47 protein-coding genes, 1 tRNA gene and 2 pseudogenes (2 of these 50 only partly in view) are annotated in these 57,671 nt (G+C 63.6%); 21 read left to right on the top strand and 29 right to left on the bottom strand.

Annotated features, from left to right (window positions below):
- The 6 genes from H0S73_RS16280 to H0S73_RS16305 form a co-directional block, all read right to left on the bottom strand.
- Positions 1–569 carry the beginning of a potassium channel family protein gene (locus H0S73_RS16280; protein WP_181053126.1) on the bottom strand. It extends 583 nt beyond the left edge of the window, so 569 of the gene's 1,152 nt are visible here — the first part of the coding sequence; it begins with the start codon at positions 567–569; the stop codon falls past the left edge of the window.
- A 36-nt stretch (positions 570–605) separates the two neighbouring features.
- A complete protein-coding gene (locus H0S73_RS16285; RefSeq protein ID WP_181053127.1) occupies positions 606–1,772 on the bottom strand; it encodes an SMP-30/gluconolactonase/LRE family protein in 1,167 nt (388 codons plus the stop codon).
- Positions 1,773–1,864: 92 nt separating this feature from the next.
- The gene (locus H0S73_RS16290; RefSeq protein WP_181053128.1) at positions 1,865–2,464 is read right to left on the bottom strand and encodes a hypothetical protein; all 600 of its coding nucleotides are present in this window, start codon (positions 2,462–2,464) and stop codon (positions 1,865–1,867) included.
- A gap of 18 nt (positions 2,465–2,482) precedes the next feature.
- Positions 2,483–3,658 carry a zinc-dependent alcohol dehydrogenase gene (locus H0S73_RS16295; RefSeq protein WP_181053129.1) on the bottom strand — a complete coding sequence of 392 codons (1,176 nt, stop codon included), beginning with the start codon at positions 3,656–3,658 and terminating at the stop codon, positions 2,483–2,485.
- A 244-nt stretch (positions 3,659–3,902) separates the two neighbouring features.
- Entirely contained in the window at positions 3,903–6,149 is a 2,247-nt protein-coding gene (locus tag H0S73_RS16300) for a PAS domain S-box protein (RefSeq protein WP_202049819.1), read from the bottom strand.
- 355 nt (positions 6,150–6,504) lie between these two features.
- Positions 6,505–7,461 (bottom strand): helix-turn-helix domain-containing protein, encoded by a 957-nt coding sequence (locus H0S73_RS16305; protein WP_181053131.1) that lies wholly within the window; start codon positions 7,459–7,461, stop codon positions 6,505–6,507.
- A gap of 207 nt (positions 7,462–7,668) precedes the next feature.
- Here H0S73_RS16305 and H0S73_RS16310 point away from each other — a divergent pair, with 207 nt between their 5' ends.
- From H0S73_RS16310 to H0S73_RS16320, 3 genes and pseudogenes are all read left to right on the top strand, one after another.
- A complete protein-coding gene (locus tag H0S73_RS16310) occupies positions 7,669–7,920 on the top strand; it encodes a DUF6894 family protein (RefSeq protein WP_181053132.1) in 252 nt (83 codons plus the stop codon).
- 44 nt (positions 7,921–7,964) lie between these two features.
- Positions 7,965–8,102, top strand: a complete 138-nt coding sequence (locus H0S73_RS16315) for a hypothetical protein (protein ID WP_181053133.1) — start codon at positions 7,965–7,967, stop codon at positions 8,100–8,102.
- Between the two features lie 45 nt (positions 8,103–8,147).
- Positions 8,148–8,258: pseudogene (locus H0S73_RS16320) on the top strand (transposase); the annotation flags it as partial.
- Between the two features lie 128 nt (positions 8,259–8,386).
- On the opposite strand, the gene uvrA reads toward H0S73_RS16320, so the two are convergent.
- The 5 genes from uvrA to H0S73_RS16345 form a co-directional block, all read right to left on the bottom strand.
- Entirely contained in the window at positions 8,387–10,933 is a 2,547-nt protein-coding gene (gene uvrA, locus H0S73_RS16325; protein ID WP_181054368.1) for an excinuclease ABC subunit UvrA, read from the bottom strand.
- A 364-nt stretch (positions 10,934–11,297) separates the two neighbouring features.
- Positions 11,298–12,416 carry a cache domain-containing protein gene (locus H0S73_RS16330; RefSeq protein ID WP_181053134.1) on the bottom strand — a complete coding sequence of 373 codons (1,119 nt, stop codon included), beginning with the start codon at positions 12,414–12,416 and terminating at the stop codon, positions 11,298–11,300.
- Positions 12,417–12,439: 23 nt separating this feature from the next.
- Positions 12,440–14,416, bottom strand: a complete 1,977-nt coding sequence (locus H0S73_RS16335; RefSeq protein ID WP_181053135.1) for a glycosyltransferase family 2 protein — start codon at positions 14,414–14,416, stop codon at positions 12,440–12,442.
- Entirely contained in the window at positions 14,417–15,622 is a 1,206-nt protein-coding gene (locus tag H0S73_RS16340) for an HlyD family secretion protein (protein WP_181053136.1), read from the bottom strand.
- A gap of 1,024 nt (positions 15,623–16,646) precedes the next feature.
- Positions 16,647–17,063, bottom strand: coding sequence for a hypothetical protein (locus tag H0S73_RS16345; RefSeq protein ID WP_181053137.1), 417 nt, complete (start codon positions 17,061–17,063; stop codon positions 16,647–16,649).
- Between the two features lie 548 nt (positions 17,064–17,611).
- Between H0S73_RS16345 and H0S73_RS16350 the strand changes: the two genes are divergently transcribed.
- The 3 genes from H0S73_RS16350 to H0S73_RS16360 all read left to right on the top strand — a co-directional run bounded on the left by H0S73_RS16350 (position 17,612) and on the right by H0S73_RS16360 (position 21,375).
- Positions 17,612–19,054 (top strand): hypothetical protein, encoded by a 1,443-nt coding sequence (locus tag H0S73_RS16350; protein ID WP_181053138.1) that lies wholly within the window; start codon positions 17,612–17,614, stop codon positions 19,052–19,054.
- 118 nt (positions 19,055–19,172) lie between these two features.
- On the top strand, positions 19,173–20,126 hold the full coding sequence (locus tag H0S73_RS16355; protein ID WP_181053139.1) for an aldo/keto reductase: 954 nt from the start codon (positions 19,173–19,175) through the stop codon (positions 20,124–20,126).
- A 157-nt stretch (positions 20,127–20,283) separates the two neighbouring features.
- Positions 20,284–21,375, top strand: coding sequence for an alkene reductase (locus H0S73_RS16360; RefSeq protein ID WP_181053140.1), 1,092 nt, complete (start codon positions 20,284–20,286; stop codon positions 21,373–21,375).
- A 3-nt stretch (positions 21,376–21,378) separates the two neighbouring features.
- Here H0S73_RS16360 and H0S73_RS16365 read toward each other — a convergent pair whose 3' ends face one another.
- On the bottom strand, positions 21,379–21,894 hold the full coding sequence (locus H0S73_RS16365; RefSeq protein WP_181053141.1) for a hypothetical protein: 516 nt from the start codon (positions 21,892–21,894) through the stop codon (positions 21,379–21,381).
- A 46-nt stretch (positions 21,895–21,940) separates the two neighbouring features.
- Complete coding sequence (locus H0S73_RS16370) at positions 21,941–22,504, bottom strand: dihydrofolate reductase family protein (RefSeq protein ID WP_181053142.1); 564 nt, start codon at positions 22,502–22,504, stop codon at positions 21,941–21,943.
- Between the two features lie 226 nt (positions 22,505–22,730).
- Here H0S73_RS16370 and xth point away from each other — a divergent pair, with 226 nt between their 5' ends.
- Positions 22,731–23,516 (top strand): exodeoxyribonuclease III, encoded by a 786-nt coding sequence (xth, locus tag H0S73_RS16375; protein WP_181053143.1) that lies wholly within the window; start codon positions 22,731–22,733, stop codon positions 23,514–23,516.
- Positions 23,517–23,596: 80 nt separating this feature from the next.
- Here xth and H0S73_RS16380 read toward each other — a convergent pair whose 3' ends face one another.
- The 6 genes from H0S73_RS16380 to lipB all read right to left on the bottom strand — a co-directional run bounded on the left by H0S73_RS16380 (position 23,597) and on the right by lipB (position 30,328).
- Positions 23,597–24,439 carry a tetratricopeptide repeat protein gene (locus tag H0S73_RS16380; RefSeq protein ID WP_181053144.1) on the bottom strand — a complete coding sequence of 281 codons (843 nt, stop codon included), beginning with the start codon at positions 24,437–24,439 and terminating at the stop codon, positions 23,597–23,599.
- Positions 24,426–26,156 carry a dihydroxy-acid dehydratase gene (gene ilvD, locus H0S73_RS16385; RefSeq protein ID WP_181053145.1) on the bottom strand — a complete coding sequence of 577 codons (1,731 nt, stop codon included), beginning with the start codon at positions 26,154–26,156 and terminating at the stop codon, positions 24,426–24,428. The genes H0S73_RS16380 and ilvD overlap by 14 nt, the downstream gene beginning before the upstream one ends.
- Positions 26,157–26,516: 360 nt before the next feature.
- The gene (locus tag H0S73_RS16390; protein WP_181053146.1) at positions 26,517–27,347 is read right to left on the bottom strand and encodes a protein-L-isoaspartate O-methyltransferase family protein; all 831 of its coding nucleotides are present in this window, start codon (positions 27,345–27,347) and stop codon (positions 26,517–26,519) included.
- Between the two features lie 55 nt (positions 27,348–27,402).
- A complete protein-coding gene (locus H0S73_RS16395) occupies positions 27,403–29,010 on the bottom strand; it encodes a carboxyl transferase domain-containing protein (RefSeq protein WP_181053147.1) in 1,608 nt (535 codons plus the stop codon).
- A gap of 116 nt (positions 29,011–29,126) precedes the next feature.
- Positions 29,127–29,504: a hypothetical protein gene (locus H0S73_RS16400; protein WP_181053148.1), complete on the bottom strand. Its 378-nt coding sequence runs from the start codon at positions 29,502–29,504 to the stop codon at positions 29,127–29,129.
- An 89-nt stretch (positions 29,505–29,593) separates the two neighbouring features.
- Positions 29,594–30,328, bottom strand: coding sequence for a lipoyl(octanoyl) transferase LipB (gene lipB, locus H0S73_RS16405; RefSeq protein WP_181053149.1), 735 nt, complete (start codon positions 30,326–30,328; stop codon positions 29,594–29,596).
- A 253-nt stretch (positions 30,329–30,581) separates the two neighbouring features.
- On the opposite strand from lipB, the gene H0S73_RS16410 reads away from it, so the two are divergent.
- The 4 genes from H0S73_RS16410 (at position 30,582) to H0S73_RS16425 (ending at position 34,690) form a co-directional block, all read left to right on the top strand.
- A tRNA-Leu gene (locus tag H0S73_RS16410) sits at positions 30,582–30,666 on the top strand.
- 215 nt (positions 30,667–30,881) lie between these two features.
- Positions 30,882–32,306 carry a magnesium transporter gene (gene mgtE, locus H0S73_RS16415; RefSeq protein WP_181053150.1) on the top strand — a complete coding sequence of 475 codons (1,425 nt, stop codon included), beginning with the start codon at positions 30,882–30,884 and terminating at the stop codon, positions 32,304–32,306.
- A 90-nt stretch (positions 32,307–32,396) separates the two neighbouring features.
- A complete protein-coding gene (locus H0S73_RS16420) occupies positions 32,397–33,296 on the top strand; it encodes a glycoside hydrolase family 25 protein (RefSeq protein ID WP_181053151.1) in 900 nt (299 codons plus the stop codon).
- Between the two features lie 221 nt (positions 33,297–33,517).
- On the top strand, positions 33,518–34,690 hold the full coding sequence (locus tag H0S73_RS16425) for an isovaleryl-CoA dehydrogenase (RefSeq protein WP_181053152.1): 1,173 nt from the start codon (positions 33,518–33,520) through the stop codon (positions 34,688–34,690).
- On the opposite strand, the gene H0S73_RS16430 is transcribed toward H0S73_RS16425, so the two are convergent.
- Entirely contained in the window at positions 34,687–36,294 is a 1,608-nt protein-coding gene (locus H0S73_RS16430) for a hypothetical protein (RefSeq protein WP_181053153.1), read from the bottom strand. The genes H0S73_RS16425 and H0S73_RS16430 overlap by 4 nt on opposite strands.
- 310 nt (positions 36,295–36,604) lie before the next feature.
- On the opposite strand from H0S73_RS16430, the gene H0S73_RS16435 reads away from it, so the two are divergent.
- On the top strand, positions 36,605–37,309 hold the full coding sequence (locus tag H0S73_RS16435) for a ribonuclease activity regulator RraA (RefSeq protein ID WP_181053154.1): 705 nt from the start codon (positions 36,605–36,607) through the stop codon (positions 37,307–37,309).
- Between the two features lie 192 nt (positions 37,310–37,501).
- Positions 37,502–38,332, top strand: a complete 831-nt coding sequence (locus tag H0S73_RS16440) for an ElyC/SanA/YdcF family protein (protein WP_181053155.1) — start codon at positions 37,502–37,504, stop codon at positions 38,330–38,332.
- On the opposite strand, the gene H0S73_RS16445 is transcribed toward H0S73_RS16440, so the two are convergent.
- Positions 38,296–38,574 (bottom strand): DUF3253 domain-containing protein, encoded by a 279-nt coding sequence (locus H0S73_RS16445; protein ID WP_181053156.1) that lies wholly within the window; start codon positions 38,572–38,574, stop codon positions 38,296–38,298. The genes H0S73_RS16440 and H0S73_RS16445 overlap by 37 nt on opposite strands.
- Positions 38,567–39,259 (bottom strand): DUF599 family protein, encoded by a 693-nt coding sequence (locus H0S73_RS16450; protein ID WP_181053157.1) that lies wholly within the window; start codon positions 39,257–39,259, stop codon positions 38,567–38,569. Before H0S73_RS16450 ends, H0S73_RS16445 begins: the two co-directional genes overlap by 8 nt.
- 71 nt (positions 39,260–39,330) lie before the next feature.
- Between H0S73_RS16450 and H0S73_RS16455 the strand changes: the two genes are divergently transcribed.
- Complete coding sequence (locus H0S73_RS16455) at positions 39,331–39,741, top strand: rhodanese-like domain-containing protein (RefSeq protein WP_181053158.1); 411 nt, start codon at positions 39,331–39,333, stop codon at positions 39,739–39,741.
- Here the strand turns inward: H0S73_RS16455 and H0S73_RS16460 are convergent.
- The 4 genes and pseudogenes from H0S73_RS16460 to H0S73_RS16475 form a co-directional block, all read right to left on the bottom strand.
- A complete protein-coding gene (locus tag H0S73_RS16460) occupies positions 39,738–40,034 on the bottom strand; it encodes an acylphosphatase (RefSeq protein ID WP_181053159.1) in 297 nt (98 codons plus the stop codon). The genes H0S73_RS16455 and H0S73_RS16460 overlap by 4 nt on opposite strands.
- 203 nt (positions 40,035–40,237) lie before the next feature.
- A pseudogene (locus tag H0S73_RS16465) lies at positions 40,238–40,651 on the bottom strand (gamma-glutamylcyclotransferase family protein); the annotation flags it as partial.
- Between the two features lie 174 nt (positions 40,652–40,825).
- A complete protein-coding gene (locus H0S73_RS16470) occupies positions 40,826–42,826 on the bottom strand; it encodes an acetyl-CoA carboxylase biotin carboxylase subunit (protein WP_181053161.1) in 2,001 nt (666 codons plus the stop codon).
- A 202-nt stretch (positions 42,827–43,028) separates the two neighbouring features.
- Positions 43,029–43,952 carry a DUF6454 family protein gene (locus H0S73_RS16475; RefSeq protein WP_246388985.1) on the bottom strand — a complete coding sequence of 308 codons (924 nt, stop codon included), beginning with the start codon at positions 43,950–43,952 and terminating at the stop codon, positions 43,029–43,031.
- A gap of 332 nt (positions 43,953–44,284) precedes the next feature.
- On the opposite strand from H0S73_RS16475, the gene H0S73_RS16480 reads away from it, so the two are divergent.
- Positions 44,285–44,734, top strand: a complete 450-nt coding sequence (locus H0S73_RS16480) for a hypothetical protein (RefSeq protein WP_181053163.1) — start codon at positions 44,285–44,287, stop codon at positions 44,732–44,734.
- Between the two features lie 47 nt (positions 44,735–44,781).
- On the opposite strand, the gene H0S73_RS16485 is transcribed toward H0S73_RS16480, so the two are convergent.
- Complete coding sequence (locus tag H0S73_RS16485) at positions 44,782–46,593, bottom strand: ABC-F family ATP-binding cassette domain-containing protein (RefSeq protein WP_181053164.1); 1,812 nt, start codon at positions 46,591–46,593, stop codon at positions 44,782–44,784.
- Positions 46,594–46,791: 198 nt separating this feature from the next.
- On the opposite strand from H0S73_RS16485, the gene H0S73_RS16490 reads away from it, so the two are divergent.
- A complete protein-coding gene (locus H0S73_RS16490) occupies positions 46,792–48,855 on the top strand; it encodes a sensor histidine kinase (protein WP_181053165.1) in 2,064 nt (687 codons plus the stop codon).
- Here H0S73_RS16490 and H0S73_RS16495 read toward each other — a convergent pair.
- The gene (locus H0S73_RS16495; protein WP_181053166.1) at positions 48,839–50,266 is read right to left on the bottom strand and encodes an aldehyde dehydrogenase family protein; all 1,428 of its coding nucleotides are present in this window, start codon (positions 50,264–50,266) and stop codon (positions 48,839–48,841) included. The genes H0S73_RS16490 and H0S73_RS16495 overlap by 17 nt on opposite strands.
- 134 nt (positions 50,267–50,400) lie before the next feature.
- On the opposite strand from H0S73_RS16495, the gene H0S73_RS16500 reads away from it, so the two are divergent.
- From H0S73_RS16500 to H0S73_RS16510, 3 genes are all read left to right on the top strand, one after another.
- Positions 50,401–52,014, top strand: a complete 1,614-nt coding sequence (locus tag H0S73_RS16500; protein WP_181053167.1) for an ABC transporter ATP-binding protein — start codon at positions 50,401–50,403, stop codon at positions 52,012–52,014.
- Positions 52,015–52,027: 13 nt separating this feature from the next.
- Positions 52,028–53,500: an aldehyde dehydrogenase family protein gene (locus H0S73_RS16505; protein WP_425488197.1), complete on the top strand. Its 1,473-nt coding sequence runs from the start codon at positions 52,028–52,030 to the stop codon at positions 53,498–53,500.
- Positions 53,501–53,687: 187 nt separating this feature from the next.
- Positions 53,688–54,437: an SDR family oxidoreductase gene (locus H0S73_RS16510; RefSeq protein ID WP_181053168.1), complete on the top strand. Its 750-nt coding sequence runs from the start codon at positions 53,688–53,690 to the stop codon at positions 54,435–54,437.
- Positions 54,438–54,553: 116 nt separating this feature from the next.
- On the opposite strand, the gene H0S73_RS16515 is transcribed toward H0S73_RS16510, so the two are convergent.
- Complete coding sequence (locus tag H0S73_RS16515) at positions 54,554–54,841, bottom strand: DUF2218 domain-containing protein (protein WP_181053169.1); 288 nt, start codon at positions 54,839–54,841, stop codon at positions 54,554–54,556.
- A 195-nt stretch (positions 54,842–55,036) separates the two neighbouring features.
- On the opposite strand from H0S73_RS16515, the gene H0S73_RS16520 reads away from it, so the two are divergent.
- Positions 55,037–56,518 (top strand): ABC transporter substrate-binding protein, encoded by a 1,482-nt coding sequence (locus H0S73_RS16520; RefSeq protein WP_181053170.1) that lies wholly within the window; start codon positions 55,037–55,039, stop codon positions 56,516–56,518.
- Between the two features lie 216 nt (positions 56,519–56,734).
- Positions 56,735–57,671, top strand: the 5' portion of a protein-coding gene (locus H0S73_RS16525; RefSeq protein WP_181053171.1) for an ABC transporter permease. 11 nt of this gene lie beyond the right edge of the window; 937 of the gene's 948 nt are visible here — the first part of the coding sequence; it begins with the start codon at positions 56,735–56,737; the stop codon falls past the right edge of the window.

Below are 57,671 nucleotides of genomic sequence, written 5' to 3' on the forward strand. Positions count from 1 at the left end.
AGACGTGCCAGCAATTCGGCGGCGTCGCCTGTGCACCCTGAGAGGAAATGGATGTTCATGGCCAGCACGTTGCGCCGCTGGAGCGCCGTATAGACCTGCATCAGGTAGGTCAGCGTCAGCGACATCACCGACATGCCGATCAGCGAGTTGAACAGGAAGAGCAGCCGCGTCGGGCTCGTATGGGGGGTGAAGTCGCTCGCGCCGACGATGGCCATGCTGGTCCCCCCCGCATACATCGCGGTGACGAAGTCGGTGGGTGTCTCGCCGTTCGTAGCGCGGATGGACGTTCCGAGCTCCGGGTGCATGATCAACGCTGCACCAAGCGTCAGTCCGAGAGCCCAGACCCCAACCAGCAACACGAGGATGACTGGACCGCAGAAGGACAGAGCCGCGCCTCGTCTGGAGCCGAAAACCTTCGAGGCTTTAACGGCCGAAGCCCAGACAAGCCGCCCGACCCTGGATCCGATAATGCTGGTGCCGATCCGAGCGTAGAGCACGGTCAGAAAGATATCGAGCAAGATGATCAGGATCAGCAATATCCCAAGGCCCTGCTCCAGTCGCCCCATCATGGCAGGCCTCCTGTCATGCCAACCGCTCCGTCAGGGTCATTTGGCAGGGTCATTGGGCTGTCCGGTCGACCCGGTCGCCTCTCCGTTTTGTCCAGGCGCGATGCGCCACAGTTGCGTCTCAAGGCGTGGGCCGTTCTCGGGCTTGAACCAGCTCATGTCCTGGATGCGGGAGCCGGTGATGTAGATCGTCCCGTCGGGACCCTCCGAGAATGTATCGGGCCAGCGCAGCCGCTTGTCCTGGACAAGGGTCGTGATGCGATCCCCATCGCGGACCTTAACGGCATCCTGCTCAATCGCGCTCAGATAAAGCCGCCCGCGGCCGTCGATCCAAAGACCGTCCGTCGGCTCGGATTGGGCGACATGCTCCACACGAGCCTCGAGGTCCTTCTCGGACAGACGTGGGTTCTCCAAGGCATCCGTCGCGATGCGATAGAGCGTCCGGCCGGTCAGGGCTTTCCAATAGAGCGTGCGCCCATCGGGTGAGAGTGCGATGCTGTCGGCGGCAAATTCGACTCCGCGCCCGTCGGGCCGGCGCAACTCCTGCCCATCGGTCTTCACCACCACATCCTTTTCCGGCTGGGTGCTCGGGTGGCCGTCAAGGACGCGCCGAGCCTTGCCGTTCTGGATATCCACAACGACGAGAGCGCCCCTGGCTCCGGCATCGGTCAGGTAAGCATGCTGCCCATCCGGCGAAAACCGCACATCGTTCAGGTAGCTGCCCTGAGGTGCGACCGTCTCATCGAAGCGGATCACCTGCGCAACTTTGTTCGATTTCAGGTCGATCCTGACGAGCTTGGGCCCACCCTGCACGACGGCTGCTGTGGCTGGGGCGGCCGGATCGACGACCCAGAGATTGCCGTGCGCATCGGCCACGACGCTCTGGACGCACACGAAATGATCTCCGGCGGACATCTGGTTCTTCTTGGCATTACGCCAGGAATTCCACTCGTCATCCGGGTAGGGTTTGATCTGGCCGTCGCGCGTCACCTCGGCCACCGAGATCGGTGCATCCTCTGTCCACCGCGGGAAGTTGACGAAGATGCGACCGTCCTTCGACACGGTCACTCCGGTCACCTGATGTTCAAAGCTGGCGACCTGCTGCAGTTGCGCCGGCCCCTGAGATGGTGCCGCCCTCTGCTGTGCCATGGATGGGGTGGCCAAGAGCGTTCCGAGAAGCAGGGTCAACGGTGTGAGCCTGAGCATGTTCGCCTCCATCGCGTTGCAATAGATCGTGTGGGATACGGCTGTCTTTCACGGCGTGAACGCCGCTCGAGCGCAGCCGTATCGTCGCTCGTTCAGTGCGGACGCGCCCTCTCTTGCGGAACGCGGCCGGACACCGCTGCGAGGGGTGGAGCGGCCCGCATGTCGGGCGGCACCTGGAAGTCCTTGGCGGCGCCTCGCGCGGCCTGGACACCCTGCGGGAACCCCGTCCGGTTCCTGTAGGAGCGTGGCCGGCCACGTGGGCGGCTGTGGCGGGCCGTGACTCCCTGCGCGCCAATGATGTCGAGCAGCGTCACCCCCAGCACCGCCGCAAGAGCAATCCCGACATTGTCGCGCTTTGGATTGTCGTGCCGCATGGCCGTCATCAGGGTGGCGATGTCGAGCCCATCTCCGGCGACGCGACTCCACAATCCGAGATGCTTGTCGGTGGAGAGCGAGACAATGCCGTGCCCAAGTTCGCGTACGCCATAGGCGCGCACGAGGGCCTCCTTGCCTTCCATTCCAAGCGCTCGGGTGAAGCGCTCCGGCGCGACCAGCTCCGCTATGCCCAGGCCGATGCTGAACCAACCCAACGCTTTGGCCATGCGATCAGCGGCCCCCAGCGAGCTGGGGCCGGAGTGGAGGACCTTCGGGTCGCCCTTGGACCGGGCGATGTTCGAGATGTAATAAGCCATGTCTTCTCTCCCGGTTCTTCAGGGCTTCAAAACGACCTTGATGCAGCTGTCCTGCTTGTCGCGGAACACCTTGTACATCTCGGGTCCCTCATCGAGGCTCACGGTGTGGGTGATGACGAACGAGGGGTCGATCTGGCCCTCCTCGATGCGGCGCAGAAGATCATCGGTCCAACGGTTGACGTGCGTCTGGCCCGTCCGAATGGTCAGCCCTTTGTTCATCAGCTGACCCATCGGGATCTTGTCGACCAATCCGCCATAGACACCGGGGATTGAAATCACGCCTGCCGGGCGGCACACGTAGATCATCTCGCGCAACACGTGTGGCCGGTCGCTTTCGGCTCCCAGCATCTGCTTGGTGCGATCGTAGACCGTATCCGGCATGGAGGGCGAGACATGGGATTCCATCCCGATGGCATCGATGCACTTCTCCGGGCCCTCGCCGCCGGTGAGCTCGTTCAGGCGCTCCACGACGCTCTCCTCGTCGAAGTTGATGGTGATGGCGCCACCGGCTTGCGCCATTTCCAGGCGCTCCGGCAAATGATCGATGGCGATCACCTGCTGGGCGCCGAGGAGGACGGCGCTGCGGATCGCCATCTGGCCGACGGGACCGCAGCCCCAGATCGCTACCGTGTCCGTCGGCTGGATGTCGCACTGGACGGCCGCCTGCCAGCCGGTCGGGAAGATGTCTCCGAGGAAGAGAACCTTCTCGTCCGGGATCCCATCCGGTACCTTGATGTGGGTCGCATCGGCAAAGGGAACGCGCAGATATTCAGCCTGCCCGCCAGGATAGCCGCCGGTCAGATGCGTGTAGCCGAACAGGCCTGCGGTCGCGTGGCCGAACACCTTGTCAGCGAGATCCTTCTTGCGATTGCTCCGCTGACAGACGGAGAAGTTGCCGCGCTTGCACTGATCGCACTCGCCGCAGATGATCGTGAACGGGACAACCACGCGGTCCCCCTTCTTGAGCTTGCCCTTCGCTTCGGGCCCGACCTCAACGACCTCTCCCATCATCTCGTGTCCCATGACATCGCCGGGCAGCATGGCCGGGATGAAGTTGTGGAACAAATGCAGGTCCGAGCCGCAGATGGCGCAGCTTGTCACCTTAACGATTGCGTCGCGCGGCTGCTCGATCTCGGGGTCAGTGACGGTGTCGCAGCGGATATCTTCCTTGCCGTGCCAAACGAGGGCTCGCATGCCTTACTCCTCCTCTTGTCCAACGAAGATGCAGAGGTTTCCACGTCCGGAACTCGTCACGGTACGGGGCAGGTCTCTGCGGGGATTGTCGTCAGGGCTCGTGGTCCTTGAACGTCTGTGGTGCGGGGAAGGGCTGCGGATGATTCCTGAGGAACATCCCTCTCCATTTGATGAAGCGCGTCTCTCCCGCGCTGCCCACCTCTCGCGAGGACAGCAATTCTGAGCGGGCATTCCTGACAGACGATCAGGTTTCGGACGAGCCTGACCCCTGAGGCACTTTCAGCCCTGGGCCAGGCGACTGGAATCCAGCGGAGGTCGCAACCAGCACGGCTTGTGACAGGGTCTGTACGCCAAGCCGCTGCATAACGTGGGCTCGATGGGTTTCTACCGTTCGAGGACTGAGGCCAATGTCCCGCCCAATTTCCTTGTTGGTCTTGCCGGCCACCAAGCCTGCCAGGACCTCGCGCTCCCGTTCCGACATCTCGGCGATCCGAAGCCGCACCCGATCAGCCTCCTGGTTCTGCTCTTCCGCTTCACTGGTGATGGCCGCGGCCGACGCCACCGCGGCCAGAAGTTGGTCCGATCCATACGGGACCAGCAGGAAGTCCACCGCTCCAGCTTTCATCACCTGCACGGCAAAAGCCACGTCGCCTTTAGCATCCCCCAGAACAATGACGGGCAGGCCGATGTGCCGGGCCTTGAGCTCCCTCGGAATGACCAGACCACCCGCGCCAGACCGGCCGATGTCGAGAACAACGCAACCGGTCGCGAGAGCCGGGGCCGCCTCCAGGAAGGCTTTGCCGGAGGAAAAGACCCTGACCCTGTAACCGGCATCGCGGAGTAAATGGGAGACAGCTCGGCGGTCGGTCTCTTCGCCATCGACAACATACACGAAGCGCCCCTCATCTCGGGTGATGTCCTGGGCAATGCCGCCTGCACGGTGGATCTGGCCCTGCGCGTCGCGAATGGGGAAAAAGGTGTTCCGGATCCAACGTACAACCCCATTCTGCCGGATGATGCGAAATTCCTCGGTGGTGATTTCGCCGAGCTTGACGCGCTCCAGGGCCCCTCGCGCACGTTGCCGATCATCTGGATGGACGAAGCGGCTCCAACGGCTGGAATCACCGAGAACCGTCTCTCGCGCTTCGCCCCAAATGGGTTCGAAAGCGGAGCTTAGGTATTCGAGGTTCATCGTCTCGAAGTTCAGGATCCAAAGGGTACTGCTGGAGTTCTCGGCGAACTGCCGGAAGCGCTCTTCGCTCTCACGCAGAGCTGCTTCGGCCCGCTTGCGTGTGGTTATGTCAAGCGCAGCTCCGGTGAACCCCACCGGCTGGCCATTCTCGAAGGTGGTTCGGCCCTGCGTGGAGACCCAGCGCTCAATCCCATCCCCGATCCCGATGACGCGATATTCAATAGCGTAGAGACCAGGCCCGGCAGGATCGCGGCACTGGGCAATGGCAGCCTCGACGCGCGGGCGATCCTTTGGATGAATGCCGGACAGAAACACCTCCTCGTCGACATGAGCATCAGGCGGAAGCCCCCATATCGCCTTGAGCCGGGCATCCCAGTCCAAGGTTCCCGTGGCCGGGTCCCACGTGTATGGCGACAGACCGACGAGGTCGATGGCTGCCTGGAGCCGCGCCTGGCTTTCGCGCAATGCCTGCTCGGACCGCTTCTCACGATCAATATCCTGCACCACGAAGACTGCGCTCAAGCTCTCGTGAGCAGTGTTGCGGAAGGGCGCTGCGCTCACTCGCGTCCAGATCTCCTGACCATCGTGGAGTGTGGCGAGGAAGTCGACACCGGGAACAACCATCTCACCCCGCAGCGCCCGCGCGCTCGGATAGTCCGAAAAGCTGAGATGCTGGTCCTCAGGGGTGTAGCCACGCCAGCGCACGGCTTGCTTGGGATCTCTGGACGGGATTTTATCGAGGGCATAGTGCTGGAGGAGCCGATTGCTCAGGGTGATGTTTCCCTCTGGATCCGTTAGACCCACACCAACCGGCAATTGCTCCAGAATGGCTGCAAGCTTGTTCTCGCTCTCGCGCAGGGCCGTCTCGGCTCGGACGCGCTCCGTGGTCTCGTGGACTGTGCACAACACACCGCCGACTCCTCCGGTCTCATCGAGGATAGGGCTGTATGAAAAGGAGAACCAGGTCTGCTCGGGGTAGCCTTTGCGCATGAGCGTCAGCGGCAAGTCCTCGAAATAGCTGGCCTCTCCTCGTATGGCCTGAGCGGCAATGAGGCCGATTATGTCCCAGGCCTCGGCCCAGACTTCGGGAAATGGTTGCCCGAGCCCTTCAGGCTTGTCACCCATGATGGGAAGGTAGGCGTCATTGTAGAAGCTGATGAGATCCGTTCCCCAGGCCATGTAGGTAGGGAACGCGGAGTTGAGCATGATGCTCAAAGTCGTGCGCAGGGACTGCGGCCAGTTCTCCATTGGCCCGAGGGGCGTGGCTGCCCAATCATAGGCTCGGATGCGTGCGCCCATGATACCGCCATTGGGGAGAAGCTCGGCCGTCCTCTCCATATTGCTCCTCGAAATCAATCGCGATGGGCGGAGGTAGAGACTCTACCGCATGTGAGATGCCAGATCATCAAGATTGCTTGGAAATATAATCACGTTCAGAGACATGTTGATGAGGAGCCACTCGGACTCCACCAGAGTGTCCAACGTCCTGTTGAGCGCTGAAGCGGACCAAGCTCTTCCTTCCAGGAGTGCGAGGAATTGCTCTTCGAATGCCGTCAGATCCAGACAAGGATAAGACTGTCCGCAGCTTCGTTACGCTCCTCATGCACGATCATAGTTCCTGCTCTTCATGAACCCTGTCACCAGCTTCCAAGTGTCAATCTTGCTTTGAGTTCCTTCGAAATTCACCTGGAAGAACTCCATAAGTCGCCTTAAACCGGCGGCCGAAGTGTGTCATGTCGAGGAAGCCCCAAGCGAATGCGATCTCGCTAACGGTTCGATGAGCTTGGAATGGGTCCTTCAGGGCCCTGTGGCAGCGCTCCAGCCGCCGGGACTGGATGAGACGGGCAATCGATGTGCCTTCTTGAGCAAGCAGCGCGTTCGCGTAGCGCACGCTTACCCCGGCCGCGGCCGCAACGGTCGCGGCATCAAGCCCCCGATCGGTGAGGCGGGCTTCTATCGCGGCGCGTATGTTCAAAAGGGCGGACGCCTTGGCCGACGAAAGATACGGCCTCGGTCTCTCCTGCGTCTTGGCCAGCGAGACGGCTATGAGATCAAGCGTCTGATTTTTGACCGTCTCTATCGCGAACGTGCCCAACTGATCGGTGTAATCCGGCAGCATGGCCAGAAATGCGGAGGCCAAGCCGTGCTCCGCCTCAGCTGGTTTCATGATCCGGGTGACCATGTCGGTTGTTCTACCGACACGGGCCTCCATAGAACGTCGGGGCGCCTTGAGAACCAGCAACTCCATACCCGCCGAGAACTTTCCTTCATAGGGCAAGAGTGGGTCGAGCAGTGTCATGTCGCCGGCCTTCATATCAACCTCGCGGCCTGCCTGCTCCAACACGAGTTGGCCCGAGATCAAGCGGCAGACAAAAACCTCATCGCTCTGCATCCGAGCACAGTGATACTGTGTATGCGAAACCCTCATCGGCGCGGTCTCGAAGAGCACCAAGCTCAGGTCGGCCAAAGCACCGGCATGCAGTTCAGCCTGGAAGGTCGGGCGGCACTCAGGTGTGGCATCATGAACGATCAGGTTCTTGCATGCGACACTGTGCCAGTAGTCGAACCGGTCGCGCGGATGAACCTGGTCCGTCGAGAAAAGCCTCTCCATCGCCTTTGACCTTGCGCGTGTTGAATTAGCCGAGCACTCGTACCGCCCCAGCCGATCCCGGTAAGATTTTCATCCCTATAAAACCGATAACTAGACGGCCTGCAACGACAGTATATCAGTCAAGCAATCCGTGGCTGCAATTGTATCCTGTTCAAGACTTTTGCCGGACTAGGAATGTAAGAGTGAATTAGGGGAAACGATCCTTCAATGTCGTCCCGCTACTACTTCAACCTGACCAATGGGAGCCACTTCATTCACGACAGTGAAGGTTGCCAGTTGGAAGACATCGATTCCGCTATCGCCTTTGCCAATAAGGCGATCAAGGAACTCCGGGCTGAGGCTTCGTTGCCGTCTGAAGTTTGGCAAAGGTGGGAAATGGAGATCCGCAACGGCGCCGGCGAGGTGATTTGGGTGGTCCCCTTGGAGCCTTTGCCCGTGAAGAGTTGCTCTTTGCATTGAGAGAGCCGCCTTCATCCCGAACCTTCAGCGCAGCCGATGTGACGATGGAAGTTGATGACGATCCGATTGAGACTCAGGAAGTTGATCCAAGGAACGATGGCCTTGCTCATGTCCTCAGATGGGTAGGATTGATTTTTGCGATTGGCTTTCTCGCAGCGGCGGCGGCTATCACGGTGGGCTAAGGGCTCTGTTGAACCGCGGACGAAGCGAGACGAGCTGTGACTAAGCGAATGGGACGATATCGCTGGGCGGTGGAGCGCACCCTGGCATGGCTCAACCGCTTCCGCCGGCTCACGATCCGCTATGAACGCCGTGAGGACATCCATATTGAAGCTTGACCCTCCGATCCCAAAGCTATGGGAACCTTGAGACCGTCTACCTTCGGAGAACCATCGGCCTGCAGCACCCGGTGTGCTGTTTGGGCGGTCGCCAAGACAAATGCCTCAGATCTGCAGGCAGCTCCGGGTCAAGCAAGTGCATACGCCAGATAAGGCGCCGTCCGGCTGCCTGATGCTTTTGCCACTTCGATCGGCGGCCCCGACGCAATCACCCGTCCGCCCTCGTCACCGGCTCCCGGGCCGAGATCCATGATCCAGTCACTTCTCGCGGCAACGCGCATGTTATGCTCGACCACGATGACGGTGTTGCCAGATTCGACCAGCCCATCGAGCTGGGAGATGAGCCTTTCCACGTCGGCCGGGTGCAATCCGGTGGTCGGCTCGTCGAGGACGTAGATCGTATCGCCGCGTTGGATCCGTTGCAGCTCGGTCGCAAGCTTGATCCGCTGCGCCTCCCCTCCAGACAACTCCGTCGCGGGTTGGCCAAGTCGCAGATAGCCTAGACCAACCTCGCGCACGATCGTGAGGGGCCGGTGCAAAGGCGGCTCGTCGGCAAAGAACTCCCAGGCTGTGTCGACCGTCATTCCGAGCACGTCGGCAATGGACTTGTCGCGGTATTTGATCTTCAGCGTCTCGGCATTGTATCGCGCTCCATGGCAGGTCGGGCATGGCGCATAGACGCTTGGCAGGAACAGCAGCTCGACCATCACGAAGCCTTCCCCCTCGCAATGGGGACAACGTCCCTTGGCGACGTTAAAGGAAAAGCGTCCCGCATCGTAGCGACGGGCGCGCGCCTGCTTGGTTGCGGCAAACAGCTTTCGAACATGATCGAAAAGTCCGGTATAGGTGGCGAGATTCGAACGCGGCGTACGCCCGATCGGCTTCTGATCGACCCGCACCAGGCGCTTGATTCCTTCCATACCGCCGACGATCCGGCCGCTAGCCGGAGTGACAGCTGCACGCTCAAGCTCTTCTCCCTCTTCCTCCTGCGCAGCGATGTCATGGCCGAGACGTTCCGCGACCAGTTCGACCAGCGCTTGGCTGACCAAGCTCGACTTGCCCGAGCCGGATACGCCGGTCACGGTCGTGAGCACGCCTAAGGGGAACGCGACGTCAAGCTCATGCAGGTTGTTGCGCGTTACCCCGGCGAGGCGCAGCCAGCCGCTCGGTGGGCGCACGTGCCGAGGCGGGAGAGGGCTTTTGCCGAACAGGAAACGCCGGGTCTGCGAGGCCTCGACCTGTCTGAGCCCTTCCGGTGGGCCGCTATAGAGCACGAAGCCGCCCTGCTCGCCAGCACCAGGGCCCACATCGACGATCCAGTCGGCATGACGGATGACATCGAGATTGTGCTCGACAACGAACTGCGAATTCCCGGACGACTTCAATTGTCCAAGCGCCTTCAGCAGCGCCTCGGTATCCGCCGGATGAAGCCCAGCTGATGGCTCGTCGAGCACATAAACAACGCCGAAAAGATTGGAGCGCACCTGCGTGGCCAGCCGCAGCCGTTGGAGTTCTCCGGGCGAAAGCGTCGGGGTGCTGCGTTCGATGGCGAGATAACCCAGCCCGAGATCGAGCATGACATCGAGCCGGTCGACAAGATCCTGCGCGATGCGCTGCGCGACCACCGCCTTTTCCGGATGTTCCGCTTCGTTCTTCGCCATTCTTGAGGCCGTCCCATCCGCATAGGGGCGGAAGATGTCTGAGAGGCGGGCCAGCGGCAGACTGGAGATGTCGGCGATGTCCAGTCCCGCGAACGTGACGGACAGGGACTCGGGCCGAAGGCGTTTGCCGTGGCAGAGCGGGCACTCCGTGCTCACCATATATTGGGCCACACGCCGCTTCATCAGTGGGCTCTGCGTATTGGCGAAGGTGTGCAGCACGTGGCGCTTGGCGCTCGTGAATGTGCCCTGATAGGCCGGCTCTTCCTTGCGCTTGAGCGCGCGCCGAACCTCCTGCTGCGTATATCCGGGATAGACTGGAACGGTGGGCTGCTCATCGGTGAAAAGAAGCCAGTTCCGGTCCTTCTTGGGCAGGTCCCGCCAGGGCCGATCCACATCGAAGCCGAGCGTGGTCGCAATGTCGCGTAGGTTCTGGCCATGCCAGGCGGTCGGCCAGGCGGCAATCGCCCGCTCGCGAATGGTCAGGGTGTCGTCCGGCACCATCGACCGCTCGGTGACCTCATAGACCCGGCCGAGTCCATGGCAGCGGGAGCACGCCCCCTCGGGCGTATTGGGCGAGAACGACTCGGCGTAGAGGATCGATTGGCCACGCGGATAGTCGCCGGCCCGGGAGTAAAGCATGCGCAGCAGGTTGGACAAGGTCGTGACGCTGCCCACCGACGAGCGCGTGGTCGGTGAACCGCGCTGCTGCTGAAGCGCGACGGCGGGCGGCAGACCATCGACTTCGTCGACATCCGGAACGGGCATCTGATGGAACAGTCGCCTGGCATAGGGCGACACCGACTCGAGATATCGTCGTTGCGCCTCGGCATAGAGTGTTCCGAAGGCCAGCGACGACTTTCCGGAGCCGGAGACACCTGTAAACACCACGAGGGCGTCGCGCGGAATCTCAAGATCGATGTTCTTGAGATTGTGCTCGCGGGCCCCGCGAATGCGGACAAACCCTGTTCCTTCCTGCACGGCCATCGGAGATCGGGACTTGCATTTATCTGGCATTACGTGGCTCGGCGAGATTTCGGACACGCGATGATTTAGGGTGACCCCTCACTCGGGCCAGAGGAATAACTTCCAACTCTAAATGGCGGACACGTTAATGGAGTGCGCGCCGGAAGCAGGCCTGCGGTTCCGCGCCAGGACTGCCATGAGACCATGTTGCACATAAGGCATATGTTCCGAACCGGCTAACGTCAACTTCGGGTCCCCGAAGGAAATTCTCTGCACGTGCGGACGTTCAGTCTACATCCGAGACGTGCCAAAAGCGGGCGTTCCCACCATCAACCGTCGGGAAGCATCAATCGGGAATGTCAGCCCCAAAGTCTCGCCGAGGGGGCTTCAAGACCTGCCCGCCATTCGGCGCCGCTCAGGACGCCGGCGTCGTCGTTTTCTCCTTTTCCGCGCGGGATGGCTGGTACGGCCGGACCGAGAACGTCTGAAGGCGCACGAGCGCGGCGCTCAAACGGGCAGCCTCCTCGTAGCGGGTTTCGTCGTGCGGCGGCCGATCTGTGCGACCGCTTGCGAGCGCCTCTGCAACCGTGACCAGTCGGCCGAGTGGCTTGGCGAGCCATGCCGAGAACAGGTAGAGCAGGACGAGGCCGACCAGCGCACCGCCTCCAAGAAGCAACCAGAACGCCTGCGCAATGGCTCGAGTGGGGTCGAGCACCGTGTTCAGATCCGCACGCACGATGAGGCTCCACCCGAAGCTGGGCATGTCCTTGAACTGGATCGAAGGAATGACTGCCGCCATGTATTCCTTCGAATCCCGCCATCTCTCGCGAAGAGCTATGGATGCCCCCTGGCTGGCGGCGACGGCCGATCCTTCGGACAGCCTGGTCTCCTGAAGCTCCGGCGGGCCTGAGAGGACCACACGGTCGCGGGAGACGAGAAGCGCATCGACTCCCTGTCCCCTCACAGCCTGAATGATGTCCCTGATCATCGTCCATTCGAAATGCGCTCCGATAACGCCGATCACGGCGCCTTGATCGTTCCTGATCGGAGCAGAGAAGTCGACGAAACGGCGCGGCTCTCGTGTTGCAGGGAGAAGTTTCGCCAGAAGAACGGCCTCGTGCACGTCGACGGCGGCCGGGCCGTTGAGGCCGCGGCGGAACCACGGCCTCTCGGTAACACTTACACCCTCCAGCATGCCTTGCGATGCAGCAATCACCCTGCCTTGAACGTCGGTGACGCCGATCCAGGTATAACGACGATCCACCTGGCTTAGCAGGGTCAATTGTCGGCGGACCTCCTCAGGATTGTCCAGGCGGACAACGCGCGCCATTCCCTCGACGTCCTGCCAGAGCTCGTGCATGCGCCGCCCGAGCTGGTCGGCGACGATCTCGCCAAGAAGCCGCAAACGGGCGCTGTTGGCGACCTCCGCACGGCGTTGGATCGCATTCGTGAACATAGTGCCGGCCACTACAGCGGGCACAAGCATCAGCAGGGCGCCGATGACGAATATAAGTGTCTTGATCCCAATGCGCATCCGCGTGCTCCCCTATCCTGCGTCTACCGTGACGCCAAGCCGCGCATCCAGCCCCTGATCATCTCGGGAAGATCGCCACGCCCGGTTCCTGGCCTGGCATCTGCCGTGTGGAGCTTGCGCAGGATTCCATCCCGTTGTTCCGGAGAAGGCCGCAGAGACAAACGATAGCCGTCGTTCGTCTCGTTCGAAATACGGATGGCGACATCGCCGACATCCGCAAGCGCGATCGTTCCGAGGGCGCCGACCGTCAGCCCCGCCAATCCGCGGACGCGGGCATGGTCGACTCCGAGTTCGAGCACCCAGGAAGGCAGCCTTTGCGAACCGACGGTGAGCATGGCCAGCTCGACATTTTCTCGCTGGGGCCGGTTGTCGCGAGGGCGTTCGACGCAGACCAGCATGGTGATGGCGAGCACGATGAGATTGTAGATCGTCCAGAACAGGATAATCCTGATGCCGTCTCCGGCCTTGGCCACATGGCTGAAATGATCCGGAAAGATAAGAGGCAACAGAATTGCCAGCAGGGTCAGGCCGAAGAGGAGCGCGAAGGGCTTCATCATCGGCCATTGCACGATCGTCTTCGTTCGATCGCCGCCCTTTGCCGTTACACGGAACTTGTGCGGCCCTCTGGTAAGCAGGCCCATCGCTGCCGCACGCGTGATCGGCCATGCGGCGATAAGCTGGGACACGTCGTTGAGTACAGGCCATATCATGCCATTGGAGATCCAGTTCAGCGTGATCAGCACGGCTGCATAATAGGGGACATAGTACGAGACGACATCCGTGAGGGAGGCGTTCACGACGACGATGCCAAAGTACCAGTAGAGCAGCGGTCCGATGAGTGCGATCAGGCGAAACGGAAAGGTGGTCGTCCAGAACAACATCGAGTCAACGAGACTCAGGCGCTGCATGAGGCGCAAGCCATTTGCACCGAAGGGATTGTAGACGTTGCGCACGATCTCCATCATGCCCAGGCACCACCGCCCGCGCTGCACGACATATTCATGCAGTCCTTCCGGTGCGAGCCCTTCCGTAAGCGCTTCATTGAGATAGACCGTGCGATAGCCGTGGCTGTCGAGGCGGATGGTCAGAAGGAAGTCTTCCGTCACGCTCTGGGTCGGCAGACCGCCGATCTCGCGCAAAGCCGAGACCCGCACCATCGAGGACGTTCCGCAGCACACCGCGATGCCCCATGCGTCGCGTGCAGGCTCCAGATGTTCGAAGAAGAAGCGCTGCTCGTCGGGATAGGCGGAGGCGATGTAAAGATTGTGCTGGATCGGATCGGGATTGAAGAAGTGCTGCGGCGTCTGGACGAGGCCGACCTTGGGATCATGAAACAGGGCGACCGCCCGGCGCACGAAGTTGCGGTGGGGAACAAAATCCGCATCGAGAACGGCGACGAAGTCGGGGGCATCCACATCTTTCATGCGCTGTGTCAGCGTGTAGTTGATGTTGCCCGCCTTCGCGTGCTCGTTGGTGGGCCGCGTCCTATGTTCAGCGCCGTAGCGGAGGCATACCTCGGTCAGCCATTCCCGCCGCCCGTCGTCGAGAACGAAGACGCGCAGGTTCGGATAGTCGCTCGCCTGCGCACCGGCGAGCGTGCGCTCAAGAACCTCCAGCTCCTCATTATAGGTGGCGATGTAAAGGTCGACGCGTGGCGCGCTTCCTCCCCACCAGGCGATATTCCGATTCGCTTCCTCATGCCGGTCTTTCCGGCGGGTGAGGAACAGATAGGCCGTCGTGGACGATACGAGAGCCAGAGCCTCGATCGCCACGAAGGTCCATCCGGCGAGAACATCGAGGGTGAGCCCTTCGGTCGCCGATGGAACCGTTTCCATGATCCGCCAAATCATGTAGCGCCAGCCCAGCAAGGTCGTCAGGCCGAGCAACAGGACGCGCATCCAGGTGCTCTTCGGTGTGGCGAGCGGCAGCAGCAGCAGGGCAAGGCCGACGACGATGGCCAGACCGGCGAGGCTCGACAGAGATTGGTCGAGGATGAGCATCTACAGGCCGAGATCCGCGAGCCTCTGCCGGATGCCCGCGAGCGGTCCGCCCGTGAAGACCACGCGGCCCGTGCGCCCGACGGCGCAGGAGAGGTCCGGATCGCTCGCGAGCTCCGGAATGCTCAAGGCGACGTCGAAGCGCGTCAGGTGCTCGGGACTTGGGCCAATGGCGAGGGTGCTGTAGAGGCCGGCTGCTCCCGATCCGCCGAGGCGTGTGATGGTTCCCTGCAAGACCCGGTCGTCGCCGATCAGCCGGAACTGGGCTGGCATGCCGACCCGCAGGCTGGAATAGACTCTCTCGCTCACGCTGGCCGTGACCATGACGGCGGAGCAATCCACGAACCGGACGAGATCCTGCCCCTGGTTGACATGCTCGCCGCTGCTGGCGAGGAAGTTCCAGACGATGGCTGGGTTCTGCACCGAGAGTTCCGCCGCAGTCAGGCGGTTGACCCGGACCCGCTCGGCCGCGATCTGCTCGGTGACCAGCTTCAGACGGCTGCTGACATTCTCCGCCTCGGCCCTGAGTTCGGCCAGTCGGAGGTCGAACTCCCGGATGCGCTGGATCGAGAACGGCGCATCGTTGTACGAGTCTCCGATGAAAACCCCGTTCTGGGCTGAGGAGAGCTCCGCCGTGAGATAGGTGATACGCTCGCGAGTGCTGGCGATGTCCTGTTTCGCGACATCATACTGGGCCTGGGCGCGGTCCAGCGTGATCGCGGTCTGGACGCCACGGGAATTCAGCTCCTTGGTCCGGTCCAGGGCGCTGTCCGCCTCGCGGAATCGCGCCTCTGCCGAGTTCACGGCGGTCTGCGCCTCGGCGATGCGGGACCGGATCTGGCGCACGCGCCCTTCCTGATAGCTCTTGGCCTGGGCGTCCAAGATCTTGCGGGCCTCGTCGACCGCCCCGGTCTGGGCCCGAAGCCGGGTGAGATCCGCCTCGAGGGTGGAGCGGGTCCGCTCAAGATCGATCAGGCGCGCGTTGTCGAACTGATTATCGGTGATGCGCACCACGGCCTCTTCCGGGGAGATCCGGGCTCCGATCGTACGCACGGAGAACTCGGCCAGTCCCTGGATCGGCGCTCTGAGCACGGTAGTGCGGGCATTGATCGTGGCATCGGCGCTCGTTCCCGAGAGGTACTCGCCGACAACGACATAGAGGCCTCCGAGGAGCAGAATGACTCCCAAGAGGATACGAAAGAATTTCATAGGTCAGAGCTCGATCAGGGCATGAGACAGAGGCGGTTACAACGACCTTTGCCCTTGCCCCTGATGAAAGACGCGCCCTCTATCAGTTTACAAGAGAGGTCGAAGACATAAGTCTTAATCTGACCGTTAGTTTCCGACGAGGCAACCCAAAAGAGGTACTTGGGCAACAGCATTATGTAATGATGCGTTGTCCTATTACATAACCGGCAGCGTAATAGGTGAAGAATTCTATCAGCCCAACACTATAGCTCCACGAGGTAAGCTGACTCGTGCATCGTGATATAGATCGGTTATTTTGAGAGACTCTGTTTCATAAGCTTCTTAAGGAATTGGGCTGGGAGTCGGCTCAGGGTCAATTTGGGAGGTTTAGGCATGCCCGCTGAAGGTCTCCTCACCGCCTGTGAGCAGACCTTCCGGCCTGATCACAGGCCACTGTGTAACTGTACTGCGTATATCCGGGCTTCAGGGAAGGGCAGGCGTCAAACGGCTCGGTTCATGGTTCGCATTCTTAGGCTGGACTGAGCTTTGATCCGAGCAGGCTCCACGTGCTGACGTCTGTCTACCCGTTAGCGACCCGGAAGAAAACGGCTCAAAGGACAGATGCCGGTAAACCTTTGAAATGATTGGTAAGCGCGCTGGGCCTCGAACCCAAGGCCCTCTGATTAAAAACCAGAGAGTCCACGAGCAATTCGAGACAGAATGGCTTCCTTTAGCCTATCGAGCTGAGCTCGAGTGATAGCGCGTTGTGCATAGAGGGGCGGTGGTTTCAGGTCCCGCAACCAACCCCGCAAAACCCTCGCACAGAAACCTCGGCGAGGGTTTTTGACGTTCAGACCACGAGCATCCTCTTTGAAGGAGTGCACCATTGGATGCGCATGATAAGTCAGAGACTGGACAAAGCACCACGCGCACTGCGGGCCAAAACCGAGCAAGGTTCAATAACAAAGGCCCCTATGCCGCAGGCAAGGAGGGCTGTGTCGATGAGCGATGTGGCCAGGGATGCGAACGGGATCGCCTCAGCGTGCTACGCGACCTGGCCAACGGGATCGAGATCGGCATTCATCGAGAAGCGCTCAAGCTGCACGGCATAGGCCGCTTCCAATCCTTTGAGACGCGTCTCGGGTTCGGGGACGATCCGGTCCACGGCGGAGGTGAGGCGCATGCAGAATCGATCGGAGGCAGAGACCAGGAGGCGGAGCGATCTTGCGTTCGGCGGATAGCCGGAGGAGGCATCCCGCACCAGCGCGGCCGCCGAGGCGTAAAGGTCGTCCACCGCGGCCTCGATGCCGGGATCGCGCTTGAGCAGACTCATGGTATTGATCAGGAGCACGCGCAGATCATGCAGGTCGTCTCCCCTGCCCGCCTGCGAGATGAGATTCACGACTTTCTTGACGGCTTCAATTCTCTCGTTGATCGTTTTCGTGATGTTGCTCTCGGCCATGAGCCTTCCCCCTGTCAGGCATGCGTAAAATCCCCGCGGGACTCACGCGAACGAGAATGCGCCGCCATGGTTAATCAATCCTTACGAGCCCATCGGAAAGCTGCTCGAAATCGTTGTTCCGCAACGCTCTCCGGTTCCGCCGAGGAAAGTTTCCGTTACGGACGTCATGAGCATTGAGATTTGATCGGAAGCCGACTACACCTCCCAGCACTCTTGATTTGAAACCGGCATGCAGCTGCAACTCACCCTCATACGACCGCAATGGTCCTCGTCGCGAAGCCTGCGCTTCGTGAGGGGTTGCCGTGTCATGCATGAGCATGAGCTGCGCCCCGATCCGGGGCCGGCTCCATGGCTCCCGGCGGCGAGCTCCGCCATCACCGGCACCGTTGATCAGGTGCCCCTCCACCGCATGTCGGCTTAACGGTTATCCGTCGCCGGCACGATCCGGCGAATTTCCCTTCTCTTCGCATTCGCTCTTCTTCTCGCGATGCAGGTTCGCCGGATCCCAGCCTTGCTGTGAACTTGCTGAGAAAAGGAGAAGCCCTGCAATGAACAGGGTCTGGACTGAAGAAGAACTCGAGATTCTTCGCCGCGACAGGGAGGCCAAGGTCCCTGTTCCCGTCACTGCAGCGAAGCTGGGCAGGCCCGTGCCGGCAACCTATGCCAGAGCGCGGCTGATCGGCACTCTCGTCCAGCCTCACCAGACCTGGGATGAAGCCAGCGTCGCACGCCTGCGCGAACTCGTTTCGGCCGATCCTCCGCTGACTGACAAGCTGATCGCCGCCGAACTTGACCGCACCGTGACCCAGATCCGCTGGAAGATGCAGGACCTCGGCCTGATCGGCGTGCGCGATCTCTCCAAGCTGGCGAAGATCACGGCCGCCGGAATGGCTCGTCCCAAGCCGCCGCAGGCGCAATCCTTGAAACCGGCGACCACGAGACCCGCCGCGCAGAGGCCGGTTCGCTCCCCCGCTCCGGAGCGCATTGTTCCCGTTGCCCGGACGGAGATTCCCGCTCCATCGGCTGCGTCCGCCGCAAGGACAGTGCTGCCGTCGATCGACGTCCAGGCGGCGATCGTTCAAGCCATCAGGACTGTCGAGGCATCGTTGGCGGAGCATCTGAAGACCATCGTCGCAGAGACGGAAGCGGGAATGATCCGCGCCGCGAGAGCCGCCATCGCCGAGAAGGGTCGCATCGACCAGCGGCTCGTCATCCGGGTCAAGCGCTCGGCCGAAGCCGCCGCCCGTCGCGACGCGGAGGCGAGAAAAGCGCAAGCGGAAGCCAAGCAGCGGCAGATGGAAGCCTGGAAGGCGGAGGCCGAAGCCAAGCGGCAGGTTGCTGAAGCCGCACGCCATGCCCGTGAAGAAGCAGCCCGTCGGGTTCATGAAGAAAAAGCTCGAGCTGAGAAGGCTCGCCAGGAAAAAGCTCGCGAGGAGAAAGCGCTTCGCGAAAAGGCACAGCCCGCGGCTCCCAAGCCCGTTCAGAAACCTAAGGAGCCGGAGAAGAAGGCTGTCCTGTCCTCCGTGCAGGGTGTTTCCCAGGTCGCGCCTCTCCGCCCTGCCCCGCAGCCTGTCGCACCCACTGTCCCGAAGATCGTCGTTACCGAGGCCCCCGCCGCGCCTCGGGCCGAGGAGCCCGAGACGGCGGGAGGACAGACCTCCGGCCGCGGCGGCTGGAAATCCGTCCGCAGGGATCCGGCACGCGCTCTTGCGCAGGCCAAGGCGAAGGCAAAGCCCGCCAACCGCGCCGATGCCATCGACCTCGCTCAGGCCGCGCAGGCGGCCATCGAACGTTTCATCGCGGAGCGCGGCGTGACGAAATCCGAATCGAGCGGCATTCAGTCGGTGGTGTCCCGCCTTCAGGCGCGGGGTTACATCGTGGTGCGCGACGAGACCGGCTGGACCATCGACCAGCGGCATCGCGTCGGCAGCGAATCCGAGCTGTTTGCCTTCGCGGAAGCGCGCGGCATCACGTTGAGCGCGGCCGCCTGATCACGGGCACCGTCGCGTCCGAATCCGACATATCGTGGGGAATGGCAGGTCCACTTTTCCTCACGATGCGCTATCTCCATGATCCGCTCTGAAACGGCAGCGGATCATGGAGATGAAGATGGAAAAGCGTCGGCTCGGCCGATCTGACTTGATGGTTTCTCCCCTGTGCCTCGGCGGCAATGTCTTCGGTTGGACGGCCGATGAGGCGACGTCGTTCAAGGTGCTCGACGCCTATGTCGATGCCGGCCTCAACTTCATCGACACGGCCGACGTGTATTCCACCTGGGTGCCCGGCCACACGGGCGGCGAGTCTGAGACCATCATCGGCAAATGGATGAAGGCTCGCGGCAATCGCGACCAACTCGTGATCGCCACCAAGGTCGGATCCGAAATAGCGCCGGACCGGAAAGGCCTGTCGAAGAGCTATATCCGCTCCGCCGTGGAGGATTCGCTCCGGCGGCTCCAGACCGACACCATCGATCTCTATCAATCCCATCGCGACGATCTCGACACGCCGCAGCAGGAGACGCTCGAGGCTTATGATGGGCTGATCCGGGCCGGGAAGGTGCGGGCCATCGGGGCCTCGAACTTCACGGCCGCCCGGCTGAAGGAGGCGCTGGAGATCAGCGCAAAGCTGGGTCTCCCGCGCTACGAGAGCCTGCAGCCGAAATACAACCTGTCGGACCGCGCGGAGTACGAAGTCGAGCTGGAACCTCTCTGCCGGAAGGAAGAGGTCGGCGTCATTCCCTATTACGGCCTCGCGAGCGGATTCCTGACGGGCAAGTACCGGTCGGAGGCGGATTTCGGCAAGAGCGTGCGGGGCGGCCGCATGGCGGCCTATCTCGACGATCGCGGCCGGCGCATCCTGGCGGCTCTGGACGAGGTTTCTGCCCGGAAGAATGCCACGCCGGCCCGGATTGCGCTCGCTTGGCTGATTGCGCGGCCGGGGCTCACGGCCCCGATCGCGAGCGCCACGAGCGTGGAGCAGGTTCAGGATCTCGTTCAGGCCACCCAGGTGCGTCTCGATGACGAGGATATTACCAAGCTCGACCGGGCCAGCAGCCCGGCCTGAGTCCGGCTCAACCCCAGAAATGCCAAGTCGCTCCCGGGTCCAGTGTCCGGGGCATGGCATTTTTGCATAGCAGCCTTCCGTTGCGTCAGATGGAGGGCTGCTTATCTCGTATCGACCTGTGCTTTGGATAATTCCACAGGATGAAACGAGGTTTTCAATGAGTGCTGACGCCAATGCATTGTTCCAGCCCTTTACACTGGGCGATCTGACTTTGCCCAACCGCCTGGTCATGGCCCCTCTCACCCGAAACCGGGCGGCACAAGGGGATGTGGCTCGCGATATCACGGCGACCTATTACGCCCAGCGCGCCAGCGCCGGTCTGCTGATCTCGGAAGGCTCGCAGATCTCCCACCAGGGCCAGGGCTATCTGCGCACGCCCGGCATTTATTCGCCCGAGCAGGTCGCGCATTGGCGCAAGGTGACCGACGCGGTTCACAAGGCCGGCGGCCGGATCTTCATCCAGCTCTGGCACGTGGGACGGGTCTCCCACACGTCGCTCCAGCCCGGCGGAGGCGCGCCCGTCGGCCCCTCGCCCATCCGGGCCCAAACGAAGACGTTCCTCCAGGAAGGCTTCGCCGACGTATCCGAGCCCCGCGCGCTCGAAATCTCTGAGATCCCCGGAATCCTGCGGGATTACGAGAACGCTGCCCGCAACGCCAAGGAGGCCGGCTTCGACGGCGTCGAGATCCATGCCGCGAACGGCTATCTGCTCGACCAGTTCATGAAGGACGGCTCCAACAAGCGCTCCGATGCCTATGGCGGCTCCATCGAGAACCGGGCTCGCCTGACCATCGAGGCGGCTGAAGCCGTGCTGAAGGTCTGGGACAAGGGACGGGTCGGCATCCGCCTCTCCCCGGCAAAGGTGAACGACGCGGAGGATTCGAATCCGCAGGCCCTATTCAGCCATGTGGTCGAGAAGCTCGACGGGCTGGGCCTCGCCTATCTCCACGTCATCGAAGGCGCCACCCAGGGCGACCGCAATGCGGTGGCCGTGGATTACGAAGGCTTGCGCCGGTCCTTCCGCGGGGCCTACATCGCCAACAACGGCTATAGCCGTGAGATGGCGGCCGAGGCCGTTTCCAGCGGCCGTGCCGATCTGGTGGCGTTCGGACGCCTCTTCATCGCCAATCCGGATCTTGTCGATCGCTTCCGTCTCAACGCACCGCTCAATGAGCCGGATCGCGCCACGTTCTATGGCGGCGGCACCGAGGGCTACACGGATTATCCGGCTCTCGACCAAGCTGCCTGAGCGTCAGCAGCCCTGGCAAATCCCCCGCCGGACCCGCTTATCGGCATCCTGGAGGAGTTTCTCTTCGCGGGAGCTGGGGGCGACGGTCGAAGTCTCACCCGGTTGCAGGCGGTTGCCGCCTGCAACCGTTCCGGTCGTGCGGGGTCCCGTCTGGGAGCCGCCGGAGCCCGCGGCGGTTCCTCCCGTGCTGCCTTCGTTGCCGGGAGGCGGGACCGTACCCGTGGTCGCCCGGCTGCCCGTTCCCGTATTTCCCGTTGAGCCACCCATGCGGCTGGAGCTGTTTCCAGGATCGGCACTTCCCTGGGCACCCTGCGCGGGCGGCCTGATGGACGATCCTCCAGGCTGAGTTGCGCCGCTCGGAGACGCCGACGAGCCCGTGGACGGTGAAGCCGAGGAGCCCCCGCCGGAGGCGCCGCCGGCGCCCCCTCCGCTGGAGCCGCCGGAGGAGCCCTGCGCCCATGCGCCCCCGGCGATCAGGCAGCCTGCGAGCAAAGCGGTCGAGATGGTGAGGTGACGCATCGGCTTCTCCCTTCGGGTCGCTGTTGCACGTCAACTCCAAGCAAACTCACAGATCTTGGCGACCGTTCCGCCAAATTGTCAGGCTCACCGGTCCTGCCGGGTCGAGGATCCGGCGGGGCTCCGGCTTCAGTCTCTGTTCCGCCAGCACGTTCTCGGCACTCACGCCTTCCCGGCAGCCGGAGAAGACGGGCACGCCGTCAGGAATCGACGTTCCTTCGGCGCGTGTCAGATGGAAGGCATCGTAGCCGACGGCGAGGAAGAGATCGAAAACCCGCCGCCCGCCCGGCACGGCCACGCGGCCGCCGCCCGGAAGGACTGTGCGGATCGCCTGGTCCCAGGCAAGCGCCTCAGGGTTCCACCACCAGCCGTCCGGCCGCCGCTCGAGGCCGGGTGATGACGAGGACAGGATCATCCGCAGCCGGCCCTTCGGATTCGGATTGGCCTCATGGCCCAGGCGGCCGAGCACCGTCACGGCCGATTGATTGAGTTCGTCCTGGAAGTAGGCCCAGTCGGCGTCGTTGCGGAGCACGTCGGGCGTCCGTCCGGACGCATCGGCGATACGGTCGTCGTCCGACACGATGGCATAGCCGTGAATCTCGACACTGGGCAAAGACCTGTCCTTTTCGCAATTCTTGAACGGTGGCGGCACTCATCTGAATGCCGAGCACCGGCCATTGAGCATATGCCACGGAAAATGGGTACCCGCAGGGATCGTCGCGCAGACGGTTTCATCGATGCGCATCGGTGCAACCGTGGGGATGGCGACGAGTTCAACCTTGCCAGCCGGGAACGAACATCCGATGAAACGGGTAGGACGAAAGAGCGAGAGTGACACGATGCGCATTGCCACCTGGAACGTGAACTCCATCAAGCAGAGACTGGACCATCTCGCCACTTTCGTGAAGAGCGCCGATCCGGATGTGGTCTGCCTCCAGGAGCTGAAATGCGTGGACGAAGCCTTCCCCCGCGCGGAGGTCGAGGCCCTCGGCTACAACGTCGCCACCCACGGCCAGAAGGCTTACAACGGCGTCGCCATCCTGTCCAAGCGCCCGCTGGAGGATGTCCGCCGGGGCCTGCCGGGGGACGAGAGCGACGAGCAGGCCCGCTATCTGGAAGGTGTGATCTCGACCTCGCGCGGCGCCGTGCGCGTGGCCTCTATCTACCTGCCTAATGGCAATCCCATCGGCACGCCTAAATTCGATTACAAGCTCGCCTGGATGGACCGCCTGCGGGCCCATGCGAAGAGCCTCCTCCTGCTCGAGGAGCCCCTGGTCCTGTGCGGCGACTACAATGTCATCCCCGAGCCCAAGGACGCCATGGATCCGGCGGCCTGGGTCAATGATGCCCTGTTCCAGCCGGAGAGCCGGGCCAAGTTCCGGGAGCTGGTCAATCTCGGCTTCCTCGACGCCGTGCGCGCCTGCAACGACCAGCCGGGGCTTTATTCGTTCTGGGATTATCAGGCGGGCGCCTTCCAGCGGAACAACGGCATCCGCATCGACCACCTGCTGCTCTCGGCCCAGGCGCAGGACAAGCTCAGGACGGCCTCGATCCGGAAGGAAGTGCGCGGCTGGGACAAGCCGTCGGACCATGTGCCGGTGATGGTCGATCTGGATATCGAGTGATTGCCCCTGTTTAAAGGCCCTCTCCCCGTCATCACCGGCACGAGGCCGGTGATGACGGGGAGAGGAATCATCGCCCGGCTTTACCTGCGCGACTGGATGTATTGCTCCAAAAGGGCCAGGGCGAGCTTGCGGTCGCTTTCGTCGGCGGCCGCGAAGGCATCGTCGTAGAGGGACACGATCCACTGGTCCTTGGGTCCTTCGGTCGAGGCTTCGCGCGCCAGGGTCAGCCACATGAGGCCCTTGGCCCTCTGGCGTGGAACGCCCTGCCCCGTCATCAGCAGATGCCCGAGCAGCGCCTGGGACGCGGTGTGGCCTTTCTCGGCCGCCAGGTTGAACCAGCGAGCCGCATGGCGAGCATCCTTCCGGACCCCGGTGCCCTCGAGATAGAGACGGGCGAGGTTGTATTGGGCGTTGGAGTCGCTGAAATACGTCGCCGCATAGCTGAACATCTCGACGGCCCGGGACGGATTGGCCGCCACGTAGCTGTCCTTGATGCCGTCCAGGAAATAGCCGCCGAGGGCCACGAAGGCGCTGGAAACGACCGAGGCATTGGGAGAATCGGGGCTTTCGTCCGCGTGCTGGTCGGCAAGCCGGGAGAAGTACTCGAACGCCTTCAGGTCGTCGTGCTCGACGCCGTCGCCGTCCGCATACATGCGCCCAAGCTTCCAAAGCGCCAGCGAGTGCCCCTGGCCCGCCGCATATTCGAGCGCGTGCACGGCGCCGATCTTATCGCCGGCATAATAGTCTCGCATGCCGCTGCGCAGGGCGTCGCGCGCTGAGCCGTACTTGATTCCCGGAGCGAGTGCCGGGGACAGGGCAGGCGTGAGCGGTTGCGGACGCGGCGCGGCATCGAGCGCATAGGCGGCGCCGGCGCCGAGAGTAGCCACCCACAACGTGGCTGCGATGAGTTTAAACGTCCGCATAGGTTTCTTTTTCTGCAGCCCCGCCGGGATGGGTCACAGCCCCGTCCCGCGCCGGACCTACGGTTTGCGAATATTTCCAGAGATAGCCCGAGGTGGCGCTCGTCTCACGCGGCTTCCATTCGGAACGGCGCTTCGCCAGTTCCTCGTCCGAGAGCTCCACGTCGATCGTGCCCGTGATGGCGTCGATGGCGATGATGTCGCCGTCCTTGATCAGCCCGATGGGCCCGCCCACCGCTGCTTCCGGCCCCACATGGCCGATGCAGAAGCCGCGGGTCGCGCCGGAGAAGCGGCCGTCGGTGACGAGAGCCACCTTGTCGCCCATGCCCTGGCCGTAGAGCGCCGCCGTGGTGGAGAGCATCTCCCGCATGCCGGGACCGCCGCGCGGCCCCTCGTAGCGGATCACCAGGACCTCGCCTTCCTTGTACTGGTGCTTGGAGACCGCCTCGAAGCAGGCCTCCTCACCGTCGAAGCAACGGGCTGGACCACGGAATGTCTGCTTTTCAGCCGACATCCCGGCCACCTTCACGATGGCCCCTTCCGGAGCGAGGTTGCCTTTCAAGCCGACGACGCCGCCCGTGGGCGTAATCGGCCTGTCGGCCGAATAGACCACGTCCTGATCGTCGTTCCATTTCACGGACGCCAGGTTCTCGGCCATGGTGCGCCCGGTCACGGTCATGCAGTCGCCGTGCATGTAGCCGTGGTCGAGAAGCGTCTTCATGAGCAGCGGAATGCCGCCGACCTCGAACAGGTCCTTGGCGACATAGCGCCCGCCCGGCTTCAGGTCGGCGATGTATGGCGTCCGCTTGAAGATTTCCGCGACGTCGAACAGGTCGAACTTGATTCCGGCTTCATGCGCGATCGCGGGAAGATGCAGGGCCGCGTTGGTCGAGCCGCCGGATGCCGCCACCACCGTCGCGGCATTCTCCAGGGATTTGCGGGTCACGATATCGCGCGGACGAATGTTCCTGGCGATCAGATCCATGATCTGCTCGCCGGCGGCGGCGCAGAACCGGTCGCGGATCTCGTAAGGTGCCGGAGCGCCCGCCGAATACGGCAGGGCGAGGCCCATCGCCTCGGAGACGGTCGCCATGGTGTTGGCTGTGAATTGCGCCCCGCAGGCGCCGGCCGACGGGCAGGCGACCTGCTCGAGCTCCGTGAGATCCTCATCCGACATCTCGCCGACCGAGTACTTGCCGACGGCTTCGAAGAGATCCTGCACGGTCACCTGACGGCCACGGAAGGAGCCCGGAAGAATTGAACCGCCATAGATGAAGATCGACGGCACGTTGAGGCGCACCATGGCCATCATCATGCCCGGCAGTGACTTGTCGCAGCCAGCCATGCCCACCAGCGCATCGTAGGAATGGCCGCGCATGGTCAGCTCGACCGAATCAGCGATCACCTCGCGGGACGGGAGAGACGCCTTCATACCCTGGTGACCCATGGCGATGCCGTCGGTCACCGTGATGGTGCAGAACTCGCGCGGTGTCCCGCTGGCGGCAGCCACGCCCTTCTTCACGGCCTGGGCCTGGCGCATGAGGGAGATGTTGCAGGGAGCCGCCTCATTCCAGCAGGTGGCGACGCCGACGAGCGGTTGGGCGATCTGCTCCTTGGTCAGTCCCATGGCATAGAGATAGGAGCGATGCGGCGCGCGAGCGGGCCCTTCCGTCACGTGACGGCTCGGCAGCTTCGACTTGTCGATCAACCGCGCATCCATGGTCCGCACTCTTCTTCCACCCGGTTCTCACGTGGAGCTCCAAACCCTTTGGAACTCTCGTGATCTGCCATGTGCTACGCCACCGATGCAATGACCCTTAGGAAGGATCAACTGAACAGCCTTAACCCGAATTCTGCCCCAGGCGTCGTTACGTAAAGCTTTGGTTTTGAAGCACTTTAGTCAGCATCAGGTGTAGCGCTCCGTTTATGGCGGGATCGCGGCGGAGCTTGGGCTAAGAGAGGCAGGATGTTGAAGGTTTGAAGGTGTTGCTTCACCGCAACATTTTTGGGACAGGATTCCCCTTGCCTTCAAGAGATCAAGCCCTACGAACGGGCCTGTTCGGACCCGACTACGCTCGGCTCAATCGCCCGGTTTCTCGGATGAGAACCAGACATCGTCGTAGACCGCGACGGCGCTGGAATCAGGCGAGCGATCGCTCCTGATCCAGACGGATCGGACCGCTTCCAGATCGGCCTCGGTCGGGAGACGGCTGACGGAAATTCTTTCGGTCGTTCCGCTGCACGAGATGAAGCCGACGCGCATCAGGGACTGCACGCTGAACCCTCCTCCCCGCCGTGTCACCAGAAGCGTCGGGCCCCAGCCCTTGTGCGGCTGCCATGGGAAGATCAGGCGCCCACCCGGCTCGAGCGCCCGCAGCCATTCGGCATCCGGCGCAAGAACGCCCGCATTGACGTAAACGACGTCGGCCTTCGGCAAGACGCGGCCGAAGGCGGACGCCGCATGGACGGTCACGCTGGCGTAAGCCCCCAGGTTCCGCTGCGCCTGAGCCGCGAGATCGGCCTCGTACTCGAAAGCCTCGACATGCCCGTTCGGCTGGACGAGCAGCGCCAGGATGGCGGTGTAATAGCCCGTTCCCGCGCCCACATGGATTACCGTCTCGCCCGCCTGCGGGCCGACCGTATCCATCCAGGCGGCATGAAGGGCGGGCTCGCCGTTGTTGATGCCGCGTTCGCGATCGATGGCGACGAGGACGTTAGCGTAGATATCGGCGATTTCAGAGGTTTGGGTGGCAACACCCATGCTGATGACCGTCCAGGGCGGCGGCGGCAGAAATGTTTCTCGTGGAACGGTCGCGAAGGCTTGCTCGATGCGTCCGTCGCGAATCTCCGCCAGCCGGGCGATCTGCCTGGCATAGGCTCGACGGTACTGGTCAAATCCTTCCTGCGGCATGCATTGAAAGCGCCTTCCGGCCGCAAGAGTTCCACATCACAGCAAACCCGGTCTGCTACATCCTGAACACGCCGAACTTCGTCTCGGGAACCGGAGCGTTCAACGCGGCCGAAAAGGCCAAGGCGAGCACGCGGCGGGTCTCGGAGGGCAGGATGATTCCGTCGTCCCACAGGCGGGCGGTCGCGTAGTAAGGCGAGCCCTCCTTTTCATACTTGTCGCGGATCGGCGCCTTGAAACTCTCCTCCTCGTCCGCGCTCCAGGCCTTGCCCTCGGCCTCGATATTGTCCCGCCGGACGGTGGCGAGAACGCTCGCTGCCTGCTCGCCGCCCATCACGGAAATACGCGAGTTCGGCCAGGTAAAGAGGAAACGCGGGGAATAGGCCCGGCCGCACATACCGTAATTGCCTGCGCCGAACGAGCCGCCGACCAGCAGAGTGACTTTCGGCACCTGGGCGCAGGCCACCGCCGTGACGAGCTTGGCGCCGTCCTTGGCGATGCCGCCCGCCTCGTACTGGCGGCCGACCATGAAGCCGGAGATGTTCTGCAGGAAGAGAAGCGGGATACGCCGCTGACAGCACAGCTCGATGAAATGCGCGCCTTTCTGCGCGCTTTCCGAGAACAGGATGCCGTTATTGCCGATGATGCCGACCGGCATGCCCCAGATCCGCGCGAAGCCCGTGACGAGAGTCGTGCCGTAAAGGCGCTTGAACTCGTCGAACTCGGAGCCGTCGACCAGGCGGGCGATCACTTCGCGGATGTCGTATTGTTTCTTGAGGTCCGTGGGCACGATCGCGTCGAGATCGTCGATGCCGTATTTCGGCTCCACCGGATCGGCGATGTCGATCTCGATGCTCTTGCGCGTGTTCAGTGTGCCGACGATGCGGCGCACGATGGCGAGCGCGTGGACGTCGTCGGTAGCGTAGTGATCCGCCACGCCGGAGAGGCGGGCATGGACATCCGCGCCGCCGAGATCCTCGGCCGACACCACCTCGCCGGTCGCCGCTTTCACCAGGGGCGGACCGCCGAGGAAGATCGTGCCCTGGCGGCGCACGATGATGGTCTCGTCGGACATCGCCGGCACATAGGCACCGCCCGCCGTGCATGAACCCATGACGCAGGCGATCTGCGGAATGCCGAGCGACGACAGCGTCGCCTGATTGTAGAAGATGCGCCCGAAATGCTCCCGGTCGGGGAAGACATCCGTCTGGTGCGGCAGGTTCGCGCCGCCGGAATCGACCAGATAGATGCAGGGCAGACGGTTCTCGCGCGCCACTTCCTGGGCGCGCAGGTGCTTCTTCACCGTCATCGGGTAATAGGTGCCGCCCTTGATCGTCGAATCGTTGCAGACGATCATGACCTCGCGGCCTTCGACGCGCCCGATGCCCGTGATGATGCCGGCACCGTGGATCGCGTCCTCATACATGCCGTGAGCGGCGAGCGAGCCGAGTTCCAGGAACGGGGCGCCCGGATCGAGAAGCCGCATCACGCGCTCGCGCGGCAGGAGCTTGCCGCGGGCTAGGTGACGCTCCCGTGCCTTGGCGGGGCCACCCTCCGCCACTTCCTGCCGCTTGGCCTGGAGCTCTTCGGCAAGTTCGGCCCAGGCGGCACGGTTAGCCCGCGCGGCGTCCGATGTCAGATCGGCGGAGGTGGCGATGACGGGCACGGCGGCTTTCTCCCTCGTTCTTCGTGTCGGCCCCTCTCGGCGGAACGCCGGAGGGCCGTCCACGTCAGTACCTAGAACCAGGGAGCCGATGCAACCGGGATCGGCGGCCTCTCGGATCAGCCTTTCGCACGAATGACGGTTTCCTGGCGCACGACGCCCGAGCCGCAGCGATAGGCGATGCCGCGCACGAGCGACCAGTCATGGGAAACCTGCTGCAGGTAGAGATGCGTGCCGCCGAGCGCGACGGTGGACTGCAGCATGTCCTCCGTGGCGTAGCCGAAGGTCGAGCTGCCGAGGGTCGTGCCGAAGCCGATATAGAGGGGTCTAGCCGTTCCCGGGGTCGTCGGGGTCACGGGGCTGACTTCGCCGAGACGGGTGCAGACCCGCACGTCCGCCGGCGAATCGACGATCTTGACGAGCTCTGTCGGCTCGGGCCGGTAGGCGCAGGCCGAGGCAGCCAGGGCGACAAGGGAAGCGAGTAAGGCACGTTGCATGGAAGTTCCGCCAATGATCAGCCGTTTGCTCCAGCTTAGAGCATGAAGCGGCCTTGGGGAGAAGCCTCGCCGTATCCTTCGTGAAAAACCTAGACGCCGTGGCTCAAGAGCAACGGTATCTCCGCCCTCTCCGTCGGCCCGAAAATCTCCTCGAAAGCCCTGCGCATCGCCGCATCGACCTCCGGCATGGTGACCGGGATGCCGAGATCGACGAGGCTCGTGACCCCGTGCCGGGTCACGCCGCAGGGCACGATGCCGGTGAAATGCGAAAGATCCGGCTCCACGTTGAGGCTGATTCCATGGAAGGTCGCCCAGCGGCGGACGCGGATGCCGATCGCGGCGATCTTGTCCTCGGCCGTCTCGCCCTTGTCGGGCCGCCTGACCCACACACCGACCCGGTCCTCCCGCCGCTCGCCGCGGATGTTGAAGGAATCCAGGGTCGCGATGAGCCAGGCTTCGAGCGCCGTCACGTAGCGGCGAAGGTCGGGGGCGCGGCGCCTGAGGTCGAGCATCACATACGCAACCCGCTGGCCCGGTCCATGATAGGTGTATTGCCCTCCCCGGCCCGTCTGGTGGACAGGGAAGCGGTCCGGGTCCACGAGGTCTTCCGGTCTGGCCGAGGTCCCGGCCGTGTAGAGCGGCGGATGCTCCACCAGCCACACCAGTTCCCGCGCCTCGCCGGCAGCAATCGCTTCCGCCCGGGATTCCATGAAGGCGACAGCCTCCTCGTAAGGGACAAGGCCCTCCGTGATGACCCATTCCACGGGAGGAGAGCCGCTCTCAGGCGGAAACTGAAAGGTCAGGCTGTCTCGCAGGTTCGACACCGGTTCACCTTGAAACTTGGCGGGAGGCAGAGCGGAATTGTTCTTGTCTCGAGAGACCCGGAGGCCCCCCGGAACGCCATAGAACTCCCGCTTATATAGTCGTTCCAGCCGCTTATCGCCTAGACCGCGATCGGCAGGCGAGGCATTCGCTCATGTCAATTTGCGGATCCGCTACGGAAGGGGTTGCAGCCCCCCGGTCGATCTGCTAGAGCGGCCTCCTCTTCAGGAGAAACCCACTCCTGGAACCGAGTTCGCGGTCATGGCGGAATTGGTAGACGCACTACCTTGAGGTGGTAGCGGGGAGACCCGTGGAGGTTCGAGTCCTCTTGACCGCACCAACTTTGGCATTCAGGTGCCGAAGACGAAAAGGCCCCCTAGGGGGCCTTTTTTGTTGATGACCCTGCCGATCCGGAAGCCAAGGCCCAGCGCTCGGGCGCCTTCACCGGCCCGGTGAAAAACGACCACCGACCGATTCTTCGAAAAGTCTTTAGGGCGCATTGCGCGGGCCTGCCCCCATGCCTAAAAGGCGACAACCCACCTCAGAGGACGGCTGATGCTGGAAGTCGAAGACAAGACGCCGCTTCCGAAGCCCGATGAGCCAGAAACCGAAGCCCTGGCCTTCAGGGACGAGGAGGGCGAGCTCAATCCGGAATTTCTGGCCGCCGCCGCCGATGCCATCGAGGCCTCGGAGGTCGAGCGCCTGCAGAAGCTCGTCGAAGGCTTCCACGAATCCGAGCTCGGCGACCTGCTCGAAGCACTCGAGCCCGATCAGCGCCCTCGCCTCATCGAACTTCTCGGCCGGTCCTTCGATTTTGCCGCCCTCACAGAGGTGGACGAAGCGGTCCGCGAGGAAATTCTCGAGGAGCTCGAAACCGCGACCGTCGCCGAGGGCGTCCGCGACCTCGATTCCGACGACGCGATCACGATTCTCGAAAGCCTTCCCGAAGAGGAGAAGGCGGAAGTTCTCGATCAGCTTCCGGCCGTCGAGCGCGTGGCGCTCCAGCGCTCCCTCGATTACCCCGAGGACAGCGCCGGGCGGCGCATGCAGACCGAGTTCATCGCCGTGCCGCCGTTCTGGACGGTGGGGCAGACGATCGACTTCATGCGCGAGACGGCAGACCTGCCGGAGACCTTCTACGAGATCTTCGTCATCGATCCGGCGGGCCACCTGCTCGGAGCCGTGGCCTTGGACAGGCTCCTGCGCTCGAAGCGTCCGGTCACGATCCAGGAGATCATGGACGACGAGCCCGACCGGGTGAAGGCGACCGAGCACCAGGAGGAAGTGGCGCGCCTGTTCGAGCGCTACAACCTCGTGTCCGCGGCCGTGGTGGACGAGGCGGGGCGCCTCGTCGGCGTCATCCTCGTCGACGATATCGTGGACGTGCTCGAGGAAGAGGCCGACGCCGACATCAAGCAGCTCGGCGGCGTGAAATCCGACGAAGAGCTGTCGGACACGGTGCTCTACACCCAGAGAAGCCGCTTCCCCTGGCTCTTCGCCAATATGTGCACCGCCTTCCTGGCCGCGGGCGTGATCCGCGTCTTCGAGGAATCCCTGGAACGGATGGTGGCGCTCGCGATCCTGATGCCCATCGTGGCGTCCATGGGCGGCAATGCCGGCACCCAGACCATGACGGTGGCCGTCCGGGCGCTCGCCACCCGCGAACTCGGCCGCGCCAACGCCTGGCGCATCATCCGCCGCGAGGCGGCGGTCGGCATCCTAAACGGGCTGGTCTTCGCCGTCATCCTGGGTACGGTCGCGAGCGTGTGGTTCCAGTCGCCCCAGATCGGCCTGGTGATCGGCCTCGCGCTCATCTCGGTCCTGCTCTTCGCGGCGCTCGGAGGCATCTTCGTCCCACTGACGCTCAACCGGTTCGGCGTCGACCCGGCCGTGTCGTCCGGCCCCTTCGTCACGAGCATCACGGATATCGTCGGCTTTTTCTCCTTTTTGGGTATCGCAACGGTCTGGTTTCGTCTGTAGGCTCACATCGCGCCGCGCTCGTAAGGGCCTGTTAACGCTCTTCGGGCATCTCTGGTGCGATCCCGTTTTGCGTACAATACAGTTGAACCGATGAAGACTCGCCGCCGCTCCCCCAGCCGCTCCAAGTGTTCCGGCCTGACGACTTTCGTACGGGCTGCCCGGTTCAGCGCGCTCGCTGCAATCGCCTTGGGTCTCGCCTCCTGCGCCATCATGCCCTCATCGAGCCGGTATCCGACGAAGGGCGATGTCAGGCCCCACGAAGGCGTCGCATCGGCTCACCAGCTCCCGATTCATGGGGTCGACATCTCCAAATGGCAGGGCGATGTCGACTGGGCCTCCCTGCGACGGGCCGGCACCCAGTTCGCCTTCATCAAGGCGACCGAGGGCGGCGACCACGTCGACAGCAAGTTCCAAGAGAACTGGCAGGAGGCCAAGAAGGCGGGCGTTCCGCGCGGGGCCTATCACTTCGTCTATTGGTGCCGCCCTGCGCACGAGCAGGCGGCCTGGTTCAAGAGGAACGTTCCCCGGGATCCGGAGGCCCTCCCCCCGGTTCTGGACGTCGAGTGGAACGGCCAGTCTGTGAACTGCCCGAAGAAGGTTCCCCGTGAGCAGGCGCTCGCCATGATCGACGTGATGCTGCGCGAGATGGAAGCCCATACCGGCAAGCGCCCGATCATCTACACCGACATCACCTTCCATAAGGAAATCCTGGAAGGCGAGTTCAACGATTATCCCTACTGGATCCGCAGCACGGCGGCCGAGCCGCATGTGCGCTACAATAACCGCCGCTGGACCTTCTGGCAGTTCACCACCACGGGCCGCGTTCCCGGCGTGAAGGGCGATGTGGACCGCAACACGTTCTACGGCACGGAAAACCAGTGGCGCATGTTCGTCCAGAGCGCCTGCGATCCGCGCGACCATGGCCGCCTGAAGGCGCAGGGCGTCTGCCGCGACATGGACCCCGTCCAGACGGCCAGCATCGGCGAGTAGCCCGTTCGGCGCAGCCAAACAATCGGGCTCCCTCACCCAGCATGAGGGAGCTTTTTCTTTATTGTGTACGACCAATTGCCGGGCTTCCGGACAGCCCCACCTCTCCTTTTCAGTCGATCCGGCCTTGATAAGGGCAGCATTGCTGACCAAAATGGGCGATCAGAAAAGCGATCCATCGCCCCTACGACCCTGGGTGGGCGAATGGAACCTGGGAGGAACAGATGCTTCAGAATGCCGCCAAGGGCTTCAATTTCGATCTCGGCGAGACCGCCGATGCCATCCGCGAGACCGTCCGCGATTTCGCCCAGGAGAAGATCGCGCCGCGCGCCGAAGAGATCGACCGGACGAACCAGTTCCCGCGCGATCTCTGGCCCCAGATGGGCGAGCTCGGCCTGCACGGCATCACGGTCGAGGAAGAATACGGCGGGGCTGGGCTCGGCTATCTCGAGCACGTCATCGCCATGGAGGAGATCTCCCGTGCCTCCGCGTCGGTCGGCCTGTCCTACGGCGCCCATTCCAACCTCTGCGTCAACCAGATCCGCCGCAACGGCAATGAGGACCAGAAACGCCGCTACCTGCCGAAGCTGATATCCGGCGAGCATCTTGGGGCGCTCGCCATGTCCGAGCCCGGCTCCGGCTCCGACGTGGTCTCCATGCGCACCCGGGCCGAGAAGCGGGGCGACCGCTACGTGCTCAACGGCAACAAGATGTGGATCACCAACGGCCCCACGGCCGATACGCTGGTGGTCTATGCCAAGACCGATCCGGCGGCCGGCCCGCGCGGCATGACGGCCTTCCTGATCGAGAAGGGCTTCAAGGGCTTCTCCACGCACCAGAAGCTCGACAAGCTCGGGATGCGCGGCTCCGACACCTGCGAGCTGGTGTTCGAGGATTGCGAAGTGCCGGAGGAGAACGTGCTCGGCCAGGTCGGCCGGGGCGTGAACGTGCTCATGTCCGGCCTCGATTACGAGCGGGCCGTACTGGCTGCCGGCTCCACGGGCATCATGCAGGCCTGCATGGACGTGGTCCTGCCCTACATCCACGAGCGCAAGCAGTTCGGGCAGGCCATCGGCGAGTTCCAGCTCGTGCAGGGCAAGGTGGCCGACATGTACGTGACCATGAATGCCGCGAAGGCCTATGTCTATGCGGTGGCCAAGGCCTGCGACCGGGGCGAGACCACCCGCGAGGACGCGGCCGGCGCCATTCTCTACGCGGCGGAGAACGCCACCAAGATGGCCCTCGACGCGATCCAGCTCCTTGGCGGCAACGGCTATATCAACGACTACCCGACAGGCCGCCTGCTGCGCGACGCCAAGCTCTACGAAATCGGAGCCGGCACGAGCGAGATCCGCCGCATGCTGATCGGGCGCGAGCTGTTCGCCAAGACGGCCTAAGGATCCTTCCTGATCTTGTAGAGCTGGAACCCGCGCCCATTGTGCACGATCTTCAGGAGATCGGGCGCGGGGTTGGCAGTCTCGTCCGTATCGGTGCCGAGCACGATCAGATAATCGTAGAATTCCGTCCAGCCATCCCAGTAATGGGGCCCATCGGCCGGGGCTCCTTCTTCCTCCGCCGCAACGATGACCTGGCTGATGCGCGGCGTGTCCCCATCTTCCGTATCAACATGCGCGCGGTATTCCGGCCGCGCGTGCAGGATCTGCTTTCCGGGCACGACGAACAGGCGGGAGACGAGCGCCGAACGCTCGATCACCGCAAGGGTCGGCGCATGGGACAGGGCGGCGTCGATTGCCCCTTCGGCCGGATCGTCCGCCTGAGTGACGAGAAGGCGCGAACCCGAGGGCATGAGACGAAGCGAGCTTTTCAGTTCCTGAAGCGGCTGCGAGATGGCCACCCAATGGGCTGAGACGTCGACGACGCGAAAGGCGATGGCCACAAGGCAGACTGCGAAGAAGGCATTGTGGTTCTCCAGCCTCTTCAGATCGACCGTGATGAAACCCAGCGTCATGAAGAAGATGCCGACGACGATGCGCTGGTCGGCCATCCAGGAGCCGAAGGCCAGGCGCGGCAGGGCGAGAAGGGCCAGCGCCAGCACGCCCGCCACGATCAGGCCGGCCGGATGAAAGCCGACCAGGCCCCGCTTGACGGCAATGCCGATGGCGACGGCGATCAGGATCAGGAACGGAATATCGGTGACGTCCGAATAGACCGAGAGGAACATCGTGACGGCTTCGAACTTGCCTTGCGATTCCCAGACGATGTCGTGCGAGAGCCCCCAGGTCGGACTGGTGACCAGCAGGTAGAGGAACGGCAGGAACGGCACACCCAGTGCCAGAGCACTCCTGACGAGCGGCGCGGGCTTCCAGGCTTTCTGTGTCCAGAGGCGCCAGAACTCGAAACTGGCGATGCCGAGGCCATAGAGGCCCAGGGCCGACAAATGGCAGACATACAGAACCGCGCAGAAAGCGAAGCTCGCCAGCGCACGAACGATCACCGGCTTCCCGCTGAGCCTGATCCAGACGGAGAGGCCGAGCACTGCGGCCCCCACGCCGAACAGGTAGTTCATCAGGCCCGTGAACAGGAAGCCGTTATAGACGAAGAGACCGCCCACGAGGGGCCAGGCCGACCAGCGCCCATCGAGCGTGCGGTGCAGCAGCATCGGCCCCAGAAGCATCAGGAGCAGCGTCAGTCCCACGAAGATCCGGCCGGCGGCATAGACTCCGAAGAACGGGACCAGAGGCGGAACGATCAGGTCCATGATCAGATTGGGGATCGGCGCCCAGGCGACCTCGTAGAACCTGGACAGGGGCCCGTTGCCCGGAATGCCCGCGAGCGCCTGCATGCGCGCCAAGTGATTGGGGTAATCCTCCAGCGGCGGCACAACGGTATAGAACAGGGGCAGCAGGATCAGGGCCGCCACGAGCAAAGTCTGCTTGAGGACGACCCAGGGGCGCTCGATGCTCCGGTCGAGAGCGGCAGAGGCCGACAGACCACGCTTCTGGAATTCCGACATCGCCACTCCCGCATCCGCTTCGTTCATGGACGGCGCGAATCCCGTCTTTAACGGACGGCATAAGAGCCTGTGCCTATTCCAGGTCAACCTCATCTTTCAGAGAGGATCCTTGAGAAATGGCAGGAATTCAGGCGATGCGACACTTCGCTCGAATGGCCCGACACTGCCGCGACAATGATCTGCATAGCCCGATGCATTTCATTCGTCATTACATTGGCAAGGGCTTCAACGTCAGCACCCCAAAACGAAACATTGATGCAGGGGATTGCGCGGTCTTATGGTGGCTTTCGGGGCGAGCGGCCTTTATGACTAGCTACCCCAACGTCAGGAAATTCTCATGACTCTCGACAAGACGATCGCCGACGCCCTGCGCGCCGCCTCCACGGCCACGATCACCACCGTGCTGCTGAAGAAGGGCGTGCGCCGCTGCTGGATGAAGGGGCCCATGCCGGCCTTCAATGCCACGGAGAAGATGGTCGGCCGCGCCTTCACCCTGCGCTTCGTGCCGGCCCGCGAGGACTTGGCGACGCCGGAATCCTGGGCCTCCCCGCGCTCCACCCGCGCGGCCATCGAGGACATGCCGGAAGGCTGCATCGCGGTGGTCGATTCCATGGGCGTCACCGATGCCGGCATCTTCGGCGACATTCTCACCGCTCGCATGCAGAAGCGGGGCGTCGCGGCCCTGATCACGGACGGCGTGGTGCGCGATGCGGTCGGCGTCGAAGGCACGAACCTTCCGGTCTGGTGCGCGGGCGTGGCCGCTCCGCCTTCCGTCGCGGGCCTGACCTTCGTCGGCTGGCAGGAGCCCATTGGCTGCGGCGGCGTCGCCATTTTCCCCGATGACGTGATCGTGGCCGACCGCGACGGCGTCGTGGTGATCCCCGCCGCCATGGTGGAAGAGGTCGCCAAGGCCGCCGTGGAGCAGGAGCGCTACGAGCTCTGGGTCATGCGCGAGGTGGAAAAGGGCGTTCCCCTGCCCGGCCTGTACCCGCCGAATGCCGAAACCAAGGCCCGCTACGAAGCCGAGGCGAACCGCTCGTAAGTCGGCAGAAGTTCACGAGGCCCTAGTGGGCAGACTGTGCACGTCATGGCCGGCCTTGTGCCGGCCATTCCGATTGGAAGAATTCAGCGTCTTTCGCATCGAGATCACCGGCAAAAGGCCGGTGAAGACAGAAATAGATTTCCGGTCTGCCTCTGAGAACGAGGGTTGAGGCACCAAACGTGAGGATGGCGGGTGTTCTATTACGTCTCGAAGATCGCGTGGTTCTTCGCCACTCCATCCAATCTTCTGATCAGCCTCATTCTGCTAGGATTGGTCCTGGCTCTCTTCAAGCGGTTCAGGCGTTTCGGAATCGGCCTGAGCCTCGTCTTCACGCTATCGACCGTCGCTTTGGGGCTTCTGCCCATCGCCAGCTATATCCTGCTCCCGCTTGAGGAGCGTTTTCCGCCATTCCGCGATGACGGGAAGCCCGTCGACGGCATCATCCTGCTGGGCGGGTCCGTGGAGGCCGCAGATTCAGCCTCGCGGGGCATGATCGTCGCCAACGAATCGGCCGAGCGGGTGCTCGAGACGATCCAGCTCGCCCATCGCTACCCGGGCGCCCGGATCCTGATTTCGGGCGGAGGCGGCACGGTCTTCGGGGACGGCACCGCCGAAGCGCCCGTCATCGCGGCTTACTTCAAGAGCATCGGAATCGATCCCGCACGCATGCTGGTCGAGGATCGCTCACGAACGACATATGAAAATGCAGCCTATTCCTTCGAACTCGTCAAACCCAGGCAGGGCGAGCGCTGGCTTCTCGTTACGTCAGCGTGGCATATGCCCCGCGCCGTCGGAGTCTTCGAAAAGGTCGGTTTTGCTGTCGTTGCCTATCCGGTGGACTTCCGCACGTCAGGCGGTTCCGGAATCAACCGCCCCTTCGCCTTCATCTCGGAAGGTTTGCGACGTCTCGACATCGGGACAAAAGAATGGGCCGGCCTGATCGCCTATTATCTCGCGGGCCGCACCGTGGGGCTGTTGCCATATCCTCACGGGTCTTGGATCGGCGACAGCGCCAGCCGATAGGTCCCGCGGAAATCGTCGGGGTCGACCGGGCGACCCTTGCGAAGGATAACGATGCGCCCCTCCTTCATGAGGCGCACCGCCACCTTTCTGACCGGCTGCATCAAGGGCCCCCACCCCTCCGGCTGGTTGCCGCCGATGGCCTGGGCCACATCGGCCGGGCCAATGGTCTTGCCGGGTCCGCGCCCTTCGAGAAGCGCCAGCATGGCCGCCTCCAGTTCCTCGGTCTTCTCATTCTTAGACATCGGTCGGCCTCAAGGCAGCATGGTGGGCATCCGACAGGAACTGGCGTCGCCACATGACGAGAAGGACACCGGCCGTCGCTCCGATGAAGAGATAGGCGCTCACGAACCAGCCGAGATAGGCCAGCGAGAAGAAAAATGCCCGCTGTCCACGGTTGAAGTGCTTGCCGGCCACCGCATTCATCGCGGCGGCCTGACGGGCGACCGCGAGTGCCTCCTCCCGGCTGTTCTCCTTCAGCACGGGAACGGCTCCGACGATGATCGCCATGTAGTTGAACAGGCGGTAAGACCAGGCGAATTTGAAGAAGGCATAGACGAAGATCACCGCGAGCCCGATCACCTTCACGTCCCAGCCCAACCGGGTCGGCGGTTCGCCGAACGGGAGATCGGCAAAAAGGGGCAGAACGGAATCCGCCGAGCGCAGGAGGGCCAGGACGCCACCGATGGCGATGAGGGAGGTCGAGGCGAAGAACGCGGTGCCGTTCATGAGCGAGGCCATGATGGTGGTGTCGACGATGCGGTTCTCCCGCACCACCATCTGTTCCATCCAGCGGTAGCGGTACTGGTCCATGATCCTGTTGAGGCTGCCCTGCCCGGCAGGCGTGAGCTCCAGCGCGGCATGGTATCCGAGCCAGGCAATGAGGAAGAAGGCCAGCGCCCCGTAATCGAGATTGGTGAAACCCAGCACCCGTCGTCTCCAGTTGACTCCGCTGGCATCTTGCCCAGTTTGTGCAAAGCCTCAATGGGGAGCGACCCTTCATGTCCCAGACCATCACCCGCGGCTACAAGGCACTGCTCGACGAAGCCAATGCGAAGATCAAGACCCTGCCTGCCGCCGAGGCGATGGCCATGCACGGTCGGGACGACGTGGTGTTCGTGGACCTGCGTGATCCGCGCGAGCTCGAGCGCGAGGGCCGCGTTCCCGGCGCGGTTCATTGCCCGCGCGGCATGCTGGAATTCTGGATCGATCCGGAAAGCCCTTATCACAAGCCGGTGTTCGCGCAGGACAAGACCTTCGTGTTCTTCTGCGCCGCAGGCTGGCGCTCGGCGCTGTCCACGGCCACCGCCCAGGATATGGGGCTTCAACCTGTCGCCCATGTGGAGGGCGGCTTCACCGCCTGGAAGAACGCGGGCGGGCCGGTCGAGCCCGGGGCACCAACGAAGGCCTAGGCCGTTCCCCGCACCTCGAACCGGCCCGAAACATCGTATTCCGGAGCGCCCTGGTTGAGGACCTCGACCTTGTCCACCCGTGAGCCGGCGGGCCCCTCGTGGCAGGCCTTCAGCATCACCTCGACGAGGTTTTCCGGCCCCGAGAAGACCGCTTCGACCGTACCGTCCCGCCGGTTGCGGACCCAGCCCTTGAGCCCGTGCAGCTGTGCCTGATGCTGCGTCCAGGCGCGAAAGCTCACGCCCTGGACGCGCCCGTGGATCAGTACGTGTGAGGTTCGATGTGCGGTCATCATGCCCTGTCGCGCCCGGCGAGTGCCATCATTGGATCCGGCGTCTGGATAATGCACCCTGCTCGGCGCGGATCCACAGTCTTTCGCAGGATTTCATCGGCCTTCAACTGGCCTCAACGGGATCTGCGGATCGTTCCCGACGGGGCGTTCCAAAGGGGGCGGACCTGAGGCGCCTGAGGAAGCGGTGCGGCCGTCAGGGTCCTGGGCAGCCACATTCCTAAGCCCCGCACATAATCCTCCGGCAGGCTTGCATGCCGGGCGGCCTCGACGACGCCCTCCATGTAGCCCGGCAGCGGCGTTCCCGGCTTGGCGCTCCGCCCGATATAAACCACCGCCCGGCGCGGCCCATGCTCCGTCACGATCGGCTGGATGACCTTGGTGTAGAGACCCGTCGATAGGCTTTCATAACGGTCGAGGGCCGGCACGTCCGCCAAGGCCAGATTCCAGACCATGCCCCAAACCGCGCGCTGCGGATCCCGCACCACGGAGGCATAGCCCTCCTCGAAGATGATGAAGCGATGCCGCATGAGCCGCCCGATACCGACCGGCTTGGAAGCCGGGCAGCGCTGGAGCATGGCGGCCCGGTCCATGTTGGACCCATAGGCGAAATAAAGGGGCATGGGCTCAGGCTCTTAATCAGTTGGAGTTGACCTGCCCAGGAGAGCCTGGCCACTCACCTCTCACATCACCATTGGCCTTGCGCCGGTGATCTCGGTCGCTTGAGGCGCGGCGCATCTCATCGGTCGGCCCCTGATGTCTGTCGCCGACCGATATACCGGCAGAATGTGACCGCCCTATGCGAATTCCATGATCACTGCGTCCACGGCCAGGCTGTCGCCCTCCTTGGCGTGGATCTTGGCGATGGTGCCGTCGCGTTCGGCGCGCAGCACGTTCTCCATCTTCATGGCCTCGACGATGCAGAGCGGCTCGCCCGCCTTGATCTCCTGCCCGACCGAGACGCTGATCGCCTTGACCAGCCCCGGCATCGGACAGAGCAACTGCTTGCCCGTATCGGCCTCCAGCCGCTCTGGCATCAGGGCGGCGAGTTCCGCCTCGCGCTTCGTGTAGACCCGCACCTCAGCCGAAGCGCCGGCATGGGACAGCACCACGCCGTTCAGGATCGGCCGCACTTGGACCGCAACCTGCTCGCCGCCGACCGTGCCGGTCCAGACCGGCTCGCCGGGCACCCAGCCCGACACGATGGGCCAGGACTGGCCGCCGATCACGACCGCGAAGCCGCCCTCGATATCCTCGATCACCACCTCGTGCCGCTCCCGGCCCAGCAGCACCACCCGCTCGCGGTCGAACCGCACGCTGGAGACATGCCGCATCTGGCCCGAGATATGGCGCTTGCGCTCGTTGAGCAGGTGATCGATGGCGGCGCCCACGGCTGCCATGCGCAGGGCCACCTCGCCCACCGGCGCCGGCGCCTTGAACCCTTGCGGGAACTCCTCGGCGATGAAGCCGGTGGAGAGCTTGCCCGATTGCCAGCGCGGATGCTGCATCAGGGCCGAAAGGAACGGAATGTTGTGACGGATGCCTTCGATGGCGAAGGCATCGAGCGCCGTCGCCTGCGCCTCGATGGCCTGCTCGCGGGTCGGCGCGTGGGTGACCAGCTTGGCGATCATCGGATCGTAATAGATCGAGATCTCGCCGCCCTCATAGACGCCCGTATCATTACGCACCGTTACCCCGTGACTCTCCCCCTCCTGCGGCGGGCGATAAGTGACGAGGCGTCCCGTGGAGGGCAGGAAGTTCCGGACGGGATCCTCCGCATAAATGCGGCTTTCCACCGACCAGCCCTTGAGCTTCACATCGGCCTGGCTCATCCGGAGCTTCTCCCCGGCGGCGACGCGGATCATCTCCTCCACGAGGTCGATGCCGGTGATCATCTCGGTCACCGGATGTTCCACCTGGAGACGGGTGTTCATCTCGAGGAAGTAGAACGACTTGTCCTGGCCGGCCACGAACTCGACCGTGCCGGCGGAATCGTAGCCCACGGCCCTGGCCAGCGCGACCGCCTGCTCGCCCATGAGCCGGCGGGTGGCCTCGTCGAGGAGCGGCGACGGGGCTTCCTCGATGACCTTCTGGTTGCGGCGCTGGATCGAGCACTCGCGCTCGCCGAGATAGATCACGTTGCCGTGCTTGTCGCCCAGCACTTGGATCTCGATGTGCCGCGGATCGGTGATGAACTTCTCGACGAAGACGCGATCGTCGCCGAAGGACGAGGCCGCCTCCGACTTGGCGCGGGCGAAGCCTTCGGCGACCTCATCGGCCGAATAGGCAATGCGCATGCCCTTGCCGCCGCCGCCGGCCGAGGCCTTGATCATGACCGGGTAACCGATCTCATCCGCGATCTTCACAGCCTGTTCGGGGCCCTCGATTACCCCGAGATAGCCTGGAACGGTTGAAACCTTGGCGGCCGCGGCCGCCTTCTTCGACTCGATCTTGTCGCCCATCGCCGCGATGGCGCCGGGATTCGGGCCGATGAAGACGATGCCGGCTTCGGCCAGCGCCTTGGGGAAGGCCTCGCGCTCGGAGAGGAAGCCGTAGCCGGGGTGGACCGCCTGGGCGCCGGTGGCCTTGCAGGCCTCGATGATCTTCTCAATCACGAGATAGGACCCTGCCGCGGCCGCCGGGCCGATATGGACGGCCTCGTCGGCCATCTCAACGTGCAGGGCATCCCGGTCGGCATCGGAATAGACCGCAACGGTCTTGATGCCCATGCGCCGGGCGGTCTTGATGACCCGGCACGCGATCTCGCCCCGGTTCGCAATCAGGATCTTGTCGAACATGAACCCTCGAACGCTCCACCCAAACAAAACTTAGCCCCACCTCCGTTACTGCACATCCGTGCCTTGGGGAAGCGGGGCTTCGTCAGCATTTAGCGTAAGACGGCGGAACGCCTCTCGGGAGCTTGGCCTGATCCCTCGACCCCCGGCCTTGATTCAGGCGCCGGAGGCGGCAATGACGCAAGGGTATCAACCCATCCGAGGACTACTTCACCTCGGCCTCATAGATGTAGAGCGTGGACTTATCGTCCTCGGGCATGAAGTAGCCGCGGATTCCGGCATCGCTCGCTTCCATCCAGACCGGATTGTGGGTCATGTCCATACCGGAGGCGGTCCAGAGGAGGACCGGCGTCTGGAAAATCGGGCGGCCGTCCGTAAGGTTGACGAGGTCGAGCCCACCGAGGCGGAACGGGGAAGCGTCGGGCGTGACCCGCATCTCGGTTACGCCGGTGCACAGCATGCGACTTTTGCCGGCATATTTGCAGTCCTGGTAATCGAGATAATGGGAGGTATTGAGCGTCCTGAGCTTCTCAGGAGGTTCGCTCGCGTTGGTCGGCTTTCCGCCATCGCCGAGAGACCAACGGTAGAAACGGCGCGAGCCCCAGCTGACCCCATGCAGGGCCTTGTCGTCGGTGTTGTGCACCACGCCGCCCACATGGTCGGCAAAGCGGAACATCTCCTCGGCCTTCATGGTCTCCGGATCGACCCGATAGACAATGGAGCGGCTGTTCGGCCGGTACTCGGCTACCGGAACCCAGATGTATTTCCCGTCGTAATCGATGCCGCCCGGATGATAGACCGTGCCTTCGCCGAGAGTGATCTCGGCGATGAGATTGCCCTTCATGTCGATCTTGAACAGGTGCCCGACGCCGGCCCCCGTATCGCGGTCGTACCCGTCCACCGGTTGCGGGAAGCGCTTGGTCGGCTGCTGGATCTCGACGGACGAAACGAACAGCGTGTCCCCGATCTTCACCATGCCCTGCGGGTGATGGGTCAGGAAATTGATCGGTACGGCGGATACGGGCTTCCACTGCGTGCCGCGCGACAGCTTCGTCACGCGCTCCGCCACGAGATCACGGTCGGGTTCCCCCGCCGTGAGAGCCGTGGGCGCAGCCCCGAGGCAAAGCATGGTCAGAATCGCAGTCAGGCAACGTCTCGAGAGGCAGTCCATCGCGTTCCTCCATCAGTGACGATCCGCTTCTTGAACGATGAAGCATCGGATCGGTCCCAAAAGTGTAAAATCACGTCCGGGTCCGATGCTCTTAGCGAGCGGGTGATGTCACTTTAGTGTCGCGCGTGGCGTCTCCGCAAATCGCCTGTCTCTCGCACCATGCTTGGCCTCTTTGGCACTAACGACAGTGTCCTGAATGAGCGTCCGATAAAACATGAACGTTTCGAGAGCGGGTGATGAAACATTAAGCTAACGATGTTATATATCGCGTCAGGATTGGAGCGGTACTGATGCGTAATGCCTTGATTTTCTTCGCCTATATTCTTGCAGTGCCTGCTTGCTTCCTCGGACTTCTCCTCGTGGCGATGTGGCTATCGATCGATTCGCATGAATTCGGCCCCTGGAATCCCAAGTACCTATTCCTCATCCATGGAACCACAGTCGGGAATCTGGGACTGGTGGACCCTGTCGCCGGCAGCATCGGCTATATGGGAGAAGGGCGAGACGGCACAGCGCCCGCCTATGCGTATGTGACGTTCACGACCAGAGCCCGGCCGGAGGACGTTATCGCAACCTACGATGCGCGCTGCCAGGCCATTGGGCTCGCCGTTCAACGACAGTCGTCCAATCAGCAGAAACTCGGATTGACGTGCGAACGGGACGGAGCCGAAGTCGGTGTAACCGCCTCCCGGGTCAACGATGCTACGGAGGTGAGTATCAATGGTTGGGAGTTCAATTAAGCGATCCGGACTCTCTCGATCGATGAGCAGAACCCAACAATCGACGCTTACCCCTCCAACTCCTCCCGCAGCATCTCGAGTTCCAGCCAACGCTCCTCGGCAGCATGCAGCTCTGTCTGCAACTGCGTGAGCGCATCCATGGCCTTCTGGAAGCGGGCCGGATCGCGGGAATAGAGCTCGGGATCGGCGAGGATCTCCTGGACCTTGGCGATCTTGGCTTCCAGCTCTTCCATGCGCTTCGGCAAGGTTTTCAGGTCGTGCTGCTCGTTGAAGCCGAGCTTGCGCTTCGACGCGGGAGCGGACTGGGCCGCCGGCTTCTCGGCGTTCCTGGGCTTTGCTTCCTTCTCGACCACACGGGCCTGAACGCCGCGACCGCGCTGGGCCACCATGTCGGTGTAGCCGCCCGCATATTCGATCCAGCGCCCCTCGCCTTCCGAAACCAGGACGGAACTGACCGTCCGGTCGAGGAAGTCGCGATCGTGGCTGACCAGGATCACGGTGCCGGAATAGTCCTGAATCATCTCTTCCAGGAGATCGAGAGTTTCGAGATCGAGATCGTTGGTGGGCTCGTCGAGCACCAGCAGATTGGAGGGCTGGGCCAGGGCCCGGGCCAGCATGAGGCGGTTTCGCTCCCCGCCCGAGAGCACGCCCACGGGGGTACGCGCCTGTTCGGGCGCGAAGAGGAAATCCTTCATGTAGCCGATGACGTGCTTGGTCTGCCCGCCGATGGTGACTGTATCCCCGCGCCCGCCGGTCAGGGTCTCGGCCACGGTCGCGTCGGGATCGAGGCTCGCGCGGCGCTGGTCGAGGGTGACCATCTGCAGGTTGGAGCCGAGGCGCACGCGCCCCTCATCCGGCTCCAGGACGCCGGTGAGCAGGTTGATGAGAGTCGTCTTTCCGGCCCCGTTCGGACCGATGATGCCGAGGCGGTCGCCGCGCAGGACGCGCAAGGACAGGTTCGACACGATGGGACGGTTACCGTACGATTTCGAGATGCCCTCCGCCTCGACCACGAGGGTGCCGGATTGCTCGGCCTCGGCGAGGCTCATATTGACGGTACCGACGGCCCGTTGGCGGTCCTGGTATTGCTGGCGCATGGCGTGGAGATTGCCGAGGCGGCGCACGTTGCGCTTGCGCCGGGCGGTCACCCCGTAGCGCAGCCAGTCGGCCTCGGCCACGAGCTTGCGGCCGAGCTTATGGTGCTCGGCTTCTTCCTGCTCCAGAACCTGATCCCGCCATTCCTCGAAATGGGCGAAGCCCCGGTCCATGCGGCGGGTCCTGCCCCGATCGAGCCAAATCGTGGCCTGGGACAGGCTCTCCAGGAAGCGGCGGTCGTGGCTGATCAGCACGAGGGCGGACCGAAGGCTCTTCAACTCGCCTTCCAGCCACTCGATCACCGGTAGGTCGAGATGGTTCGTCGGCTCGTCGAGAAGGAGGATGTCGGGCTGCGGGGCCAGCACATGGGCCAGGGCCGCGCGTCGGGCCTCGCCGCCGGAGAGATCGGCGGGCTTCTCCTCCCCGGTCAGCCCCAGCTGTTCCACCAGGTAGCGGGCCCGGTAGGGGTCATCCCCCGGCCCCAGGCCTGCCTCCACATAGGCGAGTGTCGTGGGATAGGCCGAGAGATCGGGCTCCTGCGCCAGATAGCGCACGGCCGCCCCCGGCTGCACGAAACGCTTGCCACGGTCGGCCTCGATGAGGCCTGCGGCGATTTTGAGCAGGGTGGACTTGCCCGAGCCGTTGCGGCCGACAAGGCAGGCCCGCTCGCCCGGGGAGACGGACAGCTCGGCGCTCTCGATCAGCGGCGTGCCGCCGAAGGTGAGAGCGATATCCTGAAGGAGAAGAAGAGGAGGAGGCGCCATTCCCGCTCACCTGACACCTCTTGGTCGCAGATGCAAGACCGGCGCCATCCGATCCTTACCTTGGGACAGGCACGCCGTTCGGGCGGACCGGAGGGCCGTGCCGGCGAAAACCGGGGCCACTTTTCCGCACGATGCGCTAGAAGGGTGGACGGTTGATGCAGTTTATGGTCCCCTTCCCATGATAAGCTGAGCGTTTGCATGACACTGACGAGGCGTCTGCTTCTTCTTGCTGTGATTTCGGTTCTTCCGGCGATTGTCATCTGGACTTACACGGAAGTCTCGCTGCGACGCGCCCGGGAAGCCGAGGTGAGCGATCTCGCCCTCCGACAGGCCCAATTGGTGGATGCGGAAATAGAGCGGATCTTCGATGGCATTCACAGCCTTCTGCTGGCCGTGGACGAGTCCCCGTCCATCCGCTCCTTCGACACGGCGGCGTGCAGCTCCTACATGAAGGCCATTCAGGAGAAAGTGCCCTATGTGCTGTCCTTCGTGGCGATGGACATCAGCGGGCACATTCGCTGCCGTCCGACCGGGACCATCGACACGCAGCACTATTTTTCCGACCGCTCCTATTTCCATCGAGCCTTGGGAGACAAGGATCTCGTCGTCGGAGACTATACTCCGGTCTTCGAGGAAGGCGCCCTCGCTCCGCATCCCGTCCTCCCCCTTGCCCTGCCGATCTGGAACGACAGGGGCGATGTGGTCGGCGTCCTGGCTGCGGCGCTCGATCTCACATGGCTCGGCCAGAAGCTGAAGGAGCGCACTGTTCCGAATGACGGCTCCCTGACGATCTCCGACCGGAGAGGCGTCGTGCTTGTGCAGAATCCCCACCCGGAACGCCTGGTCGGGAAGGTTCTGCCCCCGGAATACATGCGTCAGGCCAAGGCGAAGGATCCCGGGACTGTGGATACCACGAGCCTCGACGGCGTCCGCCGCATCATCGGCTACATCCCGATCGCCACGCCGCCCCACGACATCTACATCAATGTGGGCCTTTCGACGAAAACCGCCTTCGCGTCCATCAACCAGGCGGCAAGGCGCGGCTTCATGCTCATCGCGGCTGCGCTCATCCTGGCCATGTCCCTGTCCGCCCTCCTCAGCCGCGCCTTCATCACCAAGCCCTTCGAGCTCGTGACAGACGGCATTCGCGCCTGGCGGCAGGGCGACTACCAGGCGCGGATCGACCTGCCCGGAAAATCCGGGGAGTTCGGCATACTGGCCCGGGCGTTCAACGACCTGATGGACGATGTGGCCGAACGGCAGAAGGCGCTTCAGGCCAGCGAGGAGCGCGCGCGCCTCGCCCTCGAGGCGGGCCACATGGGAACCTGGTGGTTCGATCCCAACAAGAACGCCGGCGGCTGGTCCGCACAGGCGGCGACTATGCTCGGCCTGACACATGCCACCGAGACCATGGACAACCGGTACTGGCTTGAGATCATCCATCCCGAAGACCTGGATCGCGTCATCCAGAGATGGTACGACGCCGTCAAGAACCACAGCGATTACCAGGACGAGTACCGGATCCAGCTCCCGAACGGCAGCTTGCGCTGGATCAATTCCAAGGGCCGCGTTTTCTACGACATCCAGAGAAGGCCAGCCTATTTCATCGGCATCTTCCAGGACATCACGGAGCAGAAGCACGCGGAGGAGCAGCAGCGCTTCTTCCTGGACGAGCTGAACCACAGGGTGAAGAATACTCTCACGACCGTGCAGTCGATCGCGTCCCAGACCCTGCGCACCACGGAGACCCCCACCCAGTTCAAGGAGGCCTTCGAGGGCCGCCTGCTCGCGCTCTCGAAGACGCACAACCTGCTGACCCGCAAATCCTGGCGCGAGGCGGAGCTGCGCGACGTGGCGGAGCAGGAGCTGGCGCCCTATCGCAAGCAGGGCGACGAGCGGGTCGTGCTGACCGGCCCAGATGTCAGGCTCCCGGCGCGCTATGCCATCAATCTCGGGTTGGTTCTGCACGAGCTGGTGACCAACGCGGCCAAATACGGGGCGCTCTCGACCAATTCGGGGCTTCTCGACGTGACGTGGTCGATTACCGAGAGCGAGGACCGTCCCGATCAGTTGCGCATCTGCTGGACGGAAAGCGGCGGCCCTCCCGTGGCGCCGCCGAAACGTCAGGGCTTCGGCTCGCGCCTGATCCGCCGCAGCATCGAGGGGGAGCTCGGTGGCTTCATGGTGCTCAACTTCGCGGAAGGCGGCATTTCCTACGACATCTCCGTGCCGCTGGCGCATTCCTCTAGCGTAGCAGCATAGACAGGAGGCGGTTCATGCGGCCGCCATAGGGCGGCTTCGTCATGCCGGCCCCATTGAGGCGGGCCTGCCGGAAGACCGCTTTCGCATGGCTGAAGGTCTGGAAGCCCGCCTCGCCGTGATAGGCGCCCATCCCGCTCGGACCCACGCCGCCGAAGGGCAGTTCCTCCTGTACGCAGTGGAGAAGCGTATCGTTGACGGTCACCCCGCCGGAGACGGTCCGCTCGAGGATGCGGTCGATGCTCCTGCGGTCGTGGCTGAACGGATAGAGCGCCAGCGGATGTGGGCGCGCCGCGATGAATCGGCAGGCCTCGTCGAGGTCCTCATAGGTCACTACCGGCAGCACCGGGCCGAAGATCTCCTCGCTCATGACGAGCGCGCGCTCCGGTACGTCCGTCAGGACCACTGGCGTCATCTTGCGCCGCGATGGATCGAGGGCCTCCCCGCCGGGATTGATCTCATGCGCCCGAGCGCCGCAGGACCGTGCGTCCTCGACGAGCTGACGAAGGCGGTCGAAATGCCGCTCGTTGACGATTGCCGTGTAATCGGGATTGTCCGCGAGGGTCGGATAGAGCCGCGTCGCCGCGCCGCGAAAGGCCGCGATGAACGCGTCCTTCATGCCGCGCGGCAGAAGCACGTAATCGGGCGCGATGCAGGTCTGCCCGGCGTTGAACAGCTTGCCCACGGCTATCCGCTCGGCCGCCTTTTCGACCGGATAATCCGCCGCCACGAGAGCAGGAGATTTTCCTCCCAGCTCCAGCGTCACCGGCACGAGATTCTCGGCCGCCGCCTGCATGACCTGACGCCCGACCGCCGTGGAACCGGTGAAGAACAGATGGTCGAGCTTCAGGCGCGAGAAGGCCTTCGCCACATCCGGTCCGCCCTGCACCACCGCAACTTCCGTCGGGTCGAACACCTCGCCGATGACCTGTTCCAGGAGGGCGGAGGTACGCGGTGTGATCTCGGACGGCTTGATCAGGATCCGGTTCCCGGCCGCCAGCGCCCCGGCGAGCGGGGAGAGCGTGAGCTGGATCGGGTAGTTCCAGGGACTCACGATGCCGACGACGCCGAGAGGCTGGTAAATCACCCGGCCCCGGCCCGGCTGGAACATGAGCGCGATCGGCCGACGCCGCGGTTTCATCCATGCGCGGAAATGTTTTCGCGCGTGACGCAGGGCGGCCACCACCGGATAGATGTCGGCGAGCTTCGTCTCATGGAAGGAGCGATGCCCGAAATCGGCCGCGATGGCGCTCGCGAAATCATCCGCGTGGCGGAGGATGGCCTGTGCCAGTCCCTCGAGGCTCTCGGCCCGCCGCTCAGGCATCAAGGGGCCGCGCTCGGCCAAGGCGGCGCGCTGCGCGTCGAGACAGGCCCGCAGCCTGTCCTTCACCGGATTTGGAACGACGTCGTGCACGTGGTCGGGGCTCCTTCCTGATGAGTGTGATGATATGGCGGAGCCGGCACCATTCTCAACATGATGCCGGACAAGACGGATTGACGAAGCGGCAGAGATCGCAAGGATGAGCGTCCAACCTCAGCAGGAGCAAGATGTTGAGCCCTCCCTCCCCCGTGCTGTCGATCCAGAACCTCTCCATCGGCCTTCCTGCCCTGGCCGACCGGCAGCATGCGATCAAGGATCTGTCGCTCTCCATCAACCCGGGGGAGACGCTCTGTGTCGTGGGCGAATCCGGGTCCGGCAAGTCCATGACCGCCATGGCGGCCATCGGTCTGTTGCCGCCGGGCGTCGCGGTGCTGTCGGGTTCGATCCGGCTCGGCGGACGCGATCTCCTGGCCCTCGACGAGGCCGGCTGGTGCGACGTGCGCGGCCGGGAGGTCGGCACCGTGTTCCAGGAGCCGATGACATCCCTCAACCCGGTCATGCGGGTGGCGGACCAGATTGCGGAGACGTTCCGGGCACACGGCCTTCTCAGCCCCGCCGAGCGTGAGAACCGCGTCCTCGCTCTTCTCACGGAGGTCAATCTGCCGAACCCCGAGCTGATCGCCAAGGCCTATCCGCACGAACTCTCGGGAGGGCAGCGCCAGCGGGTGATGATCGCCATGGCGCTCGCCCTGGAGCCGAAGCTCCTGATCGCCGACGAACCGACGACGGCTCTCGACGTGACGACCCAGGCCCAGGTTCTGAAGCTCATCGACAACCTGCGTCGAAAGAAGGGCACGGCGGTGCTCTTCATCACCCATGATTTCGGCGTCGTCGCCGAGATCGCCGATCGGGTCGCCGTGCTCCAGCACGGCGAACTCGTCGAGCAGGGCCCCGCAGAGGACGTGCTGACCCGTCCGCAGCACCCTTACACGAAACGCCTCCTGGCGGCGGTGCCCTCCTTGACGCCGCCCGCGCCGAAGCAGCTTGCCGGACAACCCATTACCCTGAAGGTCGACGGCCTGACGAAGGCTTACGGCGGGCGCGGCTTCTTCCGCAAAAGCCGCGAGGTCCAGGCCGCCGATGCGGTGAGTTTCGACATTCGGCGCGGCGAGACTTTGGGCCTCGTCGGCGAATCCGGGTCCGGCAAGTCGACCGTGGGGCGCTGCGTCCTGCGCCTGATCGAGCCGGACGGCGGGACCATCGAGATTGGAGACCTGGATTTCAGCGGATTGTCACAGCGCGAGCTGCTGCCTTACCGCCGCCGGATCCAGATGGTGTTCCAGGATCCTTTCGCCTCCCTCAACCCGCGTAGAACCGTGGGTCGCATCATCGCGGAAGGGCCGGTCACGCAGGGGGAGGACCCGGCCGAGGCCCTGGAGGAGGCGCGCAGTCTCCTGGAGAAGGTGGGCCTGCCGGCCAAGGCCATCGAGCGCTATCCGCATGAGTTCTCGGGCGGACAGCGGCAGCGCATCGGCATCGCCCGGGCCCTCGCCATGAAGCCCGACGTGCTGGTGGCCGACGAGGCCGTCTCGGCCCTCGACGTCTCGGTCCAGGCGGAGATTCTCAAGCTGATCCGGGGACTTCAGGAGGAACTCGGCCTTGCCATCCTGTTCATCACCCACGATCTGCGGGTCGCCGCCCAGATCTGCGACCGCGTGGCAGTTATGCAAAAAGGCCGGATTGTGGAAATGGCCGAAACCGCGCAACTCTTCGCGCATCCGCGGGCCGCGTATACGCGCCAGCTCCTGGCCGCCGTGCCTGGCATGAACAAGATGATTTAGGGAGACGATATCCGTGAACGATCAGGTCAGCGCGCCCCTCGCGCCCAACATGGTGTTCCAGAACCTCATCGGGGGCCAGGAGCGTCCGGCGTCCGACGGAATGACCCTCGATGTTCTCTCGCCGGTCGACGGCTCGCTCCTCGCCCGGATCGCGGCCGGAACGGCCCACGACATCGACGAGGCTGTGAAGGCAGCCCGCGCAGCTTTCGAGGGCGCCTGGGGAAAGCTGACGGCGACCGAGCGCGGACGCCTGCTCATGAAGCTCGCGGCGGCCGTCGAGGCCCGCGCGGACGAACTCGCGATTCTTGAAAGCCGCGACAACGGCAAACCCCTGCGCCAGTCGCGTGCCGACGCCATCGCGCTCGCCCGCTACTTCGAGTTCTACGGCAGCGCCGCCGACAAGCTGCATGGGGACGTGATCCCTTACCTCAACACCCATTTCATCGGCGTCGAGCGGGTGCCGCACGGGGTGACCGGCCATATCGTGCCGTGGAACTATCCGATGCAGATCTTCGGCCGCTCGGTCGGCGCGGCGCTCGCGGCCGGCAACGCGACGGTCGTGAAGCCGGCGGAGGACGCCTCGCTGACGATCCTGCGCGTCTCGGCGCTCGCCCGCGAAGTGGGCTTTCCGGACGGCGCGCTCAACGTGGTGACCGGCCTCGGCCGCACGGCCGGTGCGGCGCTCGCCGCCCATCCGGGCATCGACTTCCTGTCCTTCACCGGCAGCCCTGAGACCGGCACGGCCGTCCAGACGGCAGCGGCCCGGAACCATGTGGGCGTCACCCTCGAACTCGGCGGCAAGTCGGCCCAGGTCGTCTTCGACGATGCAGATCTCGAACGCGCCCTGCCGACCCTCGTCAACGCCATCATCCAGAATGGTGGCCAGACCTGCTCGGCCGGCAGCCGCCTGCTGATCCAGCGCGGCATCTTCCAAGACGTGGTCGACGCGGTGGCCGAGCGCTTCCGCACGCTTCGGGCCGGACATCCCGAGCGCGAGCCCGATCTTGGGCCGATGATCAATCAGGCCCAGCAGCGCCGCGTCCTGGGCTACCTGGAGCGGGGCCGCAACGAGGGCCTCAACGTCATCGGCGAAGGCGTGGTGGCGCTCGATGCGCCGGCCGGCGGCTATTACGTGGCGCCGGCCTTCCTGGCGCCGGTCCCGCATGAGAGCCTCCTGTCCCAGGAAGAGGTCTTCGGCCCCGTTCTGGTGGCGACGCCCTTCGACGACGAGGCTGAGGCGATCCGGCTTGCCAACGGCACACCCTACGGCCTGGCCGCGGGCGTGTGGACCCGCGATGCCATGCGCTCGACGCGCGTCGCCCGCTCCATTCGGGCGGGTCAGGTTTTCGTGAACTGCTACGGCGCCGGCGGCGGCATCGAACTGCCCTTCGGCGGCTTCGGCCGCTCGGGCCACGGCCGCGAGAAAGGCTTCGAAGGCCTGGTCGAGTTCACGACGACCAAGACGCTCGTCATCGCGCATGGGTAAACGGCCAGAGCTTGCCTCTGCGATGTCATTACCGTCCTTGTGCCGGTGACCTCGATTGCATGAAGCGCCGAGCTTCTCCGTATCGAGATGGCCGGCACGAGGCCGGCCATGACGTCGTGCAACGGCTCGTCCACTTCATCACTCCTCCCCACAAATGGGGAAAAGTACACATTGAAAGGGAAGAAACATGAATCGCCTTGAAGGCAAGGTGGCGCTGGTCACGGGCGCCGGCTCCGGTTTCGGTCTGGGCATTGCGGAGACCTTCGCCCGCGAGGGTGCGAAGGTTGCGATCATCGATATCAACGAGGCGGCGGCCAAAACGGCCGCGGAGAAGATCGGCTCCTCCGCCATCGGCCTTGCCGCCGACGTCTCGAAGGCTGCCGACGTGAACGACGCGGTCGAAAAGACCGTTGCGGCCTTCGGCAAGCTCGACATCGTCGTCAACAACGCCGGCATCAGCCACCGCAACCGACCGATGCTGGAGGTGGAGGAAGACGAGTTCGACCGGGTCTTCGCGGTCAACGTGAAGTCGATCTATCTCTTTGCCAAGGCCGCCGTGCCGCTGATGCAAAGCCAAGGCGGCGGCGCGATCATCAATGTCGGCTCGACGGCAGGGCTGCGCCCGCGCCCCGGCCTCACCTGGTACAACAGCACCAAGGGCGCCGTGCACACCATGACGAAGTCCATGGCCGTGGAACTCGCGCCCAGCAAGGTTCGCGTCTGCGCCCTCGCTCCCGTGGCCGGCGAGACGCCGCTTCTCGCCACCTTCATGGGCGAGGACACGCCACAGAAGCGCGAGCTGTTCGTCAACTCGATCCCGCTCGGCCGCTTCTCGACCCCCCAGGACATCGCCAACGCGGCCCTATACCTCGCTTCGGACGAGGCCAGCATGATCACCGGCGTGGTGCTGGAGGTCGACGGCGGACGGTGTATCTGAGACGATCATTCTCTAACGTCATCACCGGCCCCGTGCCGGTGATCTCGATTGCTTGAGGCTCAGCGCTTCACCTTATCGAGATGGCCGGCACAAGGCCGGCCATGACGACAGGGGGCTCAGCCCTTCTCCCACTCGAACGGCAGAGGCGCCTCCTTGAAGGCGAAGCGGTCGAGATGGGACGCGACGACGCCCTTCATCCGCTGTAGGGTCTCGTCGTCCTTTGCTTCCACGCTGACCGTCAAGGCATCGGAATCGGCCTTCATCGTTGCGACGGCGGCGGGGAATCTGACGATTCCCCCATTGTCCGAGAGCTGGACATCCAGCTTGTGACTCCAGTGCTTGCAAAGCTGCTGGAGGTATCGGGCTCCGTTCGCGGTGGGCACCCGAGCGGTTTCAAGAGCCATGTCAAAGCCTTTCATTCCACCGATCGCCATGAGGCGGCCAGTCCCGGCGGTTCTCTTCGCCCCGAGGTTTAAGTCCCGGCTCGGCCGAAGTTAAGTGAAGAATCGGTAATGAGCATCTTCCATCCGGCGCGGTCCTGCGTAAGCTGAGGCCACCGCGACCTGTCGCATCTCCCACTGGATGGAGTTCAAGCCCTGATGACGAAGCGCCTTCTGACTGCCGCTCTCCTTCTCACCGTCAGCGTCATCCCGGCCTTTGCCGCCAAGACCTCCCTCGTGGTGGGCATGCCCATCGAGCCGCCGGGCCTCGATCCGACGATCGCCGCTCCCGTGGCGATCCGTGAAGTGACCTGGGTCAACCTCTACGAGGGTCTCGTGCGCATCGACCGGGCCGGCAAGGTCCAGCCCCTGCTGGCAAAGAGCTGGGAGGTCTCGCCGGATGGCCTGACCTATACCTTCCGCCTGCAGGAAGGCGTGAAGTTCCATGACGGCTCGGCCTTCGACTCGGCGGATGTGAAATTCGCCTTCGATCGCGCCCGTGATCCGAAATCGACGAATGCGCAGAAGCAGATCTTCGCGCCGATCACGTCCATCGAGACTCCCGATCCCACGACCGTGGTGATCAAGCTCAAGGAGACCTCGGGCAACTTCCTCTACTACCTCGGCTGGGGCGACGCGGTGATCGTTGCGCCCGAGACCGCAGCCAACAATGCGGCCAATCCGGTTGGAACGGGGCCCTTCAAGTTCAAGTCCTGGACACGCGGCGACCGGGTGGAACTCGTGCGCAACCCGGATTACTGGCAGAAGGACAAGATCAAGCTCGACAGCGTCACCTTCCGTTTCATCAGTGACGCGCAGGCCCAGGTGGCAGCCCTCAAGGCCGGCGACGTGGATGCCTTTCCCAATCTCGGCGCGCCGGAACTCTTCGCGGAATTCCAGAAGGATGCGCGTTTCAAGGCGGTCGCGGGCAATACGGAGGGCGAGGTCGTCGCCGGTATGAACAATGCCAAGAAGCCCTTCGACGACGTGCGCGTGCGCCGCGCGCTCATGCATGCGGTGGATCGCAAGGCGCTGGTCGAGGGTGCCTATTCGGGCTTTGGCCAACCGATCGGAAGCTTCTTCTCGCCCAACCATCCCGCCTTCGTGGACATGACGAGCGTCATTCCCTACGACCCCGAGAAGGCGAAGGCTCTTCTGAAGGAAGCGGGCTACGACAACGGCCTGTCGATCACCATCAAGAGCCCGCAGATGGCCTATGCCAGCCGCTCGGCCGAGCTCCTCTCCGCCATGCTGTCCGAGGTCGGCGTCGACCTGAAGATCATCCCGACGGAATTCCCGGCGAAATGGATCGAGGAGGTGTTCAAGGCCAAGGACTACGACATGACCATCGTGGCCCATGCGGAACCGCTCGACATCGATATCTTCGCCCGCGACAACTACTACTTCAATTACAAGAACGACACGTTCAAGACGTTGGTCGCGGACGCCGCCAAGACCACGGACGAGAAGGCGCGCTACGCGAAATATGCGGAAGCGCAGAAGATCCTGGCCGCAGACGTCCCTGCCCTCTTCCTGTTCCAGCTGCCGAAGCTCGGCGTGTGGAACGCGAAAGTGAAGGGTCTGTGGGAGAACTCGCCGATCCCGTCGAACGACGTGACGGAGGTCTCGTGGAGCGAGTGAGGCGGCGCGTCTTTGCGCCCGCTCCTCTGAACACCCTCTGCACGTCATGGTCGTCCCCGGACTTGATCCGGGGACGACCATCTCGATTGGAAGAACGCCTCGCTCTTCGGATTGGGATCATCGGCACGAGGCCGGTGATGACGTAAGAGGGTGATCCTCGATAAGACCACCCATAACCCTCACCACAAGGGGGTGGGAACGGATAGTCTCTGAATCATGCTACGTCTCATCACCTCGCGCCTCGTCTCGCTGGCGCTCACGCTGCTCGCCGTCTCGCTGGCGATCTTTCTCATCCTGGAAGTGCTTCCGGGTGATCCGGCGGCCATCATGCTCGGCACGGCGGCCCGGGAGGACACGCTCGCGGCCCTGAGGCAGGAGCTCGGGCTCGATCAGCCGGCGTTCCTGCGATACCTGCATTGGATCGGCGGCATCCTGCACGGCGACCTCGGACAGTCGATCACCTACAAGATGCCGGTTGCGACCCTCGTGGCCGAGCGCATGAACGTGACCCTGCCGCTGAGCCTGCTCGCGATCCTGATCTCGACAGCGCTCGCCCTGCCGCTCGGCGTCGCGGCCGCGGCGCGGCGCGACGGGATCGTGGATCGCGCCGTGCTCGTGTTCAGCCAGCTCGGCGTCGCGGTGCCGAACTTCTGGATCGGCCTTCTGTTCATCCTCTTCTTCTCGACCTGGCTCGGCTGGTTTCCCGCTGGCGGGTTCCCCGGCTGGAGCGCAGGCGTCTGGCCGGCCTTCCAGGCGCTCCTTCTCCCTGCGGTGGCGCTCGCCCTGCCGCAGGCGGCCGTGCTCACCCGCGTCACGCGTTCGGCGACGCTGGAAGTGATCGGCGCCGATTTCGTGCGCACCGCCCGCGCCAAGGGTGTCGACAAGAGCGGCACCTTGCGCCGTCACGTGGTGCCGAACGCGCTCATTCCGGTCACGACGATTCTCGGCCTGCAGCTCTCGTTCTTCTTCGGCGGCGCGATCCTCGTGGAGAACGTATTCAACCTTCCAGGCCTCGGACGGCTGGCCTATCAGGCGCTCAACCAGCGCGACCTCGTGGTGATCAAGGACATCGTGCTGATCTTTTCCGGACTTGTGATCGTCGTGAACTTCATCGTCGATATAGGCTATGCCATCCTCGACCCGCGCCTGAGAG

It is taken from the genome of Microvirga mediterraneensis, assembly GCF_013520865.1.
Taxonomy (GTDB): domain Bacteria; phylum Pseudomonadota; class Alphaproteobacteria; order Rhizobiales; family Beijerinckiaceae; genus Microvirga; species Microvirga mediterraneensis.

Excerpts from the sequence above, each read along its gene's own strand:
- H0S73_RS16285 (WP_181053127.1), bottom strand. The coding sequence starts at position 1,772 with ATGCTCAGGCTCACACCGTTGACCCTGCTTCTCGGAACGCTCTTGGCC.
- H0S73_RS16290 (WP_181053128.1), bottom strand. The coding sequence starts at position 2,464 with ATGGCTTATTACATCTCGAACATCGCCCGGTCCAAGGGCGACCCGAAG.
- H0S73_RS16295 (WP_181053129.1), bottom strand. The coding sequence starts at position 3,658 with ATGCGAGCCCTCGTTTGGCACGGCAAGGAAGATATCCGCTGCGACACC.
- H0S73_RS16300 (WP_202049819.1), bottom strand. The coding sequence starts at position 6,149 with ATGGGCGCACGCATCCGAGCCTATGATTGGGCAGCCACGCCCCTCGGG.
- H0S73_RS16305 (WP_181053131.1), bottom strand. The coding sequence starts at position 7,461 with ATGGAGAGGCTTTTCTCGACGGACCAGGTTCATCCGCGCGACCGGTTC.
- H0S73_RS16310 (WP_181053132.1), top strand. The coding sequence starts at position 7,669 with ATGTCGTCCCGCTACTACTTCAACCTGACCAATGGGAGCCACTTCATT.
- H0S73_RS16315 (WP_181053133.1), top strand. The coding sequence starts at position 7,965 with ATGGAAGTTGATGACGATCCGATTGAGACTCAGGAAGTTGATCCAAGG.
- uvrA (WP_181054368.1), bottom strand. The coding sequence starts at position 10,933 with ATGCCAGATAAATGCAAGTCCCGATCTCCGATGGCCGTGCAGGAAGGA.
- H0S73_RS16330 (WP_181053134.1), bottom strand. The coding sequence starts at position 12,416 with ATGCGCATTGGGATCAAGACACTTATATTCGTCATCGGCGCCCTGCTG.
- H0S73_RS16335 (WP_181053135.1), bottom strand. The coding sequence starts at position 14,416 with ATGCTCATCCTCGACCAATCTCTGTCGAGCCTCGCCGGTCTGGCCATC.
- H0S73_RS16340 (WP_181053136.1), bottom strand. The coding sequence starts at position 15,622 with ATGAAATTCTTTCGTATCCTCTTGGGAGTCATTCTGCTCCTCGGAGGC.
- H0S73_RS16345 (WP_181053137.1), bottom strand. The coding sequence starts at position 17,063 with ATGGCCGAGAGCAACATCACGAAAACGATCAACGAGAGAATTGAAGCC.
- H0S73_RS16350 (WP_181053138.1), top strand. The coding sequence starts at position 17,612 with ATGAACAGGGTCTGGACTGAAGAAGAACTCGAGATTCTTCGCCGCGAC.
- H0S73_RS16355 (WP_181053139.1), top strand. The coding sequence starts at position 19,173 with ATGGAAAAGCGTCGGCTCGGCCGATCTGACTTGATGGTTTCTCCCCTG.
- H0S73_RS16360 (WP_181053140.1), top strand. The coding sequence starts at position 20,284 with ATGAGTGCTGACGCCAATGCATTGTTCCAGCCCTTTACACTGGGCGAT.
- H0S73_RS16365 (WP_181053141.1), bottom strand. The coding sequence starts at position 21,894 with ATGCGTCACCTCACCATCTCGACCGCTTTGCTCGCAGGCTGCCTGATC.
- xth (WP_181053143.1), top strand. The coding sequence starts at position 22,731 with ATGCGCATTGCCACCTGGAACGTGAACTCCATCAAGCAGAGACTGGAC.
- H0S73_RS16380 (WP_181053144.1), bottom strand. The coding sequence starts at position 24,439 with ATGCGGACGTTTAAACTCATCGCAGCCACGTTGTGGGTGGCTACTCTC.
- ilvD (WP_181053145.1), bottom strand. The coding sequence starts at position 26,156 with ATGGATGCGCGGTTGATCGACAAGTCGAAGCTGCCGAGCCGTCACGTG.
- H0S73_RS16390 (WP_181053146.1), bottom strand. The coding sequence starts at position 27,347 with ATGCCGCAGGAAGGATTTGACCAGTACCGTCGAGCCTATGCCAGGCAG.
- H0S73_RS16400 (WP_181053148.1), bottom strand. The coding sequence starts at position 29,504 with ATGCAACGTGCCTTACTCGCTTCCCTTGTCGCCCTGGCTGCCTCGGCC.
- mgtE (WP_181053150.1), top strand. The coding sequence starts at position 30,882 with ATGCTGGAAGTCGAAGACAAGACGCCGCTTCCGAAGCCCGATGAGCCA.
- H0S73_RS16420 (WP_181053151.1), top strand. The coding sequence starts at position 32,397 with ATGAAGACTCGCCGCCGCTCCCCCAGCCGCTCCAAGTGTTCCGGCCTG.
- H0S73_RS16425 (WP_181053152.1), top strand. The coding sequence starts at position 33,518 with ATGCTTCAGAATGCCGCCAAGGGCTTCAATTTCGATCTCGGCGAGACC.
- H0S73_RS16430 (WP_181053153.1), bottom strand. The coding sequence starts at position 36,294 with ATGAACGAAGCGGATGCGGGAGTGGCGATGTCGGAATTCCAGAAGCGT.
- H0S73_RS16435 (WP_181053154.1), top strand. The coding sequence starts at position 36,605 with ATGACTCTCGACAAGACGATCGCCGACGCCCTGCGCGCCGCCTCCACG.
- H0S73_RS16445 (WP_181053156.1), bottom strand. The coding sequence starts at position 38,574 with ATGTCTAAGAATGAGAAGACCGAGGAACTGGAGGCGGCCATGCTGGCG.
- H0S73_RS16455 (WP_181053158.1), top strand. The coding sequence starts at position 39,331 with ATGTCCCAGACCATCACCCGCGGCTACAAGGCACTGCTCGACGAAGCC.
- H0S73_RS16460 (WP_181053159.1), bottom strand. The coding sequence starts at position 40,034 with ATGATGACCGCACATCGAACCTCACACGTACTGATCCACGGGCGCGTC.
- H0S73_RS16470 (WP_181053161.1), bottom strand. The coding sequence starts at position 42,826 with ATGTTCGACAAGATCCTGATTGCGAACCGGGGCGAGATCGCGTGCCGG.
- H0S73_RS16475 (WP_246388985.1), bottom strand. The coding sequence starts at position 43,952 with ATGCTTTGCCTCGGGGCTGCGCCCACGGCTCTCACGGCGGGGGAACCC.
- H0S73_RS16480 (WP_181053163.1), top strand. The coding sequence starts at position 44,285 with ATGCGTAATGCCTTGATTTTCTTCGCCTATATTCTTGCAGTGCCTGCT.
- H0S73_RS16485 (WP_181053164.1), bottom strand. The coding sequence starts at position 46,593 with ATGGCGCCTCCTCCTCTTCTTCTCCTTCAGGATATCGCTCTCACCTTC.
- H0S73_RS16490 (WP_181053165.1), top strand. The coding sequence starts at position 46,792 with ATGACACTGACGAGGCGTCTGCTTCTTCTTGCTGTGATTTCGGTTCTT.
- H0S73_RS16500 (WP_181053167.1), top strand. The coding sequence starts at position 50,401 with ATGTTGAGCCCTCCCTCCCCCGTGCTGTCGATCCAGAACCTCTCCATC.
- H0S73_RS16510 (WP_181053168.1), top strand. The coding sequence starts at position 53,688 with ATGAATCGCCTTGAAGGCAAGGTGGCGCTGGTCACGGGCGCCGGCTCC.
- H0S73_RS16515 (WP_181053169.1), bottom strand. The coding sequence starts at position 54,841 with ATGGCTCTTGAAACCGCTCGGGTGCCCACCGCGAACGGAGCCCGATAC.
- H0S73_RS16520 (WP_181053170.1), top strand. The coding sequence starts at position 55,037 with ATGACGAAGCGCCTTCTGACTGCCGCTCTCCTTCTCACCGTCAGCGTC.